The organism is Acidobacteriota bacterium (genome assembly GCA_009861545.1).
Classification (GTDB): Bacteria; Acidobacteriota; Vicinamibacteria; order Vicinamibacterales; family UBA8438; genus WTFV01.
On record VXME01000061.1, the window covers coordinates 1 to 57671 of the forward strand.

The window sequence follows — 57671 nt, forward strand, 5'->3', positions numbered from 1 at the left end:
ATGTCCGCGATCTTGAAATGCCCGTGGTATTCGACCGTCAGTTGCGTGGCGTGTCGGAATCGAGCCTTCTCCGGAAAGTAGTCAACCGTCGAATCGAAGCGAGCGACCCGCTCCGATTGCAGGTTGGTGGCCGGTGCGTGCCCCGCGTAGATCGGATCCGCCGGCGCTGGTGGAGGTTCGGGCTCGAGACTGCACGCCGTGCCCGCGAGGAGAGCGAGTGCGGTGACCAACAGCATGGCGCTACGAAACGAACGCAGCAGGCGACGGAGGGCGCCCGACGTCATACGTCAGATCCGATCCTGTTCGACCTGGTGCTCGAGACGTGTGCGGAGCGCCTGGATCAGTTCCTCGAGGTTCGCATGCTGGTGCGACGCATCGTCGAAGTGCACATTCCACCGCATGCCGGCTGCGCCCCGGGTGACCTCTATTCGGACCCCGGGCTTTCCTCCGGCCGGTGCGGCATAGAAACCGTAACGTTCGAGCGCACGCTCGGTCCACGTCACGCCCGACGCATCGCCCGTCGTCGTCACCGGCCAGTGCCGGGGATGGCGTACGCGAAACGAGCCGCTCTGCTCGTCGAACTCCACATCGGCGAAATTGAAAGCGGCCTGAAAGGCGCCGCTCAGCACCAGCGTCTCGGGCATCGCGGTGTGAAGGGGTCGACCCTTCGGCATCAGCCAGATGCGGTCCGCGGTACGGAGGGCCAGGTCGAGGTCGTGCGTCGAGAGAAGCACGGCACAGCCCCATTCGTGTGCGGCGTGGCGCAGGAGCTGCATGATCTCGATACGGCGGGGCAGGTCGAGGAACCCGGTAATCTCGTCGAGGATCATCGCGGCCGGCTCTTGCGCCAGCGCGCGAGCGATCATGACTCGCTGCCGCTCTCCGTCGCTGAGCTCCACCACATGGCGCGCGCCCAGCTCGGTGGCGCCGACCGCTTCCAGCGCCTGCCCGACCATGTCGCGGTCGTGCGCCGCGAGCGTCCCGCCCCAATCGGTGTACGGCACCCGCCCGAAGGCGACCAGGTCATACGCCGTGAGCATCGGCACCTGAACGGGCTCGGTCAGCACGACCGCGAGGTGTCGCGCTCGGCTCGCCGGCGGCATGCCATGTACGTCGGCACCATCGAAACGCACCACGCCCTCGAGCGGAATCTGCAGTCCCGCCATCGTTCGCATGAGCGTGCTCTTTCCTGCGCCGTTCGGCCCGATCAGGCAGGCGAGCTCTCCGCCCCTGAGCGTTTCGTCGATCCGGCTCGAGACGGCCGTGCGCCGGCCGTTCACCGCGTAGCCCGGCACCACACCATCAAGCTGTAGCAGGGGCGCGCCGGCAGCATATGCTGACCGCAACACGGCAGGAGTTTACCGCCTCCGGCGCTTGATCCGGCGGCTCCTCCAACGAGTCGGCTCTCCGAGGCCGATGAGCGGCTTGGAAGGACCGCTCACCACAAGCCGAGCAGCCGCCACCACAGGCTTCCCGCGCCCAGCCAGATCACGATATTCACCACGCTGATGAGCGCCCCCAGCCGCCACCAGTCGCCGATCTCCACGTTGCCCGATCCGAACAGGATCGGCGCCGGCGCCGTGCCGTAGTGGGTCATCGACGCGAACAGGTTGCTGAAGAAGGCCAGCACGAGGGCGGCGAGGACGGGCGGCGTGCCGACCGCGATGGCCAGGGCCAGGAACGGGGCGTACATGGCGCTGACGTGGGCGGTGTTCGAGGCGAAGAAGTAGTGGACGTAGAAGTAGATCAGGCTCAGGCCGAGGAAGGACGGCAGCCAGTGTCCCTCGCCCAGCACGCCCGAGACGCGCTCGGTGAACCAGGCCAGCAGGCCCAGCTCGCCGAGCTGGGTGGCCATCATCACGAGGACCGCGAACCAGATGAAGGTGTCCCAGCCGTTGCGCTCCTCCAGGATGTCCTGCCAGGCGAGGGCGCCGGTGGCGAGCATCGCGGCCACCCCGGCCAGCGCCGTCGCGGTGGCGCTGACCCCGAGCGTGCCGCCGAAAATCCACAGCGTGAGGAGGAAGACGAACACGGCCAGCAGGACCCACTCGTCCCGCGACATCGGTCCCATCTCCCGTAACCGCTGCCGGGCGAGCTCCGGGGCCTCCGGCGTGTGCGTGATCTCCGGCGGGTAGAGCCGGTAGATGAGGAACGGCACCACCAGCAGGCTGATCACCCCGGGAACGAACCCCGCCACGGCCCAGAGTGCCCAGGAGATCTCCACTCCCTGCTGCGCGGCCAGCGACGCCGCCAGCGGGTTGGCGGCCATCGCGGTGAGGAACATGGCGCTCGTGATCACCACGCCCTGGTAGGAGGTGAACGTCAGGAAGCCGGCGATCCGCCGCTGGGTGCCGAGCGCGGCGTCACTGCCCAGCGAGACGCACAGCGACTTGAGGATCGGAAAGATGACGCCGCCGGCCCGGGCCGTGTTGCTCGGGATGGCCGGGGCCAGGACCAGGTCGGTGACGACGAAGCCGTAGGCCAGTCCGAGACTGCGTTTCCCCAGCAGGCGCATGAAGTGGTACGCGATGCGCGTGCCGAACCCGGTCTTGACGAACGCGGTGGCGATGAAGAACGCGGCCACCACCAGCCAGACCACCGTGCTGCCGAAGCCACCGGTCGCCTCCCCGATGGTGAGGGTGCCGGAGAGCACCGCGAAGGAGACCGATACGAACGCCAGCGCGCCCATCGGCATCGGGCGCAGGATGATGCCGACCATGGTGGCGACGAAGACGGCGAGGAGCTGCCACGCGCGCGGTTCGACGCCCTCCGGGGTCGGGACGAGCCAGAGCAGAGCCCCGACCAGAGCCACCGCTCCGAGCCTGGCGGCGTCCACGCGGACCGGGCGAGGGGATTGCCGTGGTGCTTCGTCAGCCATGCGTCACCTGCGCCGCTTGACGTACTTCCGAATCCGCTGCGGGCCGACGTCGGCGGCGTAGACGTTGCCCTGCCGGTCGGCGGTGATGCCCGATGCGCCGGAGATGCGGCGCTCGTCCTGGAACGCCACGTCGGGATCGGGAATGTAGGCGTGCACCGTCCCGTCGACGGCGCTGCCGATGTAGATGCCGCGCTTGAAGCCCGGGTTGTTGCTGGAGTTCGAGGTCGAGTCGGTGACGTACAGCACGTCGTCCTCGTCGATGAACATCCCGCTCGGGCGGCCGAACTGCTTCCACTCGGCTACGAAGGTCCCGTCCGGCTCGAAGATCTGAATCCGGCTGTTCGAGCGGTCGCCGACGAACACCCGCCCGCGGGTGTCCAGGGTGAGCGTGTGCGGCTGATCGAACTCGCCGGGCGCGTCGCCGGGACCGCCCCACGTCATCAGGAACGTGCCGTTCCGGTCGAACTTCACCACGCGGTTGTTCGGCCCGTGCCCGTCGGTGACGAAGATGTCGCCGTCGGCGTTGACCGCCACGTCGCTCGGCCGATCGAACGTGTCCTGCCCGTTGCCCGCGACACCCGCCTTGCCCAGCGTCATCAGGATCTCGCCGCTCGGGCTGAACTTGAAGACCTGGTGCCCGCGGCCGCCGGCCGGCATCCCGAGCACGGTGTCGCTGCCGTTGTAGTCGGTCCCCCAGAGGTTGCCCTCCGGGTCGATGTGGAAGCCGTGGGGCGCCGCGAACACCCCCTCGCCCCAACTGTCCAGGAGTGCGCCCTCCGGGCTGAACTTGACGACCGGCGGGTCGTCGTCCCGGCCGACGCAGGTGGCCGCGCCGGGCGGCCGGTTGTTGAAGCAGCGGTGGAAGACCCAGATGTTGCCGTCCGCGTCGCGGTCGACGCCGATGGTCTCGCCCCACTTCCCGCCGTTCATGTGCGACGGCAGGCGGGGCCACTCGTCCACCAGGGTGTAGGGGTTCGGGAGCGATTGGGCTGCTGCTCCGGCCGGCACGCCCAGGAGGGCGACGAGCACGAGACCGATCGTGGCCGTACGCACCGTCGATGCGGTTGTTGTGTCAGCCATGCTTCCTCATCCTTCATCACGCTTCGTCACGATGCGCGTCCTTCACCGCGCGCGTCGCAGGCAGCGCGGCCGACCGCTCCTGCGGGCCTCGCAGCCAGCGCGCACCCGGGCCTCGTCGTCGTCACAGCGATTCCAGAAACTCGAGCACCAGCCGGTTGACCTCGGCCCCCTGTTCCTGCTGCACCCAGTGCCCCGCCACGTCCAGCAGATGCAGGCCGCGCAGGTCGGTGCAGGCCTGTCCGTCCATCCGCTCCAGGGCGCCCGGCCGCTGGTGGATGCCCCAGTCCCGCGCGCCGGCGATGAACATCGACGGCTGGTCGATGGTCCGTCCGGCGAAAACCTGCAGGTCGGCGTTGATCCCGCCGCCGAAGATGGACGACACCGACTGCACGCTCCGGTACCACTGCAAGCCGCCCTGGAACCCCGTCCGCTCGTACTCGGCGCTGTAGACCCGCAGCTCGTCGTCCGGCAGCCACTCGCAGGCGGCGATCTCGGCCGCCGACGGCATGTGCTCGGCCACGGTCTCCGCCATCCCCTTGCCGAGGTCGAGGACGTAGTAGCGGGGTAGGCGCGCCAGCTCGGCGGCGGACCACTCGCGGAGCGGCTCCGGCCGGTTGCCGCTCCAGTCGCCGCTCTTCATGTGGTAGTAGGCGCGCAGAAAGTCGTGCACCCCCTGCGGAGCCCGCCACAGATCGTCGTTCGCTCCCCGCGTGGCGTAGAAGCGGCGGTAGTGGTGGCGCGGCGGAGCCAGGCTCGCCAGGCCGGCGTCGATGTCCGCCGCCGCGCCCGCCGGCCCGGCAGCGGCAGCCGCGTCGGCGGTGTCGAACGGCAGCGTCGCCGTTCCCCCGAACGGCGCGCTCATCAGCACGACGGAGCGGAACACGTCCGGCCGGGCGACCGCGCACCACGACGCGACGAGCGATCCGAAGTCGTGGCCGGCGAGGTGGACGTGGCGGTAGCCGAACGCCGCCACCAGGGACAGCATGTCGCGTATCTCGTTCAGCATGCGGAACGGGCGCAGATCGTCGTCGTAGTCCACGCCGGTGCCGTCGGTGCGGCCGTAGCCGCGCAGGTCCGGCGCCATGACGTGGTATCCGGCTTCCGCCAGCACCGGCATCAGCCGGCGCCAACTGTAGGCGAGCTCCGGAAACCCGTGCAGCAGGAGGACGCCCCCGCGCCCGCCCGCCTTCGATCCCGCTTCCAGCACGTGCATGCGCAGGCCGTTGACGTCGGCGACGAACCGCGAGCGGACGCCGGCCGGCAGCACGCCGTCTTCGTAGGGACCGATCTCGTTGGTCTGCGCCATCGCGCGAGTGTAGCGGCCGGCGCCAGCCCTGGTCGCGACGGTCCCCGAGACCTGGGTGCCGGGCGCGACGGCGGCCGTGGCGATTCCGGCGGCGGTGGCCTGCAGGAGTTGGCGTCGTGTGAGCGGCGAAGAAGGCATCGGCCGGATTATGTCACCCCCGGGCCGGGTCTCGTCCGGATGGTCGTGGTGATATCGCGCCCGTGTGCGGCCAGCGGCGACCGACGCCCCCGCTCCACGCGGGCGCGGGTGATATCCTGTCGCCATCTCGATCCGCGAGGAGGATGAAATGGGCGCAGGGAAGCTGGCGGCAATCGGTCTGATCATGGTAGTCACGGTGGGCTGCGGCGCAACGGCTCCGGAACCCGAGCCGGAACCGGCGGCCGAAGCCGCACCGGAGCCGCCGCAGTTCGCGGTCACCGGCGAGCACCCCTGCGATCCGGTCGGCGACGTGCAGTTCATCTGCGACATGGTCAGCCCCGAGGACATCGTGGTCGTCCCCGGCGCGGAGTGGGCCATCGTCTCCGGCGCCCGCGAGGGCGGCCGGCTCAACCTGGTCCACGTCGCCGACAAGGCCGCGACCGTGGTGTTCCCCACGCCGGACAGCGAGCAGCGGCTCGACGCCGAGGCCTATCCGGCGTGTCCCGGTCCGTTCGACCTCGCCAACCCGGACGTATCCCGGCTGCACGGGCTCTACCTCGAGCCAGGGGCGGACGACGTCCACAGCCTGCTCGTCGTCCACCACGGCCCGCGCGAGGCGATCGAGTTCTTCGAGGTGAATGCCGGGGATTCGCCGCCGAGCCTGGCCTGGGTGGGCTGCGTGGTGGCGCCCGACGGCGCCAACCTCAACTCGGTGGTCGCCCTGCCGGGCGGCGGCTTCGCCACGACGAACGCCGGGATCGGCGTCTGGGAGTGGCAGGCCGACAGCGGTTGGGAGGTGCTGCCCGAGAGCGAGGACACCGCCCCGAACGGCATCGAGGTGTCCGAGGACGGGCAGACCCTCTACATCGCCGGCTGGGCCGAGGAGAAGCTCACGCGCCTGTCGCGCGGCGTCACGCCGGTCGAGAAGGACGTCATCCCGCTTGGATTCCGTCCCGACAACCTGCGCAAGTCGCTCGACGGCTCGGTCATCTACGCCGCCGGCCACACCGACAGGGACGGCAACTCGATCACCCTGCCGCGGGAGCCGACTCTGGAGACGAGCAACGTGGCGGCCATCGACCCGGAGACCCTGGAGTTCGAACGGATCCTCGTGCAGCCCGCGATGAACGGGTTCATCTCGTCGACCACCGCGATCCCGATCGGGGACGAGCTGTGGCTGGGTTCGTACCGCGGCGACCGGCTCGCCTGGCTGCCGATGCCCGAGTAGCATGTGGTACGGAATGCGCTCGTTCAGGCGGTGGACTGCTGCCGAAGCCAGTCCTGTCGGTTCTTGATCGCATTCATTCCCTGGACTCTATCCGAGGGGCTCGGCGAGCGCCCACCGTCCCGCTTCCAGTAGCCGATCCCGCCAGGCGAGCCTTTCGAGCCAGGCGTCGGGAATCCCGCGCAGGCCGTAGAGGGCGCCCGCAAGCTGGCCCGTCACCGCTGCCACTGTGTCGGCGTCGTCGGCCAGGTTGGCCGCGAGCAACACTGCGTTGCGGAAGTTCCCGGCACGCGCGACCGACCACAGGGCGGCCTCCAGGGTGTGCACGACGTATCCGCTGGAGCGGATCTCGTTCCTGGGGCGTCCGCGCCAACTGCCGGCCAGGACCCGGGCAACAGCTTCCGCGCCCTCGAACGGTCTCCGGGCGAGGACCTCGGCTCGCGGCGTCCCGGCGATGCCGTCGGCCAGCAGCTCGGCGAACGCCCGGCAGGCGTCCACCGCTTCCGTAGCCCCGTGGGTCGTCCGGGATTGCTCGGCGGCGGTGGCCACCAGGCGCGGCCGGTCCCGCCAGAACCGGAGGGCGACCGGGGAGAGCCGCATCAGCGAGCCGTTGCCCGCGCTCCCGGGATCCGTCGAGCCGGCGAGCGGATCGCCGGTCTGCAGGTACCGGTCGAGTGCCGCGCGCGTGGTGTTGCCGATGTCGAAGCAGTACCCGCGGCACGAGTAGTCGCCGTCCCGCCACCACCTGACGAAGCGGTCCATCAGGTCACGAGGGTCGAGCGCCTCGGAGGTCGCCAGACTCTCGGCCAGCGCCAGCGCCATGGCCGTGTCGTCGGTCCAGGAGCCGGGAGGCAGTTCGAACGGGCCGCAGCCTTCCATGTCCTCAACGCGCGGCTGCGCGTCGCGTCGGCGGAACTCGAGCGTCGTGCCGACCGCGTCGCCCACTGCCAGACCCAGGAAGGCGCCGAGCGCGCGGTCACGGATGCTCTTCGGATCCTTCCGTGGAGCCGCTGACGCCCGCGGTGCACACTGCGCCACGTGCTCTTCCTGTTCGTCGGTTTGGATCGCTCCGGGCCGGACCTCTCGTACCCGGCGGATCGTTTCGTCAGGGCGCTCGCCCAACTCCACCAACAGGCGGGCGGCGATGGTCCCGGCGCGCCCCAGACCGCCACGGCAGTGGACGAGCACGTCGAAGCCGAGGCGCAGCCGGTCCCGGAGCGCCTCGCCCGCGACCGCCCACCCGTCCTCGAAGCCCTGTGCCGGCGGGGAGTGCCCATCCTCGATCGGCAGGTGCCACCACTCCATGTGCCGGTCGCGGACCTTCCCCGGGAGGCCGCGCACCGATAGCCTTTCGAACTCGTGCTCCTCGATCAGGGTGACCACCGCGGTCGCTCCCCACCGCTGGATTGCATCCAGGTCGATTTCGAGGTCGCGCGCCCAGGCCCCGGACATCCCGTGGGGATCGTGCTTGCCGGGGCACAGGGTGATGCCGATCCGGCCGTAGCCGTCGCCCGGCGTCACCGCGGCGATGCGGATTGGGCTGTCTTCGCTGCTTTTCGGTGTTGGCATGCAAGCGACTCCCTTCGAGGAGGATCGCCGGGGGGAACACTCCGGGAACACTCCCGCCATCGGCACCGGATGTTCGCCAGCGTCAGTGTAGTCCACGCAGGCTCTGCGTCGTACGCCGACAGTCGCTGACGAGGCTGTACCAACCGAGACTCGAGTTGCGAGGTCGGTCCGAAATTCGGAGATCCGCCGCTACGCGCGGGCGAGGCGCGGTTCGAACTGGAGACCGCGGGGTAGGATCGGTTCGGTCTGGGTTGGTGAACGGCATCGAAGGTAGCGAAGGGGGGTGCCCGACCATGTCCGTCAATGACGACGACCGCCTGCGTGGCGACAACGAGCGCCGCGTCGAGCGCATGAATGTCTGGATCGATTTGGCGGGCAGCACCCCGGACGACGACGATCACGCGCACATCCGATTCGTGTACTACTGGATCGCCTACGAAGCCGCTTACCAGAATGAGCATTCAAAGATTGAGGATGGGAAGGAGAGAGAGAAACTCCACCACAGGCTGGCGAAGCGCGATAGAGGGAGACTACAGGGGATCCTGCACGCGCAGAAGAAGAGTATCGTCAGCATTCTTGCGTTGCGGCAGGCACACCCTTCATTCTGGAACAGGTGGCGGGAAGATGCCGGTGTGAGGACACGCGAGGAGTGGGAGCGTGTTTTCGGAGAACGAGTTGGAGCGGCGGTAGAAGGTCTGGATGAAGCAATCCGTAGCGGCATCAAGAATCGCATCTCTGGAGCGCTCGACGGCCTGTTCAGAAACCTGAGTGTCGTCCGCCATCAGATCGTGCACGGAGGGAGCGCCGGACGCAGGAGTCGAGGACGAACTCAGGTTACCTTGGGCGCCAAGCTGCTGCAAGCGTTCATTCCCTGCTTTCGCGACAGCATCGAGTCCGACATCGATCAGGATTGGGGCGAGCCGCCCTTCCCGCGCGTAGGGTCGGGACCGGATGAAGAGTGTCCGCCGCCGTGGCTGGAGCGGCGGTCTCAGTGACCGACTAGCCTGGGTTCGAGTTGCTTCGCGGGTAGCCGGAGCACACGGGCTGCATCCCTCGCGAACGCCGTCAGTCGCCGACTCAGGATGCTCACTTCTCGAACGCGTTTTCTTTCCTGAAGCAGCCGAGCCGCCAGCACGATTTCCGCGTGGTACCTCGATTCTCCCCTGACACCGGTGTCGACGAGCGGCGGGCAGGTCATGCGCCATGCACCGCGAAGATGGTGCTCCAGAAGCAGATCGAACCGTTGGCTGACCCGACTGCGAGGATTCCGGTGCAGCACGAACAGGAGTACGGCGGCGCGCTCGGCCATGGCCGCCATTCGTGGCACGACCGTTCTCGCCCGCCGCTCCAGGAAGTCGTCGAAGAAGGGATCGACGAGCAGCAGGTCACCCTCCCTGGCCGCACAGATGATCCTCCCGAGCGCGTCATAGCCGTCATGGCGGTTGCAGCCCGAGTCGGGGGCGGTCCCGGGAAAGACGTCGTCCAGCATCCAGAGGCTGCATGCACGCAGCCGATTCCGCCGCGCCGTGCAGGCGTCGCCGCTGAGCACTCGGACGTGACCCTTTCCGACTGCGTCTGCCGTCCGCCGGACCAGAAGGTCGCTGCCGTAGTAGCGCCCGTCATCGATTCCAGTCTGCGCCGTCCGCAGCGCGCATCCGGGCAGAGCGCGAACGCGTCTCGCGACCTCCGGGACGGGGCGTCCCCACGGTTCGCCGCCGAACGGATCCAGGAAGCGAAGCGTCATGCCCAGCTCGCACTGCCAACGCACAAACTCCGCGAGGACACCGTGCTTGAGCAGGTCGCCCGCATTCCCCATGTCGTACGGCAGTGTCATCGTGCAGGCCCTGCGTCGGAGGGCGCAAGCGGCAGCCCGTACTGTCGCAGGTCTGCACGGTGCATCACTCGTCGGGCGCCGCCGCGTGGGGCGTCGCCACCGTCATCGATTGTCTGCAGCGGATTCAGGTAGGCCAACAGATCGCCGCGGGTAACCGTGGGTTCATCGGCATCCTCCTGGTCACGCCACGTGTGCGGCAGATGGCGTATCGAGAGTCGCGACGCCGCGGATTCACTCCCGCGACCGGCGTGGGCCACGAGCAGCGCGTCGTCACGAACACACCCTACTACCGACGGCGAGTGCGTGTTGATGATTACCTGGCGAAGAGGATTGTCGGCATCGACGGGTTCCTCGACGTCAACGGCCAGTTCGTCCAGCAACTCGATGACGGCCGAAATGCGGAGGGGATGCATTCCGTTCTCGGGTTCCTCCAGGCAGAGCAGCCGTCGGCTCCTCGGATCGGACTCCATGACGGTGAGAGCGAGAAAGCGCAGCGTGCCGTCGGACAACGCGCTCGCAACGTGCTCGGTGTTCTGGAGATCCGTCATCACGATGCTCAGAAGCTGCCGCTTGTCGTCGACGTCCACAGCGATCCCTCGGACGTTCTCGACGAGTTCGGAGAGCCGGTTCGCGACCCGGGCGTAGACGTCCCGCTCTCCACCCGGGTGATCGCGTTGCGCCGCCTGCGCAAGGTCGTACAGCGTCGCCGCCAGGTGGGCTCCACTCGGTCCCATGCTGCGCGGCGCCGTAAAGCCGTCCGGCGCCCGGAGAGCCGAAGGCTCCAGTTGCAGTTGCGTCCATCCGGCCATTTCCTGGCGCGCGAGTACCAATGTTCGGTGCTCGGCGGCATTGTTTACAGAAGACAACATCGTGCGGGGCAGATTCGCAGCAGGAACCCGACGTGGGCGCCCGCCCCCCAGGCCGGCTACGCTGTCGGCATGCAGTGAGACGACCGGTTCTTCGTTTCCTTCATTCTCCGTCGAAATATAGGGGCTGGTACGGCGGCCCTTGACCACCGAGTCCCGCCAGGCCTTCTTGTGCGGGAAGCCGAGCCGGCTCTTCGCTTTGGAACGATTGATATGGACCATTCGTTCGCGGACGATCTCCAGAGCGCCCATCGTCCTGACGGCTGAATCCTGCCGGTATCGAAGCTCCAATTCGTACTGGAGGAACGTCATCGATGCCTTGGCCACCTGGCCGAGCTCGTCTTCGCCCTCCTCCGGTATCAGGAACTCCGCAGCGAGTCTCATCGTGTCGGTTACGTGGTCGCCCGCGCGCCGAAAGAGGCTCCACACGTCACCGCGCCGGGAATCTCCGCCTCGTACCGTCGACGCTGCTTCGACCAGGGGCTTGTCCGCCAGCGCGGCGAGAAAGGAGATCGCGTCGAATAGATTGGACTTGCCGACGCCGTTGGGCCCGGCAACGCAGGTGAACGGACCCAGCCGGACATCGATCCGGTCCAGATTCTTGAAGCCTTCTACCTGGAGACGCGTGAGCACTTCGTCGATTATAGGGCGTTCGCTAGTTCGCCTTTCACCCGATGTAGTCCCGCGATTCACGTCGCCAGGATCAGTGACACGGTGGCAGGACGTGCAGAATCCAGGCCCCTGCCGGCGGAGAACCAAGCGGATCGACACGCGACCCGTAGGGCCGGCCAGCGCGGGTTGGCGAACGACATCGACTCGGCCGCGGTCATCCCTCCTGGTCGGTGGCCGCTTCTCCCTCGACCATGAACCGCTCGAACCACGACCGCAGGTAGAGCTGCACCCGCAGGAAGTTCGTTGGCGGCAGGCTGCGGCTGTGCCAGCCGTCGGTCAGCCGGATCATCCCCGTCGGCACCTTGCGCAGCTTCAGCGCCCGGTAGTACTGCTCGGTCTGCTCCATCGGGGTGCGCAGGTCCCGCTCGCCGGTCATCAGCAGGGTCGGCGTGGTGACGTTGCCGACGTACATCAGCGTGGACCGCCGCAGGTGCTCCTCGGGGTCCTCCCAGGGGAGCTTCTCGAAGTTGCGGTACCAGCTCGAGCCGTCGGTCGTGCCGACGAAGCTCAGCCAGTTGGTGACCGGCGCCTTGACGACCGCGGCGGTGAAGCGCCCGGTGCGACCGACGATCCACGACGTCAGGACTCCGCCGCCGCTGCCGCCGTAGACGAACAGGTTTCGCTCGTCGATGTAGCCGCGCGAGACCACCTCGTCGACGCCGGCCATCAGGTCGTCGTAGTCCTTGCCGGGATAGGCGTTCTTGATCTCGTTGCCGAAGGCGCTGCCGTAGCCGCTGCTGCCGCGCGGGTTCGTGTAGAGCACCACGTAGCCGTTGGCGGCGTGGTCCTGGTTCTTGAAGTCGAAGCCGGCGTTGTACATCGCGTGCGGGCCGCCGTGGATGCGGAGGATGAGGGGGTGCTTCCGCTCCGGATCGAAGTCCGGCGGCTTGACGATCCAGCCCTGGATGTCCAGCCCGTCGGGCGACCGGTACCAGATCTCCTCGACGTCTCCGAGGCGGACGTCGGCGAGCAGTCCGGCGTTCGTGCGGTGCAGCGTGCGCATCTGCGCCGGCGCGTCGACGTCGAAGGCGACCAGGTCGCCGGGGGCGTGGTAGCCGGAGACGACGCCTACGGCGATGCCGTTGTCGCTGATCGACGAGACCGACAGCATGTGGTTGCCGTCGCTCACCGGGCGGACCTCGCCGTCGACCGACGCGAAGTGCAGGTTGCTGGTCCCTCTGAGCTGCGCGTTCAGGTACACGCCGCTGCCGTCGGGGGCCCAGCCCACGATGCCGGGACGCCGCCCCATCTCGGTGGCGATGACCCGGGCGCCCGAGCCGTCGGCGGCCATCACGTACAGACCCTCCTCGCGGTAGGTGTCGGTCGTGTGGTCCATGCCGGTGTAGGCGATGGCGCGGCCGTCGGGGGAGGGGACGCCATTGGCGTCCGGGCCGTCGCGGCCGGTCAGGGCGGCGATCTCGCGAGTCGCAAGGTCCACCCGGTACACCTCGGATTCCCGCCACGCGTACTCGGCATCCGGCTCGCGCAGGCCGGAGAAGACGATGCCCTTGCCGTCCGGGGTGAACCGCGGGTCGTCGTGGTGGAAGTCGCCGCCGGTCATCTGGCGCGGCGTTCCGCCGGCGGAGCCGACGACGAAGATGTGGCGATATCCGGCCGGCGTGTAGCCGGACCCGTCGCGCCGGTAGTTGAGCCGGGTGACGATCCGGGCCGGAGCCGTCCACTCGGCGCCCACCGGGGCCTTCGGCATGTCGATGACCCAGTCCGGGTCGGGCCCGGGCGGGACCACCGCGCGGAAGGCGATGGAGCCGCTGTCGGGCGCCCACCGAATCTGGGACGGCGGATTCTCCAGCCGCGTGATCCGGCTCTCCGCGCCCTCGGCGTCCATCCAGCGGACGAAGATCTGCGACCCCTGGGGCTCGACGGACCGCGTGAAGGCGATGCGGGTGCCGTCGGGCGACCAGCGGGCGCCGCCGCCCTCGGTGAGGAACCGGTTCCGGGAGCCGTCCGCGCCGACGACCCACAGCTCGGTGCGGATGCGATCGGCCATCGCGTCGACGAACCGCCGCTCGTAGACGACGGTCGCGCCGTCCGGCGAGATCTGCGGGTCGTTGACGGTCTCCCAGGAGAGATAGTCCTCGAGCTCCAGGTGGCGCTTGCCGGCGTCCTGGCCCGTCGCGGTTGCCGCTACGAGCAGGAGCGCGAGCAGTAACGCGCCACGGAACCGCCACGGGCCGTGCCGCTGCCGGTGTTCGGGTCGGAGCGTCCTCTCGATCGTCATGGTTCTCACTTCCTGCCGCAGCGGTGGCGTTGCCCGCAGGGCGTTTCGGTTCGAGTCTGGCAGTCTGCGAAGGCGCTTCCGGAGCGCGGATGCCTACTGCCGCGGCCGAATCACGATACGTGCGAGGCTCTGTGAATCGGGTGGAAGCTCCTCATCACCGGCCGGCATCCCGCTGACCGAGAGCATGTAGGCGATGACGTCGGCGTACTCCCCGTCGGTGAAGGAGGCCGGGTTGTCCTCGGGCATCGTCAATCGGGTGTACTCGTACAGGGAGGCCAGCGAACGCCCGTCCCACTCGCGGAGGAATCTCGCCCGCGCCAGAGGGGGCGTGGAGCGCATGTCGGGATCGTCCGGCGCGCCGTTCAGGCGGCGGCCGTGACAGAAGCCGCACCCGCCGGAGTATGCCAGCCGGCCCCGCGCCGCCTGCGCCGCGGTGAAGACGCCGTCCCAGACCGACGCCACGGGCACTGCGTCCGCGGACGTGTCCGCCAGCGCGGCCGCCTCGCCGGCCGTCACCCCGCCGAAGTCGTTCGTCCAGGCGTTGCGGACGTAGGTGGCCAGCGCGGACGTCTCGGCCGCGGTCAGGGTGGGAAACGGAGGCATGTTCCCGGAGCCCTCGCGCAGAACGCCGACGATTCGCGCCGCGTCCGAGAGGCGGTCGTTGCCGTTCAGGGCCGGAAAGGTCGGTGGGCTGCCGTCTCCCGCGGGCCCGTGGCACCGGGCGCAGCGCGCCTCGTAGAGCTGCTCCCCCTGCCCGAAGCGCGCCGCGTCGTCGACCTGCGCCGCGCCGGCGGTCGTGACGCACGCGATGAGAACACAGCCGAGTACCAGACCGCCGACCACGGAGTTCCGCATCGGACTGACTCCCTCGTCTTGTCGGCGCCGGCGATCAGGACCAGATATCGGCATCCGAAAGCTCCACATCCTGCGACAACTCGGCGCGGATTGTCGTGTCGGCCTCCACCGCGCCGTCGAAGCGGAAGGGAACGTAGCCCTTCCCCGACACGAAAAGACGGTATTCGCCCGCCGGAATCCGCAGTCGAGCCACGCCGCGCTTGTCGGTGACGGTCCGATACGGATGCGCCACCACCCGCGCGCCTTCGACCGGGGACCGGCTCTCGGCGTCCCTCGCGACGACCGTCAGCAGGCATGCCGGTGCGGCTACGACCCGTACGTGGAACGAGGCGCTGCCGCCGGTGTTCGCGCCGCTCGCATCGTTTGCCGGCGCCACGGCCTTCCACGCGTACAGCCCCTCGACATCGGGGGCGTCCAGTTCAACCTGCGCGTGGTGGAGCGCGTCGGTGCCCGGCCACGGGTCGTCGCCGACGGTGGCCGTCGCCCGCTGCTTGCCGTCGTGGTCGTGCACCTCCACCGTCCAGCCGGCCGCACTGCGTTTGCCGGAGCAGGCGACCCCGAGTCTGACGGCGAAGCGCTTCCCGCACTCGATCGCCGGCGGCGTGTCCCAGACGACGACGCGCGTGGCGTGCGGCTCGGCGGCGGCAGCGCCGTCCGGCGGCGTCGGGCCGGCGCCGGGCGGCTCGCCGCCCAATGCGTCGACGCCACCCGCGCCGCTCGTGCGCGACGCATCGTCCTGCTGGATCATCGGCTATGGCACGTCCGGTCGGATCGACCTCGTTCGCGGCGCGACTATCCCTGCTCCGGCGGTTTCTTCGCGGCATGCGTGCCGGCGATGTAGCCGTGGACGTGGCCCTTGCCGAGGCCGTGCTTGTTGAATCCGCCGACCGCCTCGCCGCCGGCGTAGAGGCCCGGAATCACCTCTCCCTGCATGTCCACCACCTGCTGGCGGCCGTCGACCCGCAGGCCGCCGTAGGAGTCGTGCCAGATCACCATAATGGACAGGGCGAAGAACGGCGGCCTGTCGATGCGGAACATCGGGGCATCCGCGTGGCGCTCGAATTCGGGATCGGCACCGGCGTCCACGCAATCGTTCCACTTGGCCACGGTTTCGGCCAGGTAACGGAGCGGCACCCGCTGGAACTCATGTCCGGCGGCAATCTTCTCGGCCAGCTCCTCGATGGTGTCGGCCTGGAAGAAGTAGCCGTTGTCCGCCACGTAGGGATGGCGGAGCTCCCAGCCGGTGCGCTCCACCGCCTCCTGGTCGAAGACGGCCCACAGCGGCCCGGAGTGGTAGTCCGGCGCCTTGGATCCCTCGTTCATGGCCAGTGCGGCGTCGAGGCCGTGGTCGTAGTCGTACGACTCCCGGACCCACTTCTTCTCGCAGTTGCGCCAGTCGAGCGGCTTGTGGTCGAGCCCCTGGCCGGGGGCGGCGCCGTCGCCGGGGTACCGGCTGCCGCCGGGCCGGGCGGGCAGACGGACCTCGTTGAAGAAGCGCTTGCCGACCTGGTTCACCGCGATGAACTCCTCGAAGCCGGCGCTGCCGACGTTGACGCCCGCTGCCTTGCGGAAACCGAACGTCGGGTGGCCGGGCATCATGGTCGTATAGGCGTCCTTGGTGCCTAGGCGTGTGGAGATGTGGAACGTCGTGGGATACGACAGGTTCTGGTGCATGCCGGCCAGGTTGGCGCCCACCCGCAGGCCGGCGACCAGCGCGCTGGCGTCCTGGCCGTGGGGCCCCTGCAGGGCGACGCCGCTGGTCGGGAAGGCGGGCTCCCGCATGGCGGGGTAGAACATGCTGCGAACCTGGGGATTGCCGGCGTGGCCGCCGCTGGCCAGAATGACGCCCCGGCGGGCCCGGATAGTCACCGTCTCGCGCCGCTCGTCGACGTTGCCGTTCTGCCAGAAGCTCTGCAGCAGCTCGCCGGTCTCGGGGTGATGCCGCGGCGAGTAGTGGGCCCTGATGCCCACCACCCGGCCCGCGAACGGCTCCTCGCGAACGAGGTCGGCGAACCGGCGGTGCAACATGAACTCGACGCCTTTCTCCCGCGCGGAGAACTCCAGGCAGCGGGAGAGGGCCGCGCCGTTGCTCACGGCGTTGGGCCCGACGACGCGGCGCGCGTCGTTCATCTGCTGCGGCGCGAACGCACTCGAGCGCTCGAGATCGGCGACGCCCGCATCCTCCGCGGTGATCGTGCCCGCCTTGATGTCCGTCTTGTCGCCGAGCATCAGGAAGCAGCGCGCCCCGCGCGCCCGCGACAGGCCGCCGCCGCCGTGCGTGCCGCTGACGCGCGTGAACCGGACGTAGTTGTCGATCATGAACTGCCGCGTGGCCGGGCAGTTCTCGGCCCACGCGCGGGCGAGCTCCCGCTCGTTGTAGCGGTAGGGGCTCTGGCCCTTGGGATCGACCACCGACCAGTCGGTGATGTCGGTGAACAGCAGCTCGACGCTGTCGTCGAGCTCTTCCGGCTCCTCGGCGGGATCGACCGTGATCAACCCCTCCTTGTCCTTCTCGCCCTTCCTGTCCCGCTGCTGGACCGGGTCGCCGCCGCCGAGCGACACGAAGGCCCCGCTGTGCAGCATCCGGCCGCCGAGGTCGAAGTTCTGGTCGACCACCAGGACGCTGGCCCCGAGATCGCGCGCGCGAATGGCCGCGGTCAGGCCGGCGCAGCCGCCCCCCGCGATGACCACGTCCACTTCGTAGTCCCAGGCCGCGTCCTCGGCGCCCGAGGCCGATTCCTGCGCCTGCGCCGAGCCCGGCGCCAGCAGTGCGCCGGCACCCAGCCCCGCCACGGCCCCGGTCCTGACGAAGTCCCGCCGGCTGACACCGTGCTCGTTCTCTCGCTCGAGATGTGGATCGTCGCCGTCGCTGGTGCGCTTCTTCGCCATCTCTGGTCTCCCCTCACATCGCCTTCGCGCGCTGCCTGCCGAAGACGCACTACGCCGGTATGTCGAACGGGGCCGCGGCGTTGCCCCCCGGGGATCGCGATGCGGTCGGCGTCGCTCGGTCCCGGGGTATCGAGGACATGGTCCACGACGTCAGCGGTTCACGATACCACCGGCCGGAGCAGCGCCGCCACGAAAAACGCGGGCGCTCTGTACTCGGCGGTTTCGCCCCGCTTCGGAGTCTAGTTGGCGTGGCGGACCAGTGTCTGACGCCAGAGCCCCACGGGCTCGCGGGCGCCGCCGGCGTCCTCGAAGACGATCGGACGCGTCTCGAGGCGCGAGCCGTAGAAACGCTCGTTCGCGTCCACGTCCTGCCGGATGGTGCTGCCGTTGATCGTGATGCCGGCGAACACGCCCCGCGCCCGCGAGTAGCTGAGGATCTGGGCGCTCAACTGGAGGTCGGTCGCCGCCGCGGCGTTGCGGCCCACCGGGCCGGCGGCCAAGCCGGCGTCGACGCCGATGGAGAACTGGTTGCTGACGAGGTTGTCGAGCCCCTCGGGGACCATGATGACCAGGATGATGTCGCTGCGCTGGACGCCGATCTGCAGCCCGAAGCTGCCGCCCGTGAGGGTGAGGAAGGCCGGGGCCGACCAACTGTCGCCGCTGCGTGCGCTCAGGACGCCCCTGCCGCGCATGCCGCCGAAGCCGAAACCGGCGCGCGTGGTTCCGGGAAACACCGCAATTCCCTGGGCGCGCTCCAGGATGGCGTCGGGGATGGCGCTGTCGTCGGCGGCCATGATCGCGTCGAGCACATCGGCCGCGCGCGTTATGCGCTCGGCCTCTTCCGCGCCATCGTCCTGGGCCGCAGGGCGGGACGTCTGAAGTACGACGACCGCGATCATCAACGCCACGACGGTGAGGAACTTCTTCATTACTCCAATCATACCCCGTGGAGCGAAGCCTCCTGGCCGCGACGACGGGAGGCTCGGGTTATCGTTGTCTACCAGGTCGGCAGCTCGGGGACCACGATGCCGGTCGGACTGTACTCGAGGGGTTCTCCCGGTTCCGCCGCCAGCAGACTCACCAGAAACGGATAGAGGGCTTCCATCCGGAACGACTTCGACGCGGGTTCCCAGGCGGTCCCGTGTCCGTTCGCGAAGCCCGCCGCCGCCAGCGGTCCCTCGAGAGCGGCGACGTCGGTCACGACATGCAGCGCGACGTCGTTGCCGCCGTGGCCCTCGGTGATGAACGGCGGCTGGTGGTCGCCGAAGATCAGGGCGACGAACCCTGGTTCTATGCGCTCTCGAAACGCTTCGAGCAGCAGCTCCCATTCGTAGGCGACGGTCACGAAGTAGTCACGCTGCCAGCCCTGGGGAATCGTCAGCGCAAGCTCCACGTAGTCGGGTCGGGTCTCGATGAACGAGGGTTGCGGTTGTTCCAGCTCCGCGACGTCTTCCGTGATGCGGGGCGGGGATTGCCAGGGGAAGTGCGTGGACACGGCGAAGAAGTGAAACAGGCGAGGCCGGGGATTCCGGTTCCAGTGGTTCTCGAACGCGTGGTCCAGCGCCCACTGGTCCGGCACGTGGCCGAATCCGTAGACCCGGCCGTCGTAGGAGAAATCCCGCCGGATGACGACGTCGTCGTAACCGTACAGGTCCTCCGCCCATGTGGCGCCCGGTTGCACCGCCAGCGTGTAGTAGCCGTGCCGCTGCAGGTAGGAAATCAGGTGGGGATAGCGGTCGGCCATGCGCTTCCAGGCCCAGTACATCGAGTGGCTGCCGATCCGGATCCCGCTCAGCGCCGACGCCGTGCTCATCCAGGACCCGCCGCCGTGCACCGGTGCGGTCGCGAAGCGCGTGAACAACGGGAGCCGCAGCGCGTTCAGCTCGCTTCGCACCCGGCGCATCAGCTCCCGCCGCGCAACCAGGTAGTCTTCGTCGGCCCACAGCGCCGCGCCGTACGACTCGACCTCGAAGAGATGGATGTCGGGTCGGCGCACCGGAGCCGTCTCGGCCAGGCGATCCGCCGCCTGCACGACGGAGCCGTTCAGCGTCTCGATGGTGGCCGCCACGGCCCGTGACCGCTCCCAGTTGTAGTACGCGTGCTTCGCCTGGAGCTGAACGATCGGATCGTCCCGCGGGACGCCGAACCAGAGGAGCGACAGCAGGCAGTAGGCGTTGGCCATCGTGTACCCGACGGCCGCGCGCCGCGCATCGAGAGCGGCGCCCCAGCGCCAGACGGCATCGAGATAGCGCGCCAGCAGCAGTCCGAACCCGGCGACCGCGGCCAGCAGGACGAAGAGAACCAGGACATCCGCCAGGCCCCAGGCGTCGCGCACGAAGATCCAGGCGCTGTCGAGCATGAGCACGTCGTCGACCAGGGTGCCCGGCCGGCCGAAGAGGTCGTGAATGAAGCCGCTGTAGGTCATGAACGCCAGGAGCCCGGCGTAGGCGAACCATGCGAGCGGCAGCGCGGTCCGGCGCCACCCGCCGGCGAAGCGGCTGGCGAGAACCAGTGACGAGAAGATGAGAATCCAGTCCGCGCTGACCCGAAAGATGTCCAGGTTGTGGCGCCGGACGAACAACTGCATGACGTACTCGTAGGTGCTGCGTCCGATCCCCGGCCATCCCCAGTCGTAGTCGCCGCGGGGATGTCCCAGGGGAAAGAAGGGCCAGAAGTGGTTCTCGTCCGACACGAGGAGATAGAGGGGGACGAAGAGCAGCAGATTGAATGCCGGGAACCCGGCTGCGACCAATGCGCCTGTCGGGATCCGTCGGTACATCCACGAGGGCACGCGGAGCGTCAGGTGGATTTCAGGAATGGACGGCCTCCCGCAAGCTGCAGTCGAAGCTCACGACTATACATCGCGGCGGTGAACCGTACGGACGACGCAGTGTCGGGATCCCGCTGGGTTTGACCCGCGGGTGCAGGCCGCCCGTCGCGGTTGCTTCTCGCTCAACTCGAGATGCCGTCCGCTTCGGCGAGCCGGGTGCCGGCGGGAGGCCCGCACACCGCCGTCCTCCTCATTCACTCTGCGCCGGGGCCTGCTCCCAGACGTAGGGCCGCCCGGTCACGTGCCGCTCGAACCAGTCGAGCTCGACGTTCATCTTGAAGAGCTGGTGCCGGAGCTCGCGCCAGCCGTGTCCCTCGCGCGGCGCGACGTAGAGGTGCGTGGGCACGTCGAGGCTCTTGAGCGCGCGATGCATCTCGACCGACTGCGGCATCGGCACGCGCAGGTCGTCCTCGCCGACGAGAAAGATCGTCGGCGTGGTCACGTTCGACACGTGCTTCAGCGGGGAGTGCTCCCAGTAGAGGTCCGTCGGGGCATCGACCTGCCAGGGCGTGCCGCCGAACCACGGCGTCCGCTGGCTGCGCGTATCACTCTGCGCGTACATGGAGATCCAGTTGGCCGCGCCCGCTCCCGAGGCCGCCGCCTGGAAGCGGTTGGTGTAGGTGATCACCTTGTTCGTCATGTGACCGCCGCCGCTCCAGCCCATCTTCGCCATGCGCTCGCCGTCGACGAGGCCGGCCGCGATCAGGTGGTCGGCGCCCGCGATGACGTCCAGGTGGGCGTTCTTGAAGTAGCCGCCGACCATGTCCCGCAGGAACGCGTCGCCGTAGCCGGTGCTGCCGCGATAGTTGGGCTGCAGCACGGCGTAGCCGAGCGCGGCCAGCACCTGGATGGAGTTGGGCGGCGCCCCGAAGCCGAACTTGTCGGAAGCCTGCGGCCCCCCATGGGTCTGGATGACCAGCGGATACCGCCGCCCCTCCTCGTAGTCGAGCGGGTAGAACAGCAGCCCTTCCACCGTGACCCCGTCGGCGGATGTCCACTGCGCCTGCTCCTGCCGCGGCAGCCGGAAGTCCTCGCGCAGGTGCTCGAAGACGCGAGTCACGCGCGTCGGCGTCGCGCCGGCGCCGGTCCCCATCAGCCAGACGTCGCCGGGGTTGTCCGGCTGGCGCAGCGTCAGGATGTGTCGGCCGGCCGCCGTCTCGAGCTTCCAGGACCCGATCGAGTGCCGGCCGTCGGTCAACTGCTCGGCCTGACCCGTCGCCGCATCCAGCCGGAACAACTCGCTGTGGACGCCCATGTTCACGACCGCGAAGACCGCATCCCCGTCGGCCGACCAGGCCGCGTCGCTGAGCTCGTAGGGCAGGTCGGGAGCCAGGACCCTGGCCGGGCCCCCGTCCGCCGGAGCAAGAAAGACGTTGCTGTTGTAGTACTTCTCGAACCGCTCGTTCGCGCGGGACAGAAACAGCACCCGTGAGCCGTCCGGGGACATCTGCGCCCCGGATTCCGGCACGGCGTTGCTGGTCAGCCGGCGCGGGTCGCTCCCATCCGCTCCCATCACCCAGACCTCGCTCGCGTCGCGATACTCGAGCACCGGATTCGGAGCGCGATGCAAGGCGATCTGCATGCCGTCGCGCGAGAGGTCGTAGTCGACGATGGAGTAGTCGCCTCCGGTCACCCGTTCCGCTACGCCGGTCGCCACCGTGACCGTCCAGAGATGACGGTGCTGGAAGTTCTCCTCGAAGGCGTAGACGTCGTCCTTCTCGGCCTCGCGGGCCTGCTCCGCCGGCGACTTCTCGTCGGCGGCGAGAAAGTAGATGCTGTCGCCGTCGGGCGACCACGCGATGCTCGAGACCGCTGTCGGGTGATTGGTGAGCGGACGCGCCTCGCCCCCTTGATTGCTCAACAGGTGGATCTGGGTGGCATCCGCCGCGCCGCGCTCCGCCAGAAACGCCACCTCGTCGCCGTCCGGCGACCAGCGCGGGCTCGTCTCGCCCTCTTCTCCCTGGGTGAGCTGCACGGTGTTGCCGCCATCGGCGTCCGCCCGCCAGATATGGCTGATCGCCCGGTTCGTCTTCCAGTCTGCCTCGGCGAGCACGTACAGCACCTGACGGCCGTCGGGAGACAGTTGCGGATCGCTCAGGCGGGGCACCTCGAGCAGATCGACCAGCGTCATGGCTCGCTGTGCCTGCCCCTCCGCCGTGCCGCCGAGGATCAGGCATGCCACCGGGAGCGCCACAAGCATTCGCAGTCGCGTCATCTCGCACGTCCTTTCAGAACCACCGGCACGGCCTCGACCATGGACGATGATAGTCTGCCAACCGAATGGGTGGCTTCGTTCAAGACATCAGGTTGGCGTTCCGCGGTCTGCTCGCGAACCGCGGGTTCTCCGTGGCGACCCTGCCGACGGTCGCCTGTTCGATGAGGCCGACGCGCAACGTGGGGCCGCTCCGGTCGTGGTCCTGGCTCACACCACGTGGCAGGAACGCTTCGGCGGCGACCTGTCGAGGTTCGCGTCCGTTCGCTGGTGGAGCAGATGACCGCGACCGTGCGTCCGGCGCTCCTGCTCCTGGTCGTCGGCGCGGGCCTGTTTCTGGCGATCGCCTGCGCCAACGTGACCAATCTGTTGCTCTCGCGCGTGGGCACTCGAGCGCGCGAATTTGCGACTCGCGCGGCGCTTGGCGCGGACCGCTTTCGCTTGCTGCGGCAGGTCGTTACCGAGAGCGTCGTGTTTTCGCTGGTCGGTGGAATCCTGGGCTTGTTCCTGGGGTGGGTGCTCGTTACCGCGGTTCATTCGTTCGCTCCCGAGGACTTCCCGCGTCGACATGTGGTTTGTCGCCGCGGGTGGCTTCGTCGCGGTCTTCGTCGGTTCGATCGCGGGGGTGCTCCCCGCGCTGCGACAGACCGGCGGCGATGTCGTCAGCGCGATGCAGGTCGGCGGTGCCCGCAGCATGGGTAACGCCGGTCGACGTTTGCGGGAGACCCTCGTGGTGGTCGAAGTCGCCCTGGCCATTGTCCTGCTCGTGGGTGGAGCGCTCTTCGCACGCAGTTTCCTCACGATCCTGCGTGTCGACGCCGGATTCGACGCCGCCAACGTTCTGGTCGCCGATATCCACGTCCCGGAGGGAAGTCACCGGACTCGGGGGGAGGAGCTCGCGGTGGCCGCGCTGGAGCGTCTTCGCGAGGCGCCGCGCGTGGTGGCAGCCGGCGCCGGCAACATGACGCCCCATGGCAGCCGCCTCTACAGCTCGGGATTTCGGCTTCCCGGCATGACGCGCGACGGAGAGCCGCTGGTCGCGACGGCGCTGCACTCGGTGATCACGCCGGGCTTTGTGGAGGCACTGAACGTGCGGCTGGTGGCGGGGCGCTTCCTGACCGAAGACACGACCTCGCCGAGCATCGCCATGCTGGTCAACGAGCGCGCCGCGGCCATCGCGCCGGCGGAGGTCCTGGTCTCGGAATAGTGGTCGCGCGAACCGTCGAGAGTGTCGGGAGGAGCCGATGTTGAAGTGGAAGCTGATCGCCGCACTTGGTCTGTCATTCGGGGTCGCCGGCGTCGGCTGGGGACTGGCCCAGCAGCCGCGCGAGCCCGGCTTCTTCGAGCTGCGCATCTACACGACGCTGCCGGGGAAACGGGATGCGCTGGCGGCGCGGTTCGGGGACTACACCACCGGGATCTACGAGCGGCACGGGATACGCAACGTCGGCTACTGGCTCGCGACCTCAGGCGATGACGCCGACCGCACGTTCGTGTACATGCGGGGGTATCCCTCGCGTCGCGCGCGGGACGAGCGACTCCCCCGGGCGCACGCCGACCCGGAGTTCGGCGAGATAGTGACCGCGGCGGAGCGCGACGCCGACACCAGGCTGATAGAGTCGGTGCGGTCCCTGGACCTCGTTCCGACGGACTACTCGGCCGTCAGGTGGTGAGGCCGCCCTGGCGTCGACGGTCGGCGCCGCCGTACCTGCTCGGGACGGCTGGACTGTCGCACTATCGCGTCGAGCGCCTCGAGCGCGAGCCCACTTGGGCCGTCTGCGTTTGGCGTGGCGACCCGCCGCCCCGGCTACGGCACGATTTCGCGAACCGTGTCGCCGTTCTGGTCCAGAAACTGGATCCCGGCCTGACCGTCGGGCGAGACCGCCAGCACCAGTCGGTTCCGGCCCTCGGCGTCCATCAACTCGATGGTCGCGTTCCCGTCGATGTCGCGGCCTGCGAACATGCGGTTCGCCGTTCCAGGCTGCCTACTCTGCAATGCGACCGAGAAACTGGTGAAAGTAGTAGCAGAGTCCGTCCGGCGCCACCACGAAGAAGACCTGGTACTTCTTCCCGTCGCGCTCGTCCACGCGCCAGTTGGGGGTCTTCACGCCGTTGGCTTGCAGCTCGTCGCGGGCCCGGTGGATGTCGCCGACCAGAATGGCGGCCCCCTCCTGGCTCGGGTCGCCGCCGTTGACGGCGAATCCGATGCGGACGCCGTCCCGCGCCATGATGACGGTCGGGCAGGGGGCTATGCGCCGCTCCACCTCGACGAGGCCGAACCTGGCCGCGTACCATTCCGCGGCCCGATCGATGTCCTCGACCGGTAGCGCCAGAACGTCGTCGGCGAAGGGAAACGCCGCCTTGTAGAGCCCGAGGGAGGCCGCGTCGTCAGCCATCGGGACCGATTCGGTGACGCGGCGCGGCCTCTTCCGTGGGAGCCGTTACACCCCGGACAGCAGCGGCAGGTGCCCCGTGCTGTCGCCGAACTGCTCCACGCGCACGCCGAACTTGGCCATCAGGCTGAGCGACAGGTTGGCGAGCGGGGTGCCCTTCGGATACACGAGGTGGCGATTCCCCTGCAGGCCGCGCTCGGGTCCGCCTACAACGACCACCGGGACGTCGTAGTTGTTGTGGATGTTGCCGTCGCTCATGCCGCTGCCGTAGAGCACCACGGTGCCGTCGAGCAGCGTGCCGTCGCCGTCGGGGATCGACTGCAGCCGGTCCAGGTAGTAGGCCAGCGCGTCGACGTGGTAGGTGTTCAGCTTCGTGAAGTCCTTCATCTTGTCGGGGTTGTTCCCGTGGTGCGACATGGAGTGGTGCGCCTCGGGCAGCCCGATCTCGTTGTAGGACCGGTTGATGTTCTCGCGCGCCATCATGAACGAGGTGACGCGGGTGATGTCGGCCTGGAACGCGAGCACCTGCAGGTCGAACATCAGCTCGGCGTACTCGCGGAAGGTCTCCGGCACGCCCACGGGGCGCTCGGGGACCGCGAAGTCGGTGTTGGTCGACTCGGCCCGCGCGATGCGCTGCTCGACGTCGCGGATGGAGTCGAGGTACTCGCCGAGCTTGGTGCGGTCGTGCCCGCCGAGCCGGCTCGACAGGGCCGCGATCTCGCGGGTCAGGCCGTCGAGGATGCTGCGGTCCTCTTCTACCCGCAACTGCCGTTCCTCGGCGGTGTCGCCGGTGCCGAAGAGCCGCTCGAACACGAACCGGGGGTTCGTCTCGGCCGGCAGCGGCATGGTCGGCGTCTTCCACGACAGCGAGTTCATGTAGGCGCAGGCGTAGCCGTGGTCGCAGGCGCCGACGACGTCGTTGCGGTCGACGGAGACCTCCAGCGACGGCAGCTTCGAGTCGCGGCAGATCAGCTCCGCGATCATCTGGTCGACCGTCGTGCCCGCCTCCACGTCCGCGCCCTCGGTCTGCTTCGGGTGCACCGAGCTCATGAACGCGGGGGCGGCGCGCGGATGCTGGCCGCCGGTGTCGCCCTGGTCGGTCGCCGGGTAGTTGTCCAGCCCGCTCAGGATGAGCGTCCGCTTGCGGAACCGCTCCAGCGGCTGCAGGATGGGGGAGAACTCGAACCCGACGCCCTCGGTCGGCGGCGTCCAGTCCCACATGTTCATGCCGTTGCCGACGTAGACGGTCGCGAACCGCGGCGTCCCCGGGGCGCGGGCCGACATGGCCGGGACCATCGCGTCGAGGAGCGGCAGCGCGAGCGTCGCGCCCATGCCGCGCAGGAAGGTTCGTCTCGGCAGCGCCTGCTTCGTGATCAGCATTGCGTCTCTCCCGTGGATCCTGCGTCAGATTATCACGGTCCCGCCCACAGGCGGGAGATCGGAACCGCATGGAGGCGGTCGCCGAAGCTCGCGCAGGTCTCACCGTCGTAGAGGACGACCCCGCCGGCGAACCGTGCGCCCGCGGCTCCGGCTGATTGCAAGGTTCATGGCCGGCTGATTGGAAGGCTACGGCCCGGCCAATCGAAAGCCCACAGACCTCCGGCACGTTCGATCCTCCATGCAACAACAGGGGTGGCTTGACGATCGCTACGCCGTGTGGAATAAACGCCGGGGTTCGGCCCCGGGCGTTGGCCGGTTCTCCTGACCGGCACCGCGCGCGGAGCCAAGAGGCAAGGTGTGAGGACGGGGTGACCACGGGACGGATTGTTCGGGATCGCATCTCGCGTGCCGACCTGGCGCGCATGGCCGAGGACCAGTTCGGGGACTGGATCAAGGCCGTGGTCGACGTGTCGCGCGGAACAATGGCGATCGGTGGGGATCTGCACGCGGACGACGAAGCGACGCTCCTCGCGGATGGATCGCGCCAAGCGGATCTCTGGGGAATCAACCTCTATCCTGGAGAGAGCGGGTCCGACTGGATCGAGTTCGATTCGCTGATCAACCTGCGCCCGAGCCAGGGCAACCGTTCGCGGGACGTCGACGACGAAGAGATTCGGGCTCGCATCCGCGCGGTGGTCGAATCCCTGGTTCCACCGGAACGAGAGAACCCGTCGTGACCAGAGTCCTGCACAAGAAAGCTGCCGACGAGGGCTGGGTGCGGCTGGAGCTGGTCGAGCAGCTCGGGAACGTGGGCAGCGAGGTGGACCGTGCGATCAAGGCTCACCAGACCGGCCGGGCCGCTCGGTTCGAAGGCGCTCTCGACCGGGCACTGGAACTGTTCGATCTGACCGCGGCCGACCCCCGCTGGCGGGGCCACCGTTGCCAGGAAATCCTGCGGGCACGCGAGGAGTTCTGCCGCCTGTTCTTCGACCCCGACGTACGGCCGGATTCGGCCAGTGGGCTCAGCCGCTATTTTCTCGGTTTCGCGTGGGCCGCCCGGGCCATGCACCATCGCCGCGAGTCCAACTGATCGCTCGAACTCCGATTCCTTCCTGGCGCCCGCGTGTTCTCGCTCTCGATTCCTTGCCAGCGCGCTCGATGGCCGGCTGAACGGTCAGTTCGTGCGGTCCTGCGCCGTCCGCATCCGGAACGGGGTGCTCTCGACGACGCCCCGCACCAGTGCCGCGAAGCGGTAGTCGTCGTCCTCCGCGTCGCGCATGATCTGCCGTACGGTGGGCATGTCGGTGGCTTCGAGGCCGCGGCCGAGGGCGTACGTCAGCAGCCTGTCCACCGCCGTCGTCAGGAAGTCGTCGGCGTGGCTCAGCAGCAGGGCGCGGAGCTCGGCCGGACCGTCGAACGTGGTGCCGTCGGGGAACGCCGCCGACGCGTCGATGGGCAGCCCCGAGGCGTAGATGTCGCGCCACTCGCCGATGGCGTCGAAGTTCTCGAGCGCGAAGCCCAACTGGTCCATCTGGGCGTGGCAGGCCGCGCAGACCGGGTTGGCGCGGTGCAGCGCCATCTGCTCGCGCATCGGAAGCACCTTGCGCGGGTCGCGCTCCTCGACGAGGTCGGGCACGTCGGGCGGCGGCGGGGGCGGCGGCGTGCCCAGGAGGTTCTCCATGATCCACTTGCCGCGGATGACCGGCGACGTGCGGTTCGAGCGCGACGTGCCGGTGAGGATCGAGCCCTGCCCGAGCAACCCGCGGCGCACGCTGTCGGGCGGCAGGGCCACGCGCCGGAAGCGCTCGCCGTGAACACCCGGAATGCCGTAGTGTCGGGCGAGCCGCTCGTTGAGGAACGTGTAGTCGGCGTCGAGCAGGTCGAGCACGCTGCGGTTCTCGCGGATGATGCTCTCGAAGAACAGCTCGGTCTCCTGCTCGAAGGCCTGCCGCAGGTTGTCGTCGAAGTGGAACAGCAGCTCCGGGCTCGGCTGGAACCCCGCCACGTTGCGGATGTGCAGCCACTGGCCGGCGAAGTTGTCGACCAGAGCTTGCGAGCGCGGGTCGGCCAGCATCCTCTGCACCTGCCCCTGCAGCACGTCCGGGTCGCGCAGCTTCCCCGTGACGGCCAGATCCAGCAGCTCGTCGTCCGGGATGCTGCTCCAGAGGAAGAACGAGAGGCGCGAGGCCAGCTCCAGGTCGGATATGGGGTAGGGCGTACCGGGCTCGACGGAGGCCGGCTGGTCCTCGAAACGGAACAGGAAGCGCGGGCTGACCAGGATGCCGCGCACGGCCAACTCGATACCCGCCTCGAAGCCGCCCCGTGCCGCCCCGTCGCGGTACAGGCCGAGCGGGATCCGGAGGTCGGCGTCGGTCACCGGGCGCCGCCAGGCGCGCCGCGCCAGCGTCGAGATCACGGTGCGCGCGCAGGGCTCCTCCTCGGCCGCGGCAGCCGGCGTGCAGACGAGCAGCCTGCGGCGGCTGGGCGAGTCTCCTACGGTGGCGGTGTCGGGAAGCGGCCCGGTGACCGCCACGCTGGAGACGACCGGCTCGCCGTTCGGGGCCCGGTACGGGTCCCGGCGCAGGTCCGGATCGAACAGGTCCTCGACGTAGGCGGAGGTCTTGGCGGTGAAGTACACCCGCACGAGGCGCGAGCCGGCGGACACCGGCGCCTCGAATCGCATGCTCTCCAGGATCAACCGGTTGCGCTCGTTGCCGCGCACGCCCGGCGGGCGCTGCACGATGCCGGTCCAGACCCGTTCGCCGTCGATGCTCACGTGGAGCTCGTGCGGCTCGCCGGTTACTCCTTCGAAACCGCCGGCGACGCCGCTCTCCTTCGGCCGCATCTGGAACTCGTATTCGCCGTCGGCGGGGAAGTAGTAGCGGAAGGCGGTGCCGCCGCGCGATCCGAACGGCAGCGCGTCGCTGATGCGCGTGCCCTGATCGCGGTCGGTCGGGACGAAGAAGGTCTCCGGCGCGGGCATCCCCCGCGGCCGGCCGAGCGCCGTCTCCGCGATCCGTGCGGCGGCGCCCAGGTAGCGCTCGGTGAGTGCCGACGACAGGGTCAGCGCATCGGCGTTGTTGTCGAAGCCGTACGCCGCGTTGTCGGCGGGCAGCAGCGCCGCATCGATGTCGACCGCGAGCAGGTCGCGGATGGCATTGCGGTACTCCGTGCGGTTCAGGCGATGCAGGGTGGGCCGGCCGGGGTCGGGGCGGTCCAGCGCGGCGCGGTCCAGCGCGGTCTCCAGCCACGCCACCACGGTGTCGTAGGTCGCCGCGTCCGGGCGCGGCCGTCCGGCCGGGGGCATCGCGCCGGTCCGGAGCTTGCGGATAACCGCTTCCCATACCTCCGGGTGCTCGCCCGCCCGGGTCATGTCGAGGACGTCGAGAGCGAGTCCGGCCGTCAGCGTGCGCTGGTTGTGGCAGGCGAAGCAGTAGCGCTGCAGGACGGCGCGGGGAGCCGGCTCGCCCGCCGTCGTGACGGTAGCTGAAGCTGGCCGGCGTCCGGCGCTCGGCGCCTGCCGCGCCTCGGCGGCCGGCGTCTGCGCCCCGGTGCTCCGTTCCGCAACGCTCCGGGACTGCGGCGCCGCGTGCAACGGGACGTCGTAGGCGATGGCGGCGAGACCGCCTGCCAGGCCCAGCACGAGCACCGGAGACAGTTGCCGGAGTCGACGCGTCGCCGCCGCCGCGTTCAGGCCCGTCATCGCTTCAGCAACTCCTCCGGTATGGCGGCCGCGCAGGGCGCCGGACACTCGATCTCACTGGCGCCGAGCTCCCGCAGCAGCACCGCGGTGTGGGGATGCGCGGCGAACGAGTTGCCGTACTCCACCCCGTCCGCGACCTGCAACGGCGTGCGGCCGTCCAGGGCCACCACGTCCAGCTCGGCCCCCTTGTCGAACAGGTACTGCACCACGCTGTTCGCGCCCCTGTACGCCGCCGCGTGCATCGCCGTCTCGCCGACGTCGTTGACGTCGTTGACGTCGGCGCCCAGCTCCTCGACGAGGAGTTGCACGGCTTCCAGCACCTGCGCCTCGCTGGCGCGGTCCTGGTTCGACGCCCAGGAAATGCCTGCCGCCGCCATCAGCGGCGTGATGTCGTCCTCGGTGTTGATGGTCGGGTCGGCGCCGTACTCCAGCAGCAGGCGCAGCACCTCGACGTCGGCGGACTTGGCGGCCAGCATGAACGCCGTGGCGCCGGTCATGTGCCGGCGGTACCGCGCCCCCGACCAGCGCGGTTCCTCCATCGAGTTGCGGCCGTTGACGTCCGCCCCGTAGGCCAGCAGCGAGCGCAGGACGCGCAGCCGGTCCAGGTTCACCACGATGAACTGGTCGCTGATGTGCCAGTTCGCCACGTGCACCGCCGCCTGCAGCGGCCGGCCGAAGATGTTGCCGCGGACGATGCCCTCGGACTCGCGCTCGCTGTACCCGAGCTTGCGGATCACCAGCGGCATTGCTTCGGCACGCATGCCCTGCACGGTCAGCCGCGTGGAGCCGCCCTCGGCGTTGGGGTCGGCGCCCGCCGCGAGCAACAGGTCCACGAGGTTCTCGTGCCCGTTCACCACCGCCACGAGCAGGGGAGTGGCGCCGTCGGGACGCGACTCGTTCACGTCGGCCCCCGCCGCGAGCAGGGCGCGGACCGCGCCGATGCTGCCCTTGCGAACGGCGAACAGGAGCGGCGTCGCACCGCTGTTGGAGCGCGCGCGGATGTCGGCGCCGAGGGCAATCAGGGTCTCGACGACCGGGACGTGGGCCTCTGCCCCCGCCCACATGAGGGCCGTCTGGCCGTTCCAGGTCTCCCGCGCGTTCACGTCGGCGCCGGTGTCCGCCAGCACCTGCACGGCATCGACCTGTCCGGCCCGCGCCGCGAGCATGAGCGGCGTCTCGCCGGCGTTCACCGCCTGCCGGGGATCGTTCGGGTCGACCCCGGCGGCCAGCAACTGCGCGATGACTTCCGCGTTGCCGTTGCGCGCGGCGAGGGCCAGTGGCGTCACGCCGAAGTCGTTCGCCGCCTGGACGTCGGCCCCGGCGCGAATCAGTGCCGCGGTCGTCTCGGGATCGTTCCGGTACGCCGCCCAGTGCAGGGCTGTCGCACCGTCACCCTGCGTCGCGTTGACGTCCGCGTCCTGCGCGAGGAGCGACCGCACGGTCGGCGTCTCGCCGCGTTGCACGGCGTCGGCGAGCAGGGCCTCCTGGGCCGCGGCACGGGGAGCCTGAAGGGCGACCCCGAGACCGACAGCAAGAAGCGAAGGCGCCAGCCGTCGGACGAGCGAGATTTCTGCCCGCATCATGCTTGTCCCTGATGGTCGCCCATACTACTACGCGCGGCCCGCTTCCGGCATCGCGATTGCACCCAATCGGTGCTACGATGCGGCTGGCCAGCCGTGCGGCTTCCGGCCGGCCGCCGTCGTTCCTGAAGGGAGGGGCGGCCATGCTCGTGAAGCAGATGGAGCAGCGTTTCGACAACGTCGAGGGTCGGGTCGACAGGATCGAGCAGATTCTGCCAACCCTGGTAACGAAGGGCGACCTGCAGGCGGCAGTCGAGCCGCTGGCGACGAAAGCGGAGCTGCGGGCGGCCATCGATGCCGCAGTCGAGCCGCTGGCGACGAAGGCGGAGCTGCGGGTGGCCATCGATGCCGCAGTCGAGCCGCTGGCGACGAAGGCGGAGCTGCGGGCGGCCATCGATGCCGCGGTCGAGCCGCTGGCGACGAAGGCGGAGTTGCGGGCGGCCATCGATGCTGCGGTCGAGCCGCTGGCGACGAAGGCGGAGTTGCGGGCGGCCATCGATGCTGCAGTCGAGCCGCTGGCGACGAAGGCGGAGTTGCGGGCGGCCATCGATGCCGCAGTCGAGCCGCTGGCGACGAAGGTGGAACTCCGGGATCTGCGGACGGGAGTCCTGGCGCGCGTCACGGAGTCGGAGGAGCGCATTCGAACCCACTTCGACGTGGTCACGGAGAGCCTGCGGGACGACATCAAGCTGATCGCCACCGCATTTGAATCGCTCGCCCGGCGTGATCCGTAGCCGGCTGGAGAGGCCGCTGTCGGAGGACGACCGGCACCGCGGATTTCCGTCCGGCCGGGGTCCACGCGACCGTGCCGCCGCGCGATGCGATCCACGCTGCCGTCATGCTCCGCACGGAGGTGCGGACGATCGTCAGCTACGATCGGCACTTCGATGAACGCCCCGGCATAAGTTCGCGTCACGCCCGGCGACGCGCCGATCCAGGTCACGTCATGACGATCGCCACGTGGAACGTCAACGGATTGCGGGCCCGGCTGGATTTCGTGCGGCACTGGCTGGATGCGCGCCGGCCCGACCTGGTCGGCATCCAGGAATTGAAGCTGACGGACGACGAGTTCCCGCGGCAGGCGTTCGAGGACGCCGGCTACCGCGCCGAGCCATACGGCCAGAAGGCGTGGAACGGTGTGGCGATCCTGTCGCGCGAACCGGTCCGCGTCGTGTGTCGCGGGTTGCCGGGGCAGGAGGAACTGGGCGCGCGGCTCCTCACCGCCCAGGCCGGCGACCTGTCCTTCACGACCGTCTACTGCCCGAACGGCAAGTCGGTCGACCACGCCGACTACCCCCGCAAGCTGGCCTGGTTCGAGAGTCTGCGGCGCCACTTCGGCGAGCAACACGATCCGCGGCGGCCGACCGTGCTGTGCGGCGACTTCAACGTCGTGCCGGCCGCGATCGACAGTTGGGACGAGGCGGCGCTTCACGGGAGCATCCATCACACCGACGCCGAGCGGGCGCGCGTCCGCGGACTGCTCGACTGGGGGTTCACCGACCTGTTTCGCCATCACCTGCCGGATACGCGGGCGTTCTCCTGGTGGGACTACCGCGGCGGCGCCTTCCACCGCAACCTCGGCCTGCGCATCGACGTGCTGCTGGGCACGGCGGGCGTGGTGTCCCGCCTGCGGCGGGTCGAGATCGACCGCGACTACCGCAAGAAGAAGGACGGGCTGATCGCATCCGATCACGCCCCGGTCATCGCCGAGCTGGCGTGAGTGTGCGCGCGGCGCCGGCGCGCTGGCGGCAACGGACGCCGACGCGCGACAATCTCCGGCATGGCCGCACCCCTGTTCGACCTGCTGCCGGCCGGCGAGGCGTCCAGCGACGATCTGCTGGACCGCTTTCTCGACTACGTCGACCGGTTGGGCCTGACGCTGTATCCCGCCCAGGAGGAGGCGATCCTGGCGCTCCTCGAGGATCGGCACGTCATCCTGAACACCCCGACCGGCTCGGGCAAGTCGCTGGCCGCGTTCGCGCTGCACTTCGCGTCGCTCGCCCGCGGTCGGCGCTCGGTCTACACGTGTCCCATCAAGGCGCTGGTCAACGAGAAGTGGATGGCGCTGTGTCGCGAGTTCGGCCCCGACAACGTGGGCCTGGCCACCGGCGACGCCACCGTCAACCGCGACGCCCCGCTGCTGTGCTGCACGGCCGAGATCCTGGCCAACATGGCGCTGCGCGAAGGAGAGCACGCGCCGGTGGACGACGTGGTGATGGACGAGTTCCACTGGTACGCCGACCGGGACCGCGGCGTGGCCTGGCAGGCGCCGCTGCTGACCTTGCCGCAGACGCGTTTCCTGCTGATGTCGGCGACGCTGGGCGACGTGACGTTTTTCGAGCAGGAGCTCACCCGGCGCACCGGCCGGGAGACGGTGACCGTCACGTCGAGCGAGCGGCCGGTGCCGCTGGAGTACGCCTACTCCGAGGACCCGCTCGCCCACGCCGTGGAACGGTTGGTGGAGGCGGACCGCGTCCCGGTCTACGTCGTCCACTTCACCCAGAAGGACGCCGCGGCGAGCGCCCAGAGCTTCACCAGCCTGCAGATAGCGACGCGTCCCGAGAAGCAGGCGCTGGGCGCCGCCATCGCGGACGTGCGCTTCTCGACGCCCTACGGTCCCCGCGTCCGCACCTGGTTGAAGCACGGCATCGGTATCCACCACGCGGGCCTGCTGCCGCGCTACCGCGTGCTCGCCGAGCAGCTCGCCCAGCGGGGCCTGCTGAAGGTCATCTGCGGCACCGACACGCTGGGGGTCGGCGTCAACGTTCCCATCCGCACCGTGCTTTTCAGCCGCCTGTCGAAGTACGACGGCGAGAAGACGGCGGTGCTCTCGGCCCGCGACTTCCACCAGATCGCGGGCCGCGCCGGGCGCAAGGGCTTCGACGAGCGCGGCTACGTGGTGGCGCAGGCCCCCGAGCACGTCATCGAGAACCGGCGGCTGGCCGCGAAGGCGAAGGCCGGGAAGAAGGTCGTCCGCCGCCAGCCGCCGCGCAACTTCGCTCCCTGGGACCGGGCCACGTTCGAGCGGCTCGTCCGCGCCCGACCGGAACGGCTCAAGTCACGCTTCGCCGTCTCGCACGGGATGCTGCTCAACGTGCTGTCGCGCCGCGGCGACGGCTGCCTCGCGATGCGGCGGCTCGTACGCGACAGCCACGAATCCGACGCCGCGAAGCGTGCGCACCGGCGCCGCGGCTGGCAGCTCTTCCGGTCGCTGGTGGCGCGCGGGGTCGTCGAGATCGTGCCGCGCACGCCCGACGGTTCACGGGTGCGGGTGAACGTCGACCTGCAGGACGACTTCTCGATGGACCAGGCGCTGTCGCTCTATCTCATCGAGGCGATCCCGTTGCTCGATCCCGACGTCGAGTCCCACGGGCTCGATCTGCTCACCCTGGTCGAGAGCATCCTGGAGAACCCGGACGCCATCCTGCGCCGGCAGCTCGACAAGCTGAAGGGCGAGGCGGTGGCCGAGATGAAGGCGGAGGGCCTCGACTACGAGGAGCGCATGGAAGAGCTGGAGAAGCTCGAGCATCCCAAGCCGCTCGCCGACTTCGTCTACGAGACCTTCAACGACTTCGCCGACCGGCACCCGTGGGTCGGCGAGGAGAACGTGCGGCCCAAATCCATTGCGCGGGAGATGTTCGAGACCTTCCTCTCGTTCTCCGACTACGTCCGCGAGTACGGCCTCGAACGGATGGAGGGGTTGCTGCTGCGGCACCTCTCCAGCGTCTACAAGGTGCTCCGGCAGACCGTGCCGGACGGGACGAAGACCGACGAGGTCGTGGAGATGGAGCTGTATCTGCGGGACCTGGTGCGCCGGGTGGATTCGAGTCTGCTCGAGGAATGGGAGCGGATGCGCGATCCCGACTTCCAGTCGGTGCCCACGGACGAGTCCGAACCGGCCGTCCCCGGCCGTGACGAGCCGGCCGACGTCACGCGCGACGAGCGCGCCTTCACCGCCGCGATCCGTACGCGGGTGTTCGCCCTGTTGCGCGCCTGGTCGATCGGCGACGACGCGGCGGCGCTGGAGATACTCGATTCGGAGAACGACCGGGACGGGCGTTCCTGGACCGCCGAGCGGCTGGCGGGGGCGCGGGAAGCGTTCACGGCTGAGAACGGCGGCCTGCGCCTGGACCCCGAGGGCCGCAACCGCCGGCACACCTACACGCAGCCCTCCGATGACGGCGCCACGTGGCGGGTCGAACAGATGCTCGTGGACACCGAGGGACACAACGACTGGGTGGCGGAGATCGAGGTGGACCTGGCCGCCTCGCGCGCCGCCGCCGAGCCGGTCATCCGGTTGCTGCGGTTGGAGAGTCTGACCTCGTAGTGGCGCGCCCCGGCGTCGGGATACCGCCCGGTCGGGATCCGTGCGCGCCCCGGTTTTGAACGTCGAATGGAATCGATGCGGTGGGTTCGAGTCCGGTGAAGCGCACCGTTAGAATGGAACCATCATGCCTGGACTATTCCGATTTCGGACGTTCACCGTCTTCGTCGCCTTCGCCATCGCGCTGCTGGCCGTCCCGGATGCGTCCGCCCAGCGCCTGACCGGCACCGAGAACGGCGAGTGGCGCTACCTCGGCGGCGACGCCGGGCACACCCGCTCGTCGGCCCTGGACCAGATCGACGGCGGCAACTTCTCCGACCTGGAGGTGGCCTGGATCTGGCGGGGGGACAACTTCGGGCCCAACATCGACTACTTCAACCGCTCCACGCCGATCTACGTCGACGGCGTCGTCTACACCGTGTCCTCGCCCCGCCGGCAGGTGGTGGCTATCGACCCAGGCACGGGCGAGACGCTCTGGACGTTCCGCGAGCCGGAGTCGGTCCGCCACCTGCGCTCGCCCCGGCAGGCCTATGGCAAGGGGGTGGCCTACGCGGAGGTCAACGGCCGCGGGGTGATCTTCGTCACCAGCCCCGCCTTCTTCCTCTGGGCGCTCGACGCCGAGACCGGCCGTCCGCTGGAGAACTGGGGCAGCCCGATCCCGCTCGACGGCTTCCCGCAGTCCGGCGGCCTCGACCTGATTCCGCCGCTCGTCGAGGACTGGGGACGCTGGCTGGACCGCGCCGCCAGCTACGACCCGGGCTACGGCATCCCCCGCGAGCTGGGCATGGTCACGAGCTCCGCACCGCCTATCGTCGTCAACGGGGTGGTCGTGGTGCTCGTCGGGCACCAGCCGAGCTACGGGCAGACCCGCATCGAGAACGTCCCCGGCGACGTCATGGGCTTCGACGCCGCCACCGGCGAGTTCCTCTGGAAGTTCCACATGATCCCGCGTCCCGGCGAGTTCGGGCACGAGACGTGGCACAACGACGCCTGGCAGTGGTCGGGCGACATGTCGACGTGGGCGCCGGCTTCCGCCGACCCGGAGCTCGGGCTGGTGTACCTGGTGACGAACGCGTCGACCGTGCAGAGCTACGCCGGCCACCGGCCGGGCGACAACCTGTTCGGCGGCTGCGTCCTCGCGCTCGACGTCAGGACGGGGGAGCGGCGCTGGCACTTCCAGATCCACCGCAGCGATCAGTGGAACTACGACCTGCCGACCGCGCCCATCCTGATGGACCTGACGGTGGACGGCGAGCGCATCCCGGCGCTGATCCAGAACACGAAGCAGGGGCTCGTCTTCGCTTTCAACCGGGAGACCGGCGAGCCGATCTGGCCCATCGAGGACCGGGAGGTCATCCAGACGGAGGTGCCCGGCAACTACACGTCGCCCCGGCAGCCGTACCCGACCCGGCCCGAGCCGCTCGATCCCATCGTCCGGGACGGGCTGACCGAGGAGTTCGTCATCGACTTCACCCCGGAGCTCAAGCAGCGGGCGCTGGATATCCTGAGCCACTACCGCATCGGCGGGCTCTACGTCCCGGCGCTCCCGGAGAATCACACGAACGACTTCTTCAACAACGTGGGCTGCCGCGGCGGCGGCAACATCATTCCGCACCCGCCGGTCGCGGACCCTGCCACCGGCCTGATGTTCAACTCGCACCGCCGGACGTGCAGCGCCCCGTCGTTCATGCGACCCACCGGCGGCGTCGATCAGGACAACCCCGACTACGCGCGGCCCGGCCCCGGGGGCGCCACGCCCAATTCGACGCCCACGACCGGCACGACGGTCGTCGCGTGGCTGCCGGGCGGCTTCCGTCGGCCCACCCCCGAACAGGAGTCGTTCGTCTCGGTGACGGGTCTGCCCACCATCGACGGCCTGCGTCTCTACAAGCCGATGGACAACCAGCTCTCCGCCGTGCAGATGAACACCGGCGAGCGGGCGTGGTCGCTGCCGGTGGGCGAAACGCCGCAGGTCATCCGCAACAACCCGCGGCTGGCGGGGCTCGACGTCCCGAACTCGGGGGGCGCCGGCTTCTCCATCCAGATGGTCACCGGCGACCTGCTGGTGCAGACCCGCGCGCTCAGCGAGGGGACGCGGCAGATCGTGCCGGACGCCCCGCTGCTGCTGCACGGCCGCGACAAGCGCACCGGCGAGGTCCTCGGCAGCGTCGAGCTCCCGGCGCCCGGGCAGTACGGCATGATGACCTACCTGCACGAGGGGAAGCAGTACATCGTCGTGCAGATCGGCAGCATCCAGACCGGCTTCCCCGGCTCGCTTGTGGCCTACGCCCTGCCGTAGATTGACATCTGTCAACCCGATGCACCCGGCAGTCTCCAGTGCATGGGCCAGGCCGTCGGCGCGGGCTTCGAGTTTGCCGAGCCAATTGAACCGACGCAACGCATCACGGTGCGTGGCATTCCGGGTCCGCAGCGGAACATCGCTGTCCAACCGGTCGGTGATCGGGCACTCCGCATTGCCAGTGGCCGGGGCCGCGATTTCCTGCCGTTGGCAATTCGGAATACCCGATCCGTGATCGCCTGGACCGCAATCTTCCGCTGATAGCGGCACCCTCGTCGTTGCGGAGCCGGAACTCCCTGCCGCCATCGACTGGAAGCTCGATCGCCTCCCACCGCTCCTGTTGCCCGGCAGCCGGCACTGCGACGACTGTCGCAAGGACGCCAAGCACGGCCATCGCTGTAATGATCACTCTCACGGCGCTACGCCGTCTCAGGGAGCCGGAAGACGCAGAGCACGTTGCCTCGCGGCGGCTGCCGGATTTCCGGCGTGACCATCCGATTCGCCTTCAGCCGGGAGACGGGCGAAGCCGATGGTGACAGGGGCCTGCTGGTGCAAACCCGCGCGCTCAGTTCATGGTTGTCGCACGCGGTAAGATGAGACATGGACGCCACCGCCTGGACAGTCGTCGGGGCCGCCATCGCGATCCTCGTCGCGATCGGCACGGCGTTTCGGAGCCTCCGAAGCGAGATGCGGTTGTTCCGAGAGCACGTGGACAACCGGATTGATTCCCAGGGCAAGGACCTCCGCGAGCGCATCGACGCCCAGGGCAAGGACCTCCGCGAGCGCATCGACGCCCAGGGTAAGGAGACGGGCGAACAGATCGGCCAGTTGCGCGAGCGGATGGCGAAACTCGAAGGCCTGCTCGAAGGTCTGCGCGAGGCCGTCACCGGCAAGCGGGCAGCGTAGCTGCGTCAACGACCAGTTTGTCCCGCCGAGGTCGTAATCGGCGGACCGACGGGCGCCGTCCGTCTCACTGCAGCCGGAAGACCCACAGCATGTTGCCGCGCGGCGGCTGCCGGATCTCCGGCGTGACCATCCGGTAGTTGACCCCGCCCCCGGCCGCGATGGCGACGTACTGCACGCCGTCGTGCAGGTAGCTCACCGGGAAGCCGCCGGCGCTGGAATTGAGGATCCGCTCCCAGAGGATGTCGCCGGTTGCCGCGTCGAACGCCCGGAAGCGGCGCGCGTCGTCGGTCACGAACACCAGCCCGCCGCCGGTGGTCAGCACCGAGCCGCCGATGCCGGCCCGCTGGCGATGCACCCACCGCGTCCCGCCGGTGGCCAGGTCCATTGCCGTGAGCATGCCGACCTGCCCGTCGACGTCCGGCGCCACCTCGCGGGTGGCCCGCGCCGACCCGTGGTGGAAGCCCGGGCGGTCGCGGAACTCGTTCAGCGTCAGGGTCATGCAGACGTTGTTGGTGGGCGCGTACAGGGCGTTGGTGCCGGGGTGGTAGGCGGTCGCGTTCCAGTTGATGCCGCCGGTCAGGCTCGGGCAGACGAAGACCGGCTCGCCGACCTGCGGAAACTTCAGCTCCTCGTTGAGGAGCACGCGGCGGCTCTCGGCGTCGACGTCGGCGACCACGTTCTGGCGGTTCGTCGGCTCGGCCCAGAGGAATGCCCCGGTGGCGGCGTCGAGCGCCCAGACGATGCCGGTCTTGCCAGGGATGCCGGTCACGATCTTGCGCCGCGAGCCGGGGATGATCCCGCCGTTCAGCCACTCGACCGCGTCGGGGTCCGGCGACACCTCGGTCTCGACCACGAGCCGGGCGTACGGATGGTCGAGGTCCCATTCGTCGTTGGGGGTGTGCTGGAAGTACCACACGATCTCACCCGTGTCGGCGTCGATCGCGAGGGTGGAGTTCGTGTAGAGAACGTCGCCGTCGCCGGTGCCGCGCTGCACCGAGCCCCATGGAATAGGCACCCCGACGCCGGCGTAGATCAGGTTCAGCTCCGGGTCGTAGCTGGGGGCGTTCCACGAGGATCCGCCCCGCCGCAGCTCGTCGGGAATGTCGCCCCAGGAGTCGTAGCCGAACTCGCCTTCGCGGGGAATGGTGTACGTGCGCCACACCTCCTCCCCGGTCTCGGCGTCGTGGGCCGAGATCCAGCAGCGCGTGTTGAGGTAGTAGCAGCCCGACATGCCGGCCACCACCCGGCCCTTGATGACCTGCGGTCCCCCGGAGTAGTGCTGGCCGACCTCCCAGTCGCCGACCGTGACGTCCCACACGACTTCGCCGGTGCGCGCGTCGAGCGCCACCAGGTGGGCGTCGTGGGTGCCGATGAACAGCTTGTCGTCGTAGAGCGTCCCGTTGCGGTTCGCGCAGGCGAGCGTTGCGGCGTGCGCGACCCGCGGCCGGCGATACTCCCACAGGCGGGTGCCGTCGCGCACGTCCAGCGCCTCGACGTAGTCGCACGCCTGCACCAGGAACATGACGCCGTCATGCACGAGGGGCGTGGTTTCCTGCAGGCCCTCGGCCATCGTCCAGGCCCAGGCCAGGCGCAGGCCGCCCACGTTGGCGGTGTCGATCTGGTCGAGGGGGCTGTAGCCCCAGTGGTTATAGGTGCGCCGCCACATGGGCCAGTCGCCCGCCGGCGGGTCGACGAGCATCTGCCCGGTCACCGGGCTGTAGTCGTCGAGGGGGGACTGCGCCGAGGCGATCGCTCCGGTGAGCAGCAGGCAGGCCGCGATGAAGCCGGGGACGGTTCGGGGGAGCTGTCGCATGGCCGGGTTCCTCTCCTCGGTGCGCCGCTTGTCGCGTTGGTGGAGTGTCGAATGCGCCCTGGGCGCGTCAGCACCGACGCGCGACGGTAGTGTAACCGGTACGAACTGCCGGCAACGCAATAGCCTTGAGCGTGGGAGAGCCGCCTCGATGCACAGATCGGCGGGACCGCGTGCACGGCACGATCGGGCTGCCCGCCCGTGGGTCGCCGGTATATGGTGTTGCACGCCTATGACCATCGAAGAGTGGGCCAGGAACCAGCAGGAACGTCGCCAGCAGTTCGACGAAGAAGCGCGGGGCTGCAAGCTGAAGCCGCCCGAGGCCTTCAGTGACGAGCCCGCCCCCCCGGAGGCCCGCCGGAACCTCTGTCCCGATCTCGATCCGGCGCTCACCGGCCGCAGGAGCCATGCGGTCCGCTGGCGCATCGCGCGAAGCTGCTGCGGCTGGGCGGAGCCGCCGACGACCGAAGAGTGCTACGCCGCCTTCCACACCGACGCGCCCGACCAGCGCCAGAAGAGCATCATCTACATGTGGGGAACGGAAGCCACCTTCACGGAGCTGTTCGAAGCCTGGGCGCAGCACGCCTACACGTTCCGCGACCTCGTGCGTGCGCTGCACCTGGCTGCCTTCCCGTGGCCGGACCGGATCGCGGAAATCAATCAGTGGGCCGATCCCCATCACGTCGAGCGATAGCGGCACGCCAGCATGGACCGACTCACGCTCCCGCTGCCCGCCAGAGGCATCTGGTTGCGGGTAAGAAGTCTGCTGGAACCGGCGCGCGAGCGCCTCGGGCCGGAAGCAGGTCCCTGGAAGATCGGCGGTGGGACCGTGCTCGCGGCACGCTGGAACCACCGCGAGAGCACCGATCTCGACCTTACCGTCAACGCGGGCGCCGCGATCCCAGCCCTGTTCGCCGGACCCGACGATGATTTCGAGGCAGAGATCGGGCGGCGCGGTGGACACTCCATCGCCTTTGACCGCGACCGGTGCACCATCGGGTTCAGCACCGGCAAACTGGACCTGTGCGCTCTCGATCCCACGCCCGGTGAAGGCCATGCCGACGCGCTCGTCGATGGTGAGCCGGCTGTCGTCCTGAACAACGTCCAGATCCTCTGCGGCAAGCTCCGGCGGGCGAACCGCAGCCCCGTGCGTGACGTATTCGACATCGTAGTCGCCGAGAAACTCGACCCGCACGCCCTGGCGGTCGCTGCGAACACGAGAACCGCACGCGACATCGAGGCGATCGCCGCAGCCTGGAGAGCTTCCAACCCCGTCTTCGCGTACAACGCACCACTCGACATCAGCGGCGTTCAACCGGAGTTCGCGGGCTACCTGGCGAGTCTCGGGCACGCGGCTGCCGCGGCTTTGACCGGAGCGCTCTACGAACGGGTCAGGGTGTACACCGACGGGGACATCGGGTTCGTGGAGACGAGAACCAGGAACGGGATCGAGAGGGAGTTCACGGTCGAGCCCGCTCGCATCGAAGGGGTTTTCGAGGCCAACGGCCTGAACCAATACCTGCCGCAGACCGGCGTGCGGCCTGCCCACATCCGTGACCGCATGCGTGCCGCGTGCCGGGAACGCGCAGAGTTCGTGCACGACACAGGGTCCGGCGCGGCACGTTGACCCGGTTGCAGGATCGGCTGCGCAGGCCACCGCCGTACTCAGCTCTGTGCAGGCACTCGGGACCCGTCGGGTACCCGCAGCGAGTCGGGCAGGTCAGACCCGCATGGCCGAGTAGACCGCCATGTGCGCGCTCACGATGCGCTGCAGCGCCTCCTGATTGGGCTCCCGCGACCACTCGCCGCGTTCCGACGTGCCCCCCAGGACGATGCCGTCGCGGCGCGGCTGCATGTGGATGCCGAGGAGCCCGCGGGTATCCCCGTCGGGCGGGTCGCCGCCGATGCCCCAGTCGACCTCCTCCTGGGGCACGAGCACGGTGAGCTGTCCCTTCGCCGGCAGCAGATCGTCGTCGTCGAAGAGGTCGCGTGCGCCCAGTCCGCTGCAGTTGACGACCAGCGCCTCGCTCAACTCCACCAGCTCGCGCGGCTCGGCGAACTTGCGGATCTCGATACGCCCGCCGAAGTCGATGAAGTCGTGGACCAGCGCATCCAGGTAGATGGACGGCTCGATGCGCAGTTGGTTGCTACGGATTGCGTAGCGGCTGGGAAAGGGATGCTCCCCAGGTTCCAGCGTGAGCTGGCCGGAGCGTAGATGGGCGGGAAGCAGCGGCTCCCGCTCCTCCTCGGCATCGTCCCCGGTGGTGCCCGGAGGCGTGTCGCTGAGCGCGTACCGGTCGATCCAGGACACGCCGAATCTCGTTCCCGCCAGCAACTGCAGCTCGCGGTAGGAGATCTCGACCGCTTCGCGGAACTGCGCGTCCCAGGCAGGTGTCCTGAGATCGTCCTCGACCAGTCCCGCGGTGGGGGTGAAGCCCGCGAACGACATGTTCGAGGTCGTGTTCGGCGGCACCGACATCGCGTAGATGGTCACCGCGAACCCGCGCCGCTGCAGTTGGCGCGCGGCCGTAAGGCCCACCGCGCCGCACCCGATGACCGCCGCCCGGCGGCTGTCGTGGCCGAGGGCCATCTCGGCCGCCATCCGGCCCGTGCCCCACGAAAGCGACATGCCGGAGCCGCCGTGGCCGTAGTTGTGAATCACGGTCGTGTCGTCGAGCCGGTCGGCGCGCAACACGAAGCCGGTGGGGCGGTGCGGGCGCAGCCCGACGGTGGTCCGGATGATCCGGTCCCATTCGGCGCGCACGGGCGCGAGCCGCAGGGGCGGTCGCCGCATCGGCGTCGGCGGCGGCGTCGATCTCGCCGAGCAGCCGCCCAGGCCGGCGCCCACGAGGCCCATGCCGCCCAGCTTCAAGAGGGTTCTTCGGTCCACCGTCGCCTCCGGGTCTCGTTCGTTCCGCTGGCCGGCATCGTGCCGCTGCACATCTTGGATCGTCCCTCCATCACGGGCAACTCTCTTCGGTCGGCGGGAGCTGCGGGATGCGGCAGGATGTTGGGGGCCGCCCAACTCTGTGGTTGAATGGAACGCTCACAAACGCCGTAGCCCGCGCGCTGCCGTAGCGCCGCGCTGCAGGAAAACGGAAGGGGAGGGCGCCATGCCTCGACGTCATCGCTCGCTCGTCGCTACCGTCGCATCGGCGATCGCGGTTGCCGTGCTTGCCGGCGGTCTCGCCGGGCAGGAGCCCGAGCCGGGTCGCGGCTATCCTTCGACCGACTGGCCTTTCACCGGCGGCAACTGGTCCAGCTCGCGCTACTCGACGCTGGACGAGATCAACGCCGACACGCTCGATCGCCTCGGCGCCGCGTGGATGACGCCGCTCCCCGGCGGCGCGGCGTCGCGCTCGACCCCGGTGGTGCAGGACGGCGCCATCTACCTGACGGGCGGCGCCAACGTCTTCGCCTTCGATGCGCGTACGGGCGAGACCATCTGGCATTGGCAGCCGGACCCCGACGCCGGACGGGTCGTGTCGTGGCAGGGCGTCGTCGTGGCCGGCGACCTGGTCGTCTTCGGCACACGCAGCGGGGAAGTGCTCGCCCTCAGCCGCGACGCCGGCGAGCTGGTGTGGGCGACGCGTGTCGGGAGCCCGGAGCAGACCCGGGGCGAGGTGGTGACGACCGCGCCGATGTATGCGCGCGGCAAGGTGTTCGTCGGCCTCGCGAACGGCGACATCGGCGGGCAGGGCCGGGTGCTGGCTCTCGATGCGGCGACGGGCGAGGTGGAGTGGATCTTCTACGTCGTGCCGCGCCCCGGCGAGTTCGGCCACGAGACCTGGCCGCAGGACAGCGACTCGTGGGAGTACGGCGGCGGCGGCGTCTGGCTGGTCGGCACCGTCGATCCCGACCTGGGCATGGTCTACTTCTCCACCGGCAACCCCGTGCCGATGTTCGGCGGCGAGCTGCGCGAGGGGGACAACCTGTTCACCGCCTCCGTGCTCGCGCTCGACATGGAGACCGGCGAGCGGCGCTGGCACTACCAGGTGGTGCGCCACGATGTCTGGGACGCCGACATCGCCACGCCGCTGCTGCTCTACGACACCACGGTAGACGGCGAGCCGGTGAAGGCGGTGGCCGCGATGCGCGCCGACGGTTACCTGTTCCTGTTCAACCGCGAGACCGGCGAGCATCTGCTGCCCGTCGAGGAGCGCGAGGTGCCGCAGGATCCGCACCAGCTCACGGTGCCGACCCAGCCGTTCCCGGTGCAGACCGAGACCATCCTCTTCGAGTGCTCGTACTGGCGCGACCGGGTGCCGCCGCCGTTCGAGCTCAGTTGCAGCAGCTACACGCCCCCGTCGGTCGACGAGCAGACGGTGGTGGCGCCGGGATTGCCGATTCCGCGGGTGCGGGTCACGCCGATGGCGTTCTCGCCGCAGACCGGCTACATCTACGCGCAGGGGCGCGCGCACGTCGGCCGCGCCCGCCGCTTCGCGGATCCGTTCGTCTGGAACACGTCCCAGTTCCACCTGACCCTGCCCGACGCGGTCGGCATCCTGGCCGCCGTCGACACCCGCACCGGCCGCGTCGTGTGGCGGAAGGAGATGCCGAGCGCGTTCCTCGGCGTCAGCGGTCCCCTCGTCACCGCGGGCGGCCTGCTGTTCCGCGGCTCGCCCGGCGGACAGGTGGAGGCCTACGACGTCCGGACCGGCGACCGCCGCTGGGCCTTCCGCACGAGCGAGGAGGGGTCGCGGCTGCGTGTCGGCCCGGCGTCGACCTACGAGCTGGACGGCACGCAGTACATCGCCGTCCCGATGGGCCCCGCGCTCTGGGCGTTCGCGCTCGACGGTACGGTGCCGGCCCGCGGCGAGCCCTCCCCGGATCCGCCGGTGGACGATCAGCCGGCCGGTCCCGCCCCGCGCGAGACCGACGAGATCGAGACCGCCACGCTGCTCGAGAACCCGCGCGGCGCGGTCGGCGGCCGGCGCTATGCGTTCGACGAGTACAACTTCAACCCGCTCCGCGCGCGGGTCAGCGCGGGCACGCGCGTCCGGTTCACCAACAACGGCGAGATCCCCCACACCCCGGCCGCGCGCGACGGAAGCTGGAGCGCCGGCACGCTGAACCCGGGCCTGTGGGGTTTCGTCACGTTCGACGAGCCGGGGACGTTCCTCTACCACTGCGAGGAGCATCCCTGGATGGTGGGGGAGATCACCGTCGATCCGTGAGCCACCGGCCCGTGGAGGAGGAGAGAACGTGCATGCGAGAGAGTTGGTCGGATCGGGGCTCTTGGCGGCGCTGCTGCTGGTCGTGGTTGGTCCCGTCGCCGCGCAGGACACGCGGTTGCTCGACGCGGCCCGGGCGGCGGACTCGACACGGGTGATCGCGCTGCTCGATCAGGGCGACTCCGCGGATGCCCGGCAGGCGGACGGCGCCACCGCTCTGCACTGGGCCGCCCACTGGGACGATGCAGCGATGGCGGACGCCCTTATCGGGGCCGGCGCCGACGTCGACGCGGCGAACGACTTTGGCGCCACGCCGCTCTGGCTGGCCTGCCGCAACGGCAGCGAGGCGATGGTCGCGACCCTGCTGGCGGCCGGCGCCGATGCGAACGCCGCGCTGCCCTCCGGCGAGACGGCGTTGATGACGGCATCCCGCACCGGGTCCGCCGAGGCGGTGCGCCTCCTCGTGTCCCACGGGGCGGACCTGGATGCCCGCGAGCACACGCGGGGGCAGACGGCGCTGATGTGGGCGGTGGCCCAGCAGCATCCCGACGTCGTGGAAGCGCTGGTCGCGCTCGGGGCGGACGTCCAGGCACGCTCGGCCCCGCAGCCCCGCCGCATCCACACGCGGACGGCCGGATTCAACCCGAGCGGGGTCATCGATACCGTGCTGGGCAGCAACACGCCCATCCTGTTCGCGGCCCGGCAGGGCAACCTCGAAGCCGCCAGGCATCTCGTGGCCGCCGGCGCCGACGTGAACGACACCGCGGCAACCGGCACGAGCGCACTCGTCGTCGCGGCGCACAGCGGCCATAGGGCGCTCGCCCTCTTCCTGCTCGAGCAGGGCGCGGACCCGAAAGCGGCCGAAGCCGGCTACACCGCACTGCACGCCGCCACCCTGCGCGGCGACGAGACGCTCGCGACAGCGCTGCTGGCGCGCGGCGCCGACCCGAACGCACCGGTCGTCCGCGGCAGCCAGGGCCGCCGCAACAGTCCCGACTACGTGCTCGACCACGATGTGGTCGGCGCCACCGCCTTCTGGCTGGCCGCCCACTTCGCCGAGCCCGGCATCATGCGGGTGCTGGCCGACCGTGGTGCCGACCCGCGGATCGTCATGGAGGACGGCACGACGCCGCTGATGGCCGCCGTAGCCGCTCGCCGCCGCCGGGAACCGGGACTGGCGGCGAACCCCGCAGAGGACGAACGTCTCGTGCTGGAAGCGGCAAGGGTGGCGATCGACGCGGGGGTCGAGATCAACGCGGCGGACGCGGACGGGAACACGGCGCTGCACACCGCTGCTGCGAGACGCCTCGACACCGTGGTCCAGTCTTTGGTCGACAGCGGCGCCGATCTGGATGCCCTGAACGATCAGGGGCAGACGCCGCTGGCGCGAGCCCGCGGGCGCGGGGGCGACGACAACAGCACCGTCGAGCTGCTGCGCCGGCTCGCGACCTTGGGCTCGCCTTGAGAGTTCGCTGGCGCGAAACGCCTGGGCCAGTGGCGCGACCCTGAGCAGCCGTCGTCCTCTCGGCTCGTTGAGGTTACAGCCCTCGGTGCTGTCGGTGTCGGCCCTGTTCGGGGCCGCGCCGGATCAAGTACGGATCCTCGCTTGCCTGGATCGCCTTGCAGCTCTTGCGCGCGCTCTCCCGAGTTCGTAACATTGTTATGAGCTGGACGGAGGAACCCCCCGATGCCGAGAAGTCGCCTGGGAGAGCTGGAGGAGCAGGTCCTGCTGACGGTTCTGCGACTCGGTGGCGAGAGCTACGCGGTGCCGGTAGCGAGGGAGCTCGGCCGGTTGACTGCTCGCGAGGTCTCGCCCGCGACGGCCTACATGGTCCTTCGGCGCCTGGAGGGCCGCGGGCTTCTGGTCTCGTCGGTGGGGACGCCGGCTCCGGAACGAGGCGGCCGACCGCGGCGCTTCTACCGCGTGGTCGACGAGCAGGCCCTGCCGGCCCTCCGGGAGTCGCGGAACGCGATGCTTGCGCTGTGGGACGGCCTCGAGGCCAGGCTGGGTCCGTCATGACTGCCCGCGATCGTGCCCCGTTCCTGCTCCGGCTGGCGGTTCGCCTCCTCCCCGCCGAGGTGCGGGCGGACGTGCTCGGCGACCTGCTCGAGCACTGGTCACAGGACGTCGGCCGCCGCCCCCGGGCGGCTCGGTGTCTGTGGCTGATGCGACAGCCCGTCGCGGCGCTGCTCGCCCGGCTGCGATTCGGACACGATGAAGAGGGCTCGATCTCCCTGGCATCGTGGGGCGAACTCGGCATCTCGCGGCTCGACCTCAAGCTCGGGATCCGGATGCTCGTGAAGCACCCGGGGCTCACGCTGGTGGTGGTCTTCGCCCTCGGGATCGGCATCCCGGCGAGCCTGACCCCCCATCATCTCATCGACGCCGTCCTCGACGAGTCTCCTCCCTTCGATCAGGGCGACCAGGTCGTCGGCGTGGTGGGTTTCAACCAGGAGCCCGGCAGACAGGAGCTGCTGCGTCTCGGCGACTACGAGTCCCTGCGGACGCGCCTCATCTCGTTCGCATTCGTCGGGGCCGCGCTGCTCCGGCAGGTGAACGTGATCTCGGACGACGGTCGGGCGGAGGGTGCACGGGGGGCGGAGATGAGCGCGTCATCGTTCGCGTTGACGAGAGTGCCGCCCGCGCTCGGACGCGCGCTCACGGCGGCGGACGAGGTGGTCGGGGCGCCCGAGGTCGTGGTGGTCGGCTACGACTACTGGCGGTCCCGGCTCGGCTCCCGTCCCGACGTCATCGGCTCCACGCTCCGGATCGGCGGTGTCCCCACGACGGTCGTGGGCGTGATGCCCCAGGGCTTCGCGATGCCGAGTCGGGAGCAGCTCTGGCTGCCCCTGCGACGGCGAGCCATCGACTACGCCGACGGCCTGGGTCCCGCGGTGTGGATGTACGGCCGCCTGGAGGAAGGGACGTCGAGAGGCGAGGCGCGCGCGGAGCTCGCGGCCATCGGCATCCGTCACGATGTGCCGGACTATCGCGGACTGGTTCGGGCCGATGCGGTGGCGTTCTCGGGACTGAGCATCGGGACGCCGACGGGCGTGCTGGCGGCGTTTCTCCTCATCGCCCAGGGCGTGCCGCTCGTCCTGCTGCTGATCGCGTGCGGCAACGTCGCGATCCTGCTGCTCGCACGGACGGCGAACCGTTCGAGCGAGTTCGCGCTGCGGACCGCGCTCGGCGCCAGCCGGCCTCGCATCGTCGCGCAACTCTTCGTCGAGACGCTCGTCCTGGCCCTTCTCGCGACCGGCGTCGGCCTGCTGGGCCTCCACCTGATCGTGGAGCGTGTGACGCCCAACCTCGATCTTCCGTTCTGGGTGGATCTGGGCGTGACCCCCGAGGTCGCGATGGAGGCGCTCGCGCTCGGCGTCGCGAGCGCGGTGTTCGCCGGCGTCCTGCCGGCGCTGCGGGCCACCGGGTCCTCGCCTCAGCGCACCCTGCAGGAGGCGGGGGGCGGCCTGGGCGGCTTCCGCTTCGGCCGTGTCACGGGCGCCCTGATCATCGCCGAGGTGGGGCTGGGCGTCGGCGCCCTGTTCGCGGCGGGGATGACGTATCGCATGTTCAGCGCGATCGACCAGGAGACGAGCGTGGCGATGCAGACGAGCCGCGTGCTGGTCGCGTCGATCGACGTCCCGTCCTCAGGGCAGCCGGGAGAGGGCCGCGACGGCGCCGACGAGACCAGGATCGCGCGCATCGCATCGATGCAGGAGGCGCTCGCGCGCGAGTTGGCGGCCCGGCCCGGGGTCAGGAGCTGGGCGTTCTCGGACGCTACCCCCGGAGACGGACGAGCGGAGAGACGAGGACGAGTCGAGGGAGACGGAGCCCCTCCGGACTTCCCGGGACTCCCGGTGGTCACGTCCCGGGTCGAGCCGGGCTTCTTCGGCACGCTCGGCATCGAGCCCCTCTACGGGCGGACGTTCGACCGGGGAGATGTCCCTTTCGAGGTCGGTCAGACACCGACCCGGGTTCTCGTGAACACGAAGTTCCTCGACCGCCGGGGCATCGAGTACCGCAGCGCCGTGGGGCGAACGATGCGCATCTCGGACCCGGGAGAGGCGCCCACCGGCCCGTGGATGGAGATCGTCGGCGTGGTGCCCGACCTGGAGGCGAGCCTCGGGCAGGCTATCTTCGACGGCACGCCGATGGCCTACCTGCCCGCCGTCCCCGGAGGCGTGCATCCACTCACGCTGGTCATCGATCTCGGCGCCAACCCGACGGCCTTCGCGCCCGTGCTGCGCAGACTGCTCGTGGACGCGGACCCGACCGCGATCCTCGGCGACGTCGTCGCCTTGGACGCGCTCCCGAACACGGCGGCCCTGGTGCAGCGGACGGCATCCGGGATCCTCGTGGGTCTCTCCCTGATCGCCATCGTCCTTTCGACCGCGGCCCTGTACGCGCTCATGTCGTTCACGGTCGCCCGGCGCACCCGGGAGATCGGCGTGCGCATCGCCCTCGGCGGGAGATCGAGCCGGATCGTCGCGTCGATCGCGCGTCGATCGCTCCTCCAACTCCTGTTCGGGGTCATGCTCGGGACCGGGTTCTGGGCCCTCGTCTTCACGCGGCTCGGCGCGATCGGCGCGTTCCAGGGCGAGCTCGGGGTCGCAGTGCAGTCCTGGCCGTACGTGCTGTCGATGACGGCCGCGATCGTCGTGACGACCGGCCTGTTGGCCTGCCTCGCGCCCACGCTGAGAGGGCTCAGAATCCGCCCGCTGGAGGCGCTGCGGGTCGACGCGTAGCCTGCAGGGTGGGCCTATCGTGGCGGGGTCGACGGTGCACACCGCCGCATCGAGACGCGGGGGCGCGGTCCTCAACGGGAACTGCCCGTGGCAAGCGATCGCTACGGCCGCCGCCGCGGCGGTCGGGGCCGCGGTCTACACGCCCGTCAGACGCTCCACGCTGAGCCGACCGTCGCTCTTCCCCAGCCGCTCGACGGGAACCCCCAGCTTGTCCATCAGGGTCACCAGCAGGTTCGGCATCAGCGGGTCGCCCTGGTAGCGGATGTGGCGTCCGCCCTCGAGCTGTCCCGCGCATCCCCCGAGCAGCAGAACCGGCAGATTGAGCGGGCTGTGCGCGTTGCTGTCGGACATGCCGCAGCCGTAGAGGAGCAGCATGTTGTCGAGCAGCGATCCGTCGCCGTCCGGTGTCGAGCGGAGCTTCGCCAGGTAGTCGGCGAACATCGACGCGTGATACGCGTTGATCTTGGACATCGACGCGATCTTCTCGGGGTTGTACTCGTGGTGTGAGAGCGGGTGGTGCGCGTCGGCGATGCCGATCTCGGTGTAGGTCCGCGAGCTCACCTCGCGCCCCAGCATGAACGAGGTCACGCGGGTCAGGTCCGTCTGGTGGGCCAGCACCTGCAGGTCGAACATCAGCGCGACGTGGTCGGCGAACGTGGCGGGAATGCCCTCCGGCTGGGCCAACTCCGGCAGGTCGAAGTCCTGCCGCTGCTCGGCCCGCTCGATGCGCCGTTCGATGTCGCGCACGCCCTCGAGGTACTCGTCGACCTTGAGGCTGTCGGCCGGCCCGACCTCGCGCTTGAGGTCGGCGACCTTGCCGGTCACGGAGTCGAGGATCGAGCGGTCGCGCGCCATGCGGGCGCGGCGGACGGCGGGATCGGTGCTCCCGCTGTCGCCGAACATCTGCTCGAACACCACGCGCGGGTTGTTCTCCATCGGCAGCGGCGTGGTCCGGCTGCGCCAGCAGATGGTGTTGGTGTAAACGCAGCTGTGGTTGCCGCTGCACTGGCCGGCGTTGGCCCGGCTGTCGATGGCGAGCTGGAGCGACCCCAGCTCGGTGTGCCGGCCGTACTCCCGGGCCAGGAGCTGGTCCATGGAGATATCGGCCACCGGCGCCGTCTCGCCGGCGACGCCCGCCGCCCCGGTCAGGAAGGTCGTCGACGCCCCGGCGTGGGCCGGGGTCCAGTAGCCCCGGAGGCCCGAGACCACCGTCATCTGGTCCCTGAACGCCGCCAGCGGATGGAGGATCGGGGTGAGCTCGAACCCCTTCCCTTCCTCGGCCGGTGTCCAGTACTCCATCGCGATGCCGTTGGGCACGTAGACGACGCCGAAGCGCCGGGTGGGCGCGGCCGCGGTTCGCGACAACGCCGACGCGGCGGGGACCATGGCGTCCAGCAGGGGCAGGGCCACCGCGGCGCCCAGCCCGCGCAGCACGGTTCGGCGGGGCAGCGACATCTTGGTGATGGTCATGATGGGAACCTTGTTCGTCGTAGTGGAACGATAGCCTACACCGCGCTACGGCGCAGTCTCCTGGACGCTACCGGCCGTCGGGGGGCAACCCCCCGGCCACCAGCGCCGGCTCGTCGGTTCGCGCGCGGCGCCACTGGAACGGCGCGCTCTTCACGATGCCGAGCACGATCGAGGACCAACGATAGTCGTCGTCCGCGGCAGCGTGCAGAATCCGGCGCACCGCGGGACGGTCGGTGTACTCGAGTCCGCGGCCGAGCGCATAGGCCAGCAGCTTCTCGGTGACGGTGGCGGCGAAGTCCTCGCCCCGGTTCAGCAGCACGCGCCGCAGGCCCGCCGGCCCCTCGAACGCGACCCCGCTGGGCATCGTCGCCGACGCGTCTATCGGCTGGCCGGCCTCGCTGGTATCGCGCCAGATGCCGATCGCATCGAAGTTCTCGAGGGCGAAGCCGAGCGGATCCATCGGCGCGTGACAGCCCGCGCAGGCCGGGTTGGCGCGATGCCGTTCGAGCCGCTCGCGCACCGACGCCGGCTCGCCCCCCTCGCCGCGGTCCGGCAGCCCCGGCACGTTCGGCGGCGGCTCGGGCGGCGGCGCCCCCAGGATGGTCTCGAGCAGCCACTTCCCGCGCACCACCGGCGACGTCCGGTTGGGATAGGAGGTCACCATCAGGAGGCCGCCGTGGCCGAGGAGGCCGCCGCGCGGATGGTCGGGGTCGAGCGTCACCCGCCGGAAGCGGTCGCCGTAGATCCCGCGGATGCCGTAGTGCCGGGCCAGGCGTTCGTTGACGAACGTGTAGTTCGCGCTCAGCAGCTCGAGGAGGCTCCGGTCCTCGCGGATCGTGCTCTCGACGAACAACTCGGTCTCGCGCCGGAACGCCTCGCGCAGGTTCTCGTCGAACTCGGGATAGTCGGCCGACTCGCGCTCCTGCGACTCGAGGTTGCGCAGGCGCAGCCACTGGCTCGCGAAGTTGTCGACGAGGGCCTTCGAGCGGGCGTCGGCGAGCAGGCGGCGCGTCTGCCGCTCCAGCTCCGCCGGGTCGCCGAGGCGCCCGTCGGTCGCGGCCTCCAGCAGCTCGTCGTCGGGGATGCTGCTCCACAGGAAGAACGACAGCCGGGACGCCAGCTCCAGGTCGCCGAGGCGGTAGGGCGTCCCCGGCGCGGCGTCCTCCGGATCGCGCTCGATGCGGAACAGGAACTCGGGGTCGACCAGCATCCGCTCCAGCGCGAACTGGATGCCGTCGTCGAAGCCGCCGTCACGCCGCCCGGCGCGGAAGAAGTCGAGCAGCCCCTCGACGTCCCCGTCGTCGACGGGCCGGCGGTACGCCCGGCGGGCCAGCTTGCCGAGAATGCGGCCGGCGCAGGCTTCCTCCTCTTCGGCCGTGGCCACCCCGTCAGGCCGGCAGACGAAGATCTCGCGGCGGCTCGGCGTGTCGCCGGGACCTTCGACGGTGTAAGGGCCGCCGATCGCGACCTGCTCGACCGCCGCGTCCTCGTCGTACCGCTCGTCGACGAAGCGGCCGTAGCCCCGGTTGCGCGGCTGCAGCACCCCTTCCAGCTCGGCCGCCCGCCTCACGAACGAGACGCCCACCGTCCGCTGGCCCGCCTTCGCCGGGAAGCGGACCTCCAGGTGGGCGTCGCCGGTGTTCATGTAGTACTCCCACTCGGGGTCCCCGACGATGTTCCCCGAGAAGCTCAGCGGGGCCATCTGCCCCACCGAGTCGGCGTCGCCGACCGCGAACCGCTCGACGCGGGCGCCGTCCACGCGCACGTCCAGCTCCTGGGGCGCCGCGTAGCCGATGATGTAGTCCGAGAAGTTCCGGTGGAGGCGGACCCGTATCGTGTACTCGCCGTCGACGGGGAAGTAGTGCCGAATCGCGACGCCGCCGCGCGAGCCGAACGACAGCAGGTCGTCCTGCCGCTCGTCCTGCACCAGGCCGGGATGCACCCGGTAGGTCGCGACGGTGGGACCGATGGGCGCTATGCCGACGGCGAGGCGGCTGATCCGGCGCGCGGCCGAGAGGTACCGTCCCACCAGGTCCGGCGAGATCGAGAGCACGTCGCCGTTGTTGTCGAAGCCGTGCTCGTAGGTGTCGTCGGCCGGCAACAGCTCGGCGACGTCGACGTCGACCGCGAGCAGGTCGCGGACCGCGGCGTGATACTCGGCCCGGTTCAGGCGATGGAACGTCTCGCCGCGGCCGGGGTCGGGACGGGCCAGGGCCACAGCGTCGATGGCCGTCTCCAGCCAGGCGGCAACGGTGCGGTACGTTTCCTCGGCCGGTCGCGGGTTGCCCGCGGGCGGCATCGTCCGCGCGCGCAACTTGACGATGACCTTCTCCCAGGTCTCGGCGTCGGCGCCGACGTCCGCGAGATCGTGCGTGTCGAGGGTCAGATCGGCCGTGCGCAGCCGGTCGTTGTGGCAGCGCACGCAGAACCGGTCGAGCGTTGCTCGAACCGAGTCTGCGGACGCAGCGACCGCGGGCTCCGGGGCCTGGGCGATTGCGATGTGCGTGCCGCCGGAGGCGGCGAGCACGCCGATCAGGATCACGAGGACTCGGACCATGGAACCGGCTCCAGTCACCATCGACGCTTCCATGCCGCGATCATACCGCCGAACGTCTGTGCTGGTGCCGTCTCCCTGACTCTTTCGAGGGGGAAGGCAATCGTCGGGTCTGGCCGGTCGGGTGGAGTGCGACTCTGGTTGCGCCGCCGGTTGTCGTGCTAAGGCGTCGGGGGTGTCACCGTGCCGGGCTTCACGAACGCTGCGATCAGCGTGTCGACCTTGCCTTCGAGCCGGGCGAGGCGCTCGCCCTGTCCGCGGACGTGGTCGTCGAGACGGGCGATCCGGGTGTCCATGCGGATGAACAGGCTGGCGATGGCTACTCCGACCGCGATGACGGACCATGCCTCGGGCGTCATGTGCAAATGTTATCACTATAGAACGAACGCTGTCAGTCTCCCGTCAGACCCGCATACGAACTGCCCAAGGCCCGGGAGATCCGTCGCCCCGCCGGCGGGGTGTGATCGGGAGCTTGGTCCGCAAACAGGCCTGCGGTACACTGCCGCCGTCAATGATGCACACACATTTCCGGGCGCTGGACGCCACGATCCGGGTCGGCTTGCTGCTCGCTTTGGGCGCTCTTCTCGTGCTGGCCGCGGGCGCCGCCGCCCCGGCGCGCGGGCAGGAGTTCCCGCCGGAGGACCTAGAGCACTTCGAGTCGAGGATCCGCCCGGTGCTCGCCGAGCGCTGCTACCAGTGCCACGGCGCCGATGCCGAGCGCATCTTCGGCGGACTGGTGCTGGTGGACGCCGCCGGGGTCCGCGCGGGCGGCGACAGCGGCGCCGTCGTCGTGCCCGGCGCGCCGGACGACAGCCTGTTGATCGACGTCATCCGCTACGACGGACCGATCAGGATGCCGCCCGACGGCCGGCTGCCGGCCGCGGTGGTCGCCGACTTCGAGCGCTGGGTGGCCCGCGGCGCGGTGGACCCGCGCGTTTCCGACGTCCCGGTCGTCGCGGCCCGGTCCGACAGCGGGGCCGCCTACGACTTCGGTCCGGGCCGCGAGCACTGGGCGTACCGGCCGATGGCCCGTCCCGAGCCGCCCGCCGTCGGCGACCCGGCCTGGGCGCGCAACGCGATCGACCGGTTCGTCCTGGCCCGGCTGGAGGCGGAGGGGCTGACCCCGGTCGCCTCCGCCGGCAAGCGGCAACTGCTGCGGCGGGTCACGTTCGACCTGACGGGCCTGCCGCCGACCCCGGCCGAGGTCGACGCGTTCCTCGCCGACGAGCGTCCCGACGCCTACGAGCGGGTGGTCGAGCGGCTGCTGGCGTCGCCCCGCTACGGCGAGCGCTGGGGACGGCACTGGCTCGACGTCGCCCGCTACGCCGACTCGAACGGGCTGGACGAGAACATCGCGCACCCGAACGCGTTCCGCTACCGCGACTGGGTCATCGACGCGTTCAACGCCGACAAGCCCTACGACCGGTTCGTGCAGGAGCAGATTGCCGGCGACCTGCTGCCGGCGGCCGGCGACGAGGAGCGGTTCTCGAGTCTCGCCGCGACCGGATTCCTGACCCTCGGCGCGAAGGTGCTGGCCGAGCAGGACGTCGACAAGATGGTCATCGACATCGTCGACGAGCAGGTGAACGTCATCGGCCGGTCGTTCCTCGCCGAGCCCGTCGGCTGCGCCCGCTGCCACGACCACAAGTTCGACCCGATTCCCACCGCCGACTACTACGCGCTGGCCGGCATCCTGCGCTCGACCAGGACGATGGTGGGCGAAAACCGCGTCGGCCGGTGGGTCGAGCGGCCGCTGGCCGACGAGGAGACCGTCGCCCGCTACGAGGCGGCGCAGGAGCTGGTCGAAGCGGCGCAGGAGGCGGTCGACGATCTCGTCGACGCGCAGAACGAGGATCTGCGGCGGCCGCGGCGGCAGGCCCTGGCCGCCTATCTCCTCGCGGCGGAGGAAGCCTACCCGGCGTGGGGCGACGACGAGGAGAGCCAGCGCCGGGGGAACGAGGAGATCGCCGGGATCGCAAGCCGCGAGGGCCTCGAGGCCGCGGTGCTCGAGCGCTGGGTCCGGGCCTTCTTCCGCTATCGCGAGGGTCCGCCGGTGCAGGGCGACGGCCCCAACCCGAGCGTCGTCTTCCAGATCTGGAACGCCTACGCGGCGGCCCCGCCGGAGCGCTATCAGGAAGTCACCGACGAGTTGCGGGCGCTGATCGCCTCCGAGAAGGTCCTCATCGCGCCCCTGACCCGGAGCCTGGTTCGGGGGCCCGCGCCGCGGAGCCTGGAAGAGGTCGCGTGGCGGTACTCGAGCCTGTTCGCGGTGATCGAGATCGCCTGGGACCAGCACCTCCAGCGGCTGGGCCTCGAGGACGAGGAAGCGCTCACGCCGGCCGACTTCAGGCTCCCGCGCGAACAGGAGGAGCTGCGCCGGCTCGTCTACGACGGGCGGCTGTGCATCCTCTGCCTCGACCAGGAGGCGGAGGAGGCCCTCTACCCGCCCGACGCGGTCGCCGAGGTCGCCCGGCTGCGGACCGTCGTCGAGGAGCGCGAGGCGGCCTCGCCGCCCGAGCCGCCTTACGCGATGTCGGTCGAGGAGGGCGAGATCGTCGATCTCCCCGTCCACATCCGCGGCAGCCACCTGAACCTGGCCGACACCCCGCAACCGCGCGGGTTCCTGCGCGTCACCGATCACATCGTGCCGCCGCCGCCGATTCCGGCCGACGCGAGCGGGCGGCTCGAGCTGGCCCGCTGGATCACACACCCCGAGCACCCGCTCACGGCGCGGGTCAT

General features: G+C 69.8%; 40 protein-coding genes (1 of these 40 running past the window's edge). 19 read left to right on the top strand and 21 right to left on the bottom strand.

The features are described from left to right. Window positions 1-287: 287 nt before the first annotated feature. From F4X11_09575 to F4X11_09590, 4 genes are all read right to left on the bottom strand, one after another. A complete protein-coding gene (locus tag F4X11_09575; GenBank protein ID MYN65261.1) occupies window positions 288-1316 on the bottom strand; it encodes an ABC transporter ATP-binding protein in 1029 nt (342 codons plus the stop codon). A 122-nt stretch (window positions 1317-1438) separates the two neighbouring features. After that, window positions 1439-2878 carry an anion permease gene (locus F4X11_09580; protein ID MYN65262.1) on the bottom strand — a complete coding sequence of 480 codons (1440 nt, stop codon included), beginning with the start codon at window positions 2876-2878 and terminating at the stop codon, window positions 1439-1441. Between the two features lie 3 nt (window positions 2879-2881). Then, the gene (locus F4X11_09585) at window positions 2882-3958 is read right to left on the bottom strand and encodes a hypothetical protein (GenBank protein MYN65263.1); all 1077 of its coding nucleotides are present in this window, start codon (window positions 3956-3958) and stop codon (window positions 2882-2884) included. A gap of 121 nt (window positions 3959-4079) precedes the next feature. Continuing rightward, window positions 4080-5264, bottom strand: coding sequence for an alpha/beta hydrolase (locus tag F4X11_09590; protein ID MYN65264.1), 1185 nt, complete (start codon window positions 5262-5264; stop codon window positions 4080-4082). A gap of 286 nt (window positions 5265-5550) precedes the next feature. Here F4X11_09590 and F4X11_09595 point away from each other — a divergent pair, with 286 nt between their 5' ends. After that, complete coding sequence (locus F4X11_09595; GenBank protein MYN65265.1) at window positions 5551-6630, top strand: hypothetical protein; 1080 nt, start codon at window positions 5551-5553, stop codon at window positions 6628-6630. Between the two features lie 87 nt (window positions 6631-6717). On the opposite strand, the gene F4X11_09600 is transcribed toward F4X11_09595, so the two are convergent. Beyond that, window positions 6718-8196 (bottom strand): hypothetical protein, encoded by a 1479-nt coding sequence (locus F4X11_09600; GenBank protein MYN65266.1) that lies wholly within the window; start codon window positions 8194-8196, stop codon window positions 6718-6720. A gap of 254 nt (window positions 8197-8450) precedes the next feature. Here F4X11_09600 and F4X11_09605 point away from each other — a divergent pair, with 254 nt between their 5' ends. Beyond that, window positions 8451-9191, top strand: coding sequence for a hypothetical protein (locus F4X11_09605; GenBank protein ID MYN65267.1), 741 nt, complete (start codon window positions 8451-8453; stop codon window positions 9189-9191). Here the strand turns inward: F4X11_09605 and F4X11_09610 are convergent. The 8 genes from F4X11_09610 to F4X11_09645 all read right to left on the bottom strand — a co-directional run bounded on the left by F4X11_09610 (window position 9185) and on the right by F4X11_09645 (window position 22596). Beyond that, complete coding sequence (locus F4X11_09610; protein MYN65268.1) at window positions 9185-10030, bottom strand: hypothetical protein; 846 nt, start codon at window positions 10028-10030, stop codon at window positions 9185-9187. The two genes, F4X11_09605 and F4X11_09610, sit on opposite strands and share 7 nt — an antisense overlap. Next, window positions 10027-11529, bottom strand: a complete 1503-nt coding sequence (locus F4X11_09615) for an AAA family ATPase (protein MYN65269.1) — start codon at window positions 11527-11529, stop codon at window positions 10027-10029. Before F4X11_09615 ends, F4X11_09610 begins: the two co-directional genes overlap by 4 nt. Window positions 11530-11722: 193 nt before the next feature. Beyond that, window positions 11723-13807 carry a S9 family peptidase gene (locus tag F4X11_09620; GenBank protein ID MYN65270.1) on the bottom strand — a complete coding sequence of 695 codons (2085 nt, stop codon included), beginning with the start codon at window positions 13805-13807 and terminating at the stop codon, window positions 11723-11725. Between the two features lie 93 nt (window positions 13808-13900). Continuing rightward, on the bottom strand, window positions 13901-14731 hold the full coding sequence (locus tag F4X11_09625; GenBank protein MYN65271.1) for a c-type cytochrome: 831 nt from the start codon (window positions 14729-14731) through the stop codon (window positions 13901-13903). Beyond that, on the bottom strand, window positions 14697-15410 hold the full coding sequence (locus tag F4X11_09630) for a carboxypeptidase regulatory-like domain-containing protein (GenBank protein ID MYN65272.1): 714 nt from the start codon (window positions 15408-15410) through the stop codon (window positions 14697-14699). The genes F4X11_09625 and F4X11_09630 overlap by 35 nt, the downstream gene beginning before the upstream one ends. Before the next feature lie 44 nt (window positions 15411-15454). Continuing rightward, window positions 15455-17551 (bottom strand): FAD-dependent oxidoreductase, encoded by a 2097-nt coding sequence (locus F4X11_09635; GenBank protein ID MYN65273.1) that lies wholly within the window; start codon window positions 17549-17551, stop codon window positions 15455-15457. A gap of 239 nt (window positions 17552-17790) precedes the next feature. Next, window positions 17791-18879: a lipid-binding SYLF domain-containing protein gene (locus F4X11_09640; protein MYN65274.1), complete on the bottom strand. Its 1089-nt coding sequence runs from the start codon at window positions 18877-18879 to the stop codon at window positions 17791-17793. 1692 nt (window positions 18880-20571) lie between these two features. Next, complete coding sequence (locus F4X11_09645) at window positions 20572-22596, bottom strand: S9 family peptidase (GenBank protein MYN65275.1); 2025 nt, start codon at window positions 22594-22596, stop codon at window positions 20572-20574. Window positions 22597-22872: 276 nt separating this feature from the next. Between F4X11_09645 and F4X11_09650 the strand changes: the two genes are divergently transcribed. Genes F4X11_09650 through F4X11_09660 form a run of 3 tightly spaced genes read left to right on the top strand, consistent with a single transcriptional unit; the run spans window position 22873 to window position 24266 of the window. After that, window positions 22873-23295, top strand: a complete 423-nt coding sequence (locus tag F4X11_09650) for an FtsX-like permease family protein (protein MYN65276.1) — start codon at window positions 22873-22875, stop codon at window positions 23293-23295. Beyond that, complete coding sequence (locus F4X11_09655; protein ID MYN65277.1) at window positions 23219-23800, top strand: hypothetical protein; 582 nt, start codon at window positions 23219-23221, stop codon at window positions 23798-23800. The genes F4X11_09650 and F4X11_09655 overlap by 77 nt, the downstream gene beginning before the upstream one ends. A gap of 37 nt (window positions 23801-23837) precedes the next feature. Further along, on the top strand, window positions 23838-24266 hold the full coding sequence (locus F4X11_09660; protein MYN65278.1) for an NIPSNAP family protein: 429 nt from the start codon (window positions 23838-23840) through the stop codon (window positions 24264-24266). Window positions 24267-24578: 312 nt separating this feature from the next. Here the strand turns inward: F4X11_09660 and F4X11_09665 are convergent, their stop codons facing one another. Together F4X11_09665 and F4X11_09670 are read right to left on the bottom strand one after the other, a co-directional pair. Beyond that, the gene (locus tag F4X11_09665) at window positions 24579-24989 is read right to left on the bottom strand and encodes a VOC family protein (protein MYN65279.1); all 411 of its coding nucleotides are present in this window, start codon (window positions 24987-24989) and stop codon (window positions 24579-24581) included. Window positions 24990-25034: 45 nt separating this feature from the next. Next, the gene (locus F4X11_09670) at window positions 25035-26366 is read right to left on the bottom strand and encodes a DUF1552 domain-containing protein (protein MYN65280.1); all 1332 of its coding nucleotides are present in this window, start codon (window positions 26364-26366) and stop codon (window positions 25035-25037) included. 422 nt (window positions 26367-26788) lie between these two features. Between F4X11_09670 and F4X11_09675 the strand changes: the two genes are divergently transcribed. Together F4X11_09675 and F4X11_09680 are read left to right on the top strand one after the other, a co-directional pair. After that, window positions 26789-27103: a hypothetical protein gene (locus F4X11_09675; GenBank protein MYN65281.1), complete on the top strand. Its 315-nt coding sequence runs from the start codon at window positions 26789-26791 to the stop codon at window positions 27101-27103. Continuing rightward, window positions 27100-27456 (top strand): hypothetical protein, encoded by a 357-nt coding sequence (locus F4X11_09680; protein ID MYN65282.1) that lies wholly within the window; start codon window positions 27100-27102, stop codon window positions 27454-27456. The genes F4X11_09675 and F4X11_09680 overlap by 4 nt, the downstream gene beginning before the upstream one ends. Window positions 27457-27540: 84 nt before the next feature. Here the strand turns inward: F4X11_09680 and F4X11_09685 are convergent, their stop codons facing one another. Further along, on the bottom strand, window positions 27541-30069 hold the full coding sequence (locus F4X11_09685) for a DUF1592 domain-containing protein (protein ID MYN65283.1): 2529 nt from the start codon (window positions 30067-30069) through the stop codon (window positions 27541-27543). Further along, complete coding sequence (locus F4X11_09690; GenBank protein ID MYN65284.1) at window positions 30066-31652, bottom strand: hypothetical protein; 1587 nt, start codon at window positions 31650-31652, stop codon at window positions 30066-30068. The genes F4X11_09685 and F4X11_09690 overlap by 4 nt, the downstream gene beginning before the upstream one ends. A gap of 140 nt (window positions 31653-31792) precedes the next feature. Between F4X11_09690 and F4X11_09695 the strand changes: the two genes are divergently transcribed. The 6 genes from F4X11_09695 (at window position 31793) to F4X11_09720 (ending at window position 39178) form a co-directional block, all read left to right on the top strand. Further along, window positions 31793-32383 (top strand): hypothetical protein, encoded by a 591-nt coding sequence (locus tag F4X11_09695; protein MYN65285.1) that lies wholly within the window; start codon window positions 31793-31795, stop codon window positions 32381-32383. Window positions 32384-32487: 104 nt separating this feature from the next. Further along, window positions 32488-33369 carry an exodeoxyribonuclease III gene (xth, locus tag F4X11_09700; GenBank protein MYN65286.1) on the top strand — a complete coding sequence of 294 codons (882 nt, stop codon included), beginning with the start codon at window positions 32488-32490 and terminating at the stop codon, window positions 33367-33369. Window positions 33370-33429: 60 nt separating this feature from the next. Continuing rightward, window positions 33430-35976, top strand: coding sequence for a DUF3516 domain-containing protein (locus F4X11_09705; GenBank protein ID MYN65287.1), 2547 nt, complete (start codon window positions 33430-33432; stop codon window positions 35974-35976). A 124-nt stretch (window positions 35977-36100) separates the two neighbouring features. Beyond that, window positions 36101-38272, top strand: a complete 2172-nt coding sequence (locus F4X11_09710) for a PQQ-binding-like beta-propeller repeat protein (GenBank protein MYN65288.1) — start codon at window positions 36101-36103, stop codon at window positions 38270-38272. Window positions 38273-38314: 42 nt separating this feature from the next. Continuing rightward, a complete protein-coding gene (locus F4X11_09715; protein ID MYN65289.1) occupies window positions 38315-38533 on the top strand; it encodes a hypothetical protein in 219 nt (72 codons plus the stop codon). A 339-nt stretch (window positions 38534-38872) separates the two neighbouring features. Continuing rightward, complete coding sequence (locus tag F4X11_09720) at window positions 38873-39178, top strand: hypothetical protein (protein MYN65290.1); 306 nt, start codon at window positions 38873-38875, stop codon at window positions 39176-39178. Between the two features lie 64 nt (window positions 39179-39242). On the opposite strand, the gene F4X11_09725 is transcribed toward F4X11_09720, so the two are convergent. Continuing rightward, window positions 39243-41414 carry a PQQ-binding-like beta-propeller repeat protein gene (locus F4X11_09725; GenBank protein ID MYN65291.1) on the bottom strand — a complete coding sequence of 724 codons (2172 nt, stop codon included), beginning with the start codon at window positions 41412-41414 and terminating at the stop codon, window positions 39243-39245. A gap of 280 nt (window positions 41415-41694) precedes the next feature. Between F4X11_09725 and F4X11_09730 the strand changes: the two genes are divergently transcribed. Continuing rightward, window positions 41695-42615, top strand: coding sequence for a nucleotidyl transferase AbiEii/AbiGii toxin family protein (locus tag F4X11_09730; protein MYN65292.1), 921 nt, complete (start codon window positions 41695-41697; stop codon window positions 42613-42615). 93 nt (window positions 42616-42708) lie between these two features. On the opposite strand, the gene F4X11_09735 is transcribed toward F4X11_09730, so the two are convergent. Further along, window positions 42709-43845, bottom strand: a complete 1137-nt coding sequence (locus tag F4X11_09735; protein MYN65293.1) for an FAD-dependent oxidoreductase — start codon at window positions 43843-43845, stop codon at window positions 42709-42711. Here F4X11_09735 and F4X11_09740 point away from each other — a divergent pair. The 4 genes from F4X11_09740 (at window position 43727) to F4X11_09755 (ending at window position 50908) form a co-directional block, all read left to right on the top strand. Then, on the top strand, window positions 43727-46165 hold the full coding sequence (locus tag F4X11_09740) for a PQQ-binding-like beta-propeller repeat protein (GenBank protein ID MYN65294.1): 2439 nt from the start codon (window positions 43727-43729) through the stop codon (window positions 46163-46165). The two genes, F4X11_09735 and F4X11_09740, sit on opposite strands and share 119 nt — an antisense overlap. Before the next feature lie 28 nt (window positions 46166-46193). Further along, window positions 46194-47627 (top strand): hypothetical protein, encoded by a 1434-nt coding sequence (locus tag F4X11_09745; protein MYN65295.1) that lies wholly within the window; start codon window positions 46194-46196, stop codon window positions 47625-47627. A 222-nt stretch (window positions 47628-47849) separates the two neighbouring features. After that, a complete protein-coding gene (locus F4X11_09750; protein MYN65296.1) occupies window positions 47850-48182 on the top strand; it encodes a PadR family transcriptional regulator in 333 nt (110 codons plus the stop codon). After that, a complete protein-coding gene (locus tag F4X11_09755; protein ID MYN65297.1) occupies window positions 48179-50908 on the top strand; it encodes an FtsX-like permease family protein in 2730 nt (909 codons plus the stop codon). The genes F4X11_09750 and F4X11_09755 overlap by 4 nt, the downstream gene beginning before the upstream one ends. 135 nt (window positions 50909-51043) lie before the next feature. Here F4X11_09755 and F4X11_09760 read toward each other — a convergent pair whose 3' ends face one another. Beyond that, entirely contained in the window at window positions 51044-52378 is a 1335-nt protein-coding gene (locus tag F4X11_09760) for a DUF1552 domain-containing protein (GenBank protein ID MYN65298.1), read from the bottom strand. Window positions 52379-52445: 67 nt separating this feature from the next. Further along, entirely contained in the window at window positions 52446-55277 is a 2832-nt protein-coding gene (locus tag F4X11_09765; protein MYN65299.1) for a DUF1592 domain-containing protein, read from the bottom strand. 166 nt (window positions 55278-55443) lie between these two features. Between F4X11_09765 and F4X11_09770 the strand changes: the two genes are divergently transcribed. Continuing rightward, a protein-coding gene (locus tag F4X11_09770) for a DUF1549 domain-containing protein (GenBank protein ID MYN65300.1) crosses the window boundary here: on the top strand, window positions 55444-57671 show its 5' portion. It continues 811 nt past the right edge of the window; 2228 of the gene's 3039 nt are visible here — the first part of the coding sequence; the start codon lies at window positions 55444-55446; the stop codon falls past the right edge of the window.

Bases quoted from the DNA above. Each gene is read 5' to 3' on its own strand.
- F4X11_09580 (MYN65262.1), bottom strand. From the start codon at position 2,878: ATGGCTGACGAAGCACCACGGCAATCCCCTCGCCCGGTCCGCGTGGAC.
- F4X11_09585 (MYN65263.1), bottom strand. From the start codon at position 3,958: ATGGCTGACACAACAACCGCATCGACGGTGCGTACGGCCACGATCGGT.
- F4X11_09590 (MYN65264.1), bottom strand. From the start codon at position 5,264: ATGGCGCAGACCAACGAGATCGGTCCCTACGAAGACGGCGTGCTGCCG.
- F4X11_09595 (MYN65265.1), top strand. From the start codon at position 5,551: ATGGGCGCAGGGAAGCTGGCGGCAATCGGTCTGATCATGGTAGTCACG.
- F4X11_09600 (MYN65266.1), bottom strand. From the start codon at position 8,196: ATGCCAACACCGAAAAGCAGCGAAGACAGCCCAATCCGCATCGCCGCG.
- F4X11_09610 (MYN65268.1), bottom strand. From the start codon at position 10,030: ATGACACTGCCGTACGACATGGGGAATGCGGGCGACCTGCTCAAGCAC.
- F4X11_09620 (MYN65270.1), bottom strand. From the start codon at position 13,807: ATGACGATCGAGAGGACGCTCCGACCCGAACACCGGCAGCGGCACGGC.
- F4X11_09625 (MYN65271.1), bottom strand. From the start codon at position 14,731: ATGTGGAGCTTTCGGATGCCGATATCTGGTCCTGATCGCCGGCGCCGA.
- F4X11_09630 (MYN65272.1), bottom strand. From the start codon at position 15,410: ATGATCCAGCAGGACGATGCGTCGCGCACGAGCGGCGCGGGTGGCGTC.
- F4X11_09635 (MYN65273.1), bottom strand. From the start codon at position 17,551: ATGGCGAAGAAGCGCACCAGCGACGGCGACGATCCACATCTCGAGCGA.
- F4X11_09640 (MYN65274.1), bottom strand. From the start codon at position 18,879: ATGGGAGCTGCTGCTCGAAGCGTTTCGAGAGCGCATAGAACCAGGGTT.
- F4X11_09645 (MYN65275.1), bottom strand. From the start codon at position 22,596: ATGACGCGACTGCGAATGCTTGTGGCGCTCCCGGTGGCATGCCTGATC.
- F4X11_09650 (MYN65276.1), top strand. From the start codon at position 22,873: ATGACCGCGACCGTGCGTCCGGCGCTCCTGCTCCTGGTCGTCGGCGCG.
- F4X11_09660 (MYN65278.1), top strand. From the start codon at position 23,838: ATGTTGAAGTGGAAGCTGATCGCCGCACTTGGTCTGTCATTCGGGGTC.
- F4X11_09665 (MYN65279.1), bottom strand. From the start codon at position 24,989: ATGGCTGACGACGCGGCCTCCCTCGGGCTCTACAAGGCGGCGTTTCCC.
- F4X11_09670 (MYN65280.1), bottom strand. From the start codon at position 26,366: ATGCTGATCACGAAGCAGGCGCTGCCGAGACGAACCTTCCTGCGCGGC.
- F4X11_09675 (MYN65281.1), top strand. From the start codon at position 26,789: ATGGCCGAGGACCAGTTCGGGGACTGGATCAAGGCCGTGGTCGACGTG.
- F4X11_09685 (MYN65283.1), bottom strand. From the start codon at position 30,069: ATGACGGGCCTGAACGCGGCGGCGGCGACGCGTCGACTCCGGCAACTG.
- F4X11_09690 (MYN65284.1), bottom strand. From the start codon at position 31,652: ATGATGCGGGCAGAAATCTCGCTCGTCCGACGGCTGGCGCCTTCGCTT.
- F4X11_09695 (MYN65285.1), top strand. From the start codon at position 31,793: ATGCTCGTGAAGCAGATGGAGCAGCGTTTCGACAACGTCGAGGGTCGG.
- xth (MYN65286.1), top strand. From the start codon at position 32,488: ATGCTCCGCACGGAGGTGCGGACGATCGTCAGCTACGATCGGCACTTC.
- F4X11_09705 (MYN65287.1), top strand. From the start codon at position 33,430: ATGGCCGCACCCCTGTTCGACCTGCTGCCGGCCGGCGAGGCGTCCAGC.
- F4X11_09710 (MYN65288.1), top strand. From the start codon at position 36,101: ATGCCTGGACTATTCCGATTTCGGACGTTCACCGTCTTCGTCGCCTTC.
- F4X11_09715 (MYN65289.1), top strand. From the start codon at position 38,315: ATGGGCCAGGCCGTCGGCGCGGGCTTCGAGTTTGCCGAGCCAATTGAA.
- F4X11_09720 (MYN65290.1), top strand. From the start codon at position 38,873: ATGGACGCCACCGCCTGGACAGTCGTCGGGGCCGCCATCGCGATCCTC.
- F4X11_09725 (MYN65291.1), bottom strand. From the start codon at position 41,414: ATGCGCCAGCGGACCGCATGGCTCCTGCGGCCGGTGAGCGCCGGATCG.
- F4X11_09730 (MYN65292.1), top strand. From the start codon at position 41,695: ATGGACCGACTCACGCTCCCGCTGCCCGCCAGAGGCATCTGGTTGCGG.
- F4X11_09740 (MYN65294.1), top strand. From the start codon at position 43,727: ATGATCCGGTCCCATTCGGCGCGCACGGGCGCGAGCCGCAGGGGCGGT.
- F4X11_09735 (MYN65293.1), bottom strand. From the start codon at position 43,845: ATGGGCCTCGTGGGCGCCGGCCTGGGCGGCTGCTCGGCGAGATCGACG.
- F4X11_09750 (MYN65296.1), top strand. From the start codon at position 47,850: ATGCCGAGAAGTCGCCTGGGAGAGCTGGAGGAGCAGGTCCTGCTGACG.
- F4X11_09755 (MYN65297.1), top strand. From the start codon at position 48,179: ATGACTGCCCGCGATCGTGCCCCGTTCCTGCTCCGGCTGGCGGTTCGC.
- F4X11_09760 (MYN65298.1), bottom strand. From the start codon at position 52,378: ATGACCATCACCAAGATGTCGCTGCCCCGCCGAACCGTGCTGCGCGGG.
- F4X11_09765 (MYN65299.1), bottom strand. From the start codon at position 55,277: ATGGTCCGTCATCGCGGTCGGAGTAGCCATCGCCAGCCTGTTCATCCG.